Raw genomic sequence first — 57,671 nt, 5'->3', positions numbered from 1 at the left:
CGATTCCGGTTAAACCAATAGCTGCAAAAACTCCAAAGATTCCTGTAGGTATTGATAAAATTACCGCTAGAGGCAAAATGTAACTTTCGTATTGAGCTGCAAGCAGGAAGTAAATGAATATCAAACACAACAAGAAAATTGTTGTCGATTGCCCTCCCGAAGAAATCTCCTCACGGGTTTGCCCTGAGAATTCATAACTATAACCTGAAGGCAGTTGTTGGGCAGCTACTTCTTCAATTGCCTTAATGGCATCACCTGAACTAAATCCGGGTTTCGGAATGGCATTAATCGAAATTGAGTTAAACAAATTGTATCTTGAAACAGTTTCAGAACCATAAATTCGACTTAGTTTTACCAAAGTATTTATCGGAACCATTTCGCCATTTTTGTTTTTCACAAAAATCCTGTCAATTGATGATGGATCAGCTCTGTCTTCTACATCAGCTTGAACAACAACTCTGTAATATTTACCAAATCGGTTAAAATCAGATGCCTGTGCACTACCAAAATAAGCCTGCATTGTTTGCAAAATGTCTTTTACTTTTACACCTAACTGATCGGCTTTTTCGTCATTGATATCCAATTGTAATTGGGGATAATCGGCTTTGAAGCTGGTAAAAGCCACAGCAATTTCAGGGCGTTTCATCAACGCTCCAATAAACTCCTGAGAAATTCCGCTAAACTTATCCAGTTTTCCTCCAGTTTTATCCTGAAGAACTAAATCCAGAGCTTCAACATTACTAAAACCAGGTACTGTTGGGAAACTGAATACAAAGAAACTTCCGCCAGAAATTGAGCCTAGCTTTCCACGAACTTGATTCATGATTTCGTCAATATTTTTAACTTCTCCACGCTCTTCATTTGGTTTCAACAATACAAATACTACTGCCGAAGACGGACTTGTCGAATTAGTCAATAAATTAAAACCTGAAATTGCTGTTACAAATCGGGAAGCATCCAGAGCTTTCAAAGTATTTTCAGCCTCAGTCATCACTTGTTGTGTTCTGTCCAAAGATGTTCCGGAAGGAGTATTTACCGCAATTGCAATGAATCCCTGATCCTCTGTTGGGATAAATCCGGCAGGGGTTGTTTTAACCATTAAAATAGTAACTGCAGTAATTAGAGCCAAACCTCCTAAACTCAACCATTTTTTTCTGATTAAAAATTTCAATCCACCAACATAACGGTTGGTTAATGAATCAAAGCTGCTGTTGAAAGCTGTAAAGAATTTTTCTTTAAATCCTTTTTTCTCATAAGGTACGTCATGACCATGAGCTCCGTGATTGTCTTTCAAAAATAAAGCTGCAAGCGCCGGACTTAGTGTCAAAGCGTTTACTGCCGAAATTACAATTGCAATCGCCATCGTAAAGGCAAACTGGCGATAGAAAACTCCTGTAGAACCTTCCATAAAACCAACCGGCAAAAACACAGCAGCCATTACCAGAGTAATCGAGATAATAGCACCCGTTATTTCGTGCATCGCTTCGTGAGTAGCTATTTTTGGCGACAGCCGTTTGTGTTCCATCTTGGCATGAACGGCTTCGACCACCACAATGGCATCATCCACCACAATACCAATTGCCAGAATTAAAGCAAAAAGGGTTAGAAGGTTGATCGAAAATCCGAATAACTGCATGAAGAAGAACGTTCCTAAAATTGCTACAGGCACTGCAATGGCAGGAATTAAAGTAGATCTAAAATCTTGAAGGAAAATAAATACCACAATAAATACAAGGATAAAAGCTTCTAATAAAGTATGTTCAACCTGTTCGATAGACTGGTCCAAAGATACTTTTGTACTATAGAAAATATTGTGTTTTATACCTTTTGGAAAATCTTTAGAAGCCTTTTCCATCATTTTATTAATCGCAATCTGAATGTCATTTGAATTAGAACCGGCCAATTGAATAACCCCAATTACCACTCCTTTTTTACCATTCAAACGCGTTAAACTGTTGTATGAGTAAGCACCCAATTCCACTCTAGCCACATCCTTTAATCGAAGGACTGAGCCATCAGCATTTGAACGAATAGCTATATTTTGATAATCTTCCGGCTTGGTCAGTTTTCCTTTGTATTTGATAACATATTCAAAAACTTCCTTACTTCTTTCTCCAAATTTCCCCGGAGCTGCTTCCAAACTTTTATCCTGAATGGCAGCCATCACTTCGTTTGGCGTTACATTATGAGTGGACATTTGTGTTGGATTCAGCCAAACACGCATTGAATAATCTTTTACACCACCAAAAATACTGGCAGCACCCACCCCCGGAATACGTTTAATTTCAGGAATGATGTTAATTTGAGCATAATTGGCAACAAAAGTCTGGTCATATTTGGACTCATCATCGGTATACATACCAATGGCCATGATGAAAGAGTTTTGTTGTTTTGCTGTAACTACACCTTGCTGAACAACTTCAGCAGGTAATTGACTGGTAGCCTGGGCTACTCTGTTCTGAACGTTAACAGCTGCCTGATCAGCATCAGTGCCTAATTTAAAGAAAACTGTAATGGCTAAAGTACCGTCGTTACTGGCAGTTGAGCTCATGTAAGTCATGTTTTCTACACCATTGATAGATTCTTCCAACGATGGCGCTACCGAACGTAAAACCGTTTCGGCATTGGCTCCTGGATAAACCGCCGTTACCAAAACCGATGGCGGCGCAATATCAGGAAACTGTTGTAAAGGCAATTTTGTCAATCCCAGTACACCTAATATCACCAGTAAAATGGAGATAACGGTTGCCAGTACGGGTCTTTGTATAAAAATTTTGAACATTTTCGCGTAAATTATTTTTTATTAATTAGTTGAGCAATCTTTGTGTTTTTTGATTTCTCAGGCTTAATCAGTTGTCCTTCCTGAAGTTTATCGATACCGCTTAATACAATTTGGTCACCTGATTTTACCCCGTCTTTAATCAGATAGTTGGCACCACTTTTTCCGATAACAGTAATTGGTGTTTTAGTAACCTTATTTTCTTTGTTTACAGTGAAAACGAAAACTTTATCCTGCATTTCTACTGTAGCCGATTGTGGAACCAGAATAGCATCATTATGCTCAATTTCTAAACGGATACGCCCTGTATTACCGGAACGTAATGTGCCGTTTGCATTTGGGAAAGTGGCTCTCAAAGTAATAGCACCGGTTGTTTTGTCAAATTGACCATCCACCATATCAATTTTTCCGTTTTGTGGATAGGCGTTGTTATCTGCTAATATTAATGAAACTGGAGGCATGTTTTTGATTTTAGCTCCAATACTGTTTCCTGCATATTCTGACTTAAAGTTGATAAAATCGGTTTCGCTCAAAGAAAAATAAGCATAAACTTCATGAACATCTGAAAGCGTAGTTAAAGGTTCAACATCGGTCGCTGCAACCAAACTACCTTGTTTTTTAGGTAATCTCCCAATGTAACCACTAACCGGAGCAGTGACATTGGTATAACTTAAATTGATTTTCGCCGATGCTACCATTGCTTTTGCCTGCTCTATATTAGCTGCTGCAATTTTCTTAGTAGCCTTGGCTGTTTTTAACTGATATTCTGAAACTACTTTGTTTTGTACCAATGGAGTCAGTTTATCAACTTCTAACTGAGCGTTGATTAGTGCCGCTTCTGCCGCGTGAAGATTGGCAAGAGCGTTGTTTAGCTGCTCACGAAAAGGACGTTCGTTAATTTTAAATAAAGTTTGTCCTTTGTTTACATAGGCACCTTCGTCTACTAAAACGCGGTCTAAGTTGCCGCTTATTTGCGGACGGATTTCGACGTCAATAGCACCTTGTATTGAAGCCGGGTATTCAGCATCAGTTGTTGTGCTTTCAGTTGTTATTGCCGCAACAGGAAGTTTTGGAGCTTCCGGAGCAGGTGGTGTAGCATTTTTATCAGCACAGCTAATAAAAAATATAGCGATTAAGCTTAAAAGAGTAACTTTTTTCATAATTGGAATTGGATTTAATTGGATCTTGGATATTATACCTGTATTTGGAATAAACGTTTCAGAATTCATGCTGTTTTGTATTTAAAAGTTAATAATTTGCTATAGCTTTAATTCTGGAATAATCGTTTCAGAATCAATGCTGTAATTTAAAAATTAGGTATGCGTATTACTATTTTTTTCTGAAATAAACGTTCCAGAATTTGGTTAAAAAAAAGGTGTTATTTAAAGATGTTTTTTATCAGAAACTCTGACATTTTTTTTATTTTGATTGGATTACCATGAAGGATATAGGCTTGTTTCCAACCCGTAAAAGAAGTTGCAATATATTCAGCCATAATTGCTGCATCTTCTGAATTATCCATTTCGCCGTCATCCATCGCTTTTTGAACTATTGTAGCCATGTATTCAATGAAAACTTCATTTTGTTTGCTCATTAAATTTCTTACTGTGCAGTCATCTGGAGCAATTTCAAAAATTGTTTTGATGCCCAAACATCCTTTTTCACAGGAAACAATCCAAGCTGCTTTATCAGTAATAACTTTGATTAATGCTTGCTTAGCCGATGTTTCTTTAGCGACTTTTTCTTTCAATTCACACATAGCTTGATCAAAATAATTGCCAATGCACTTCATGAATAATTGGTGTTTGTCGCCAATGGTGTTGTATAAACTGCTTCTGTTGATCTGCATTGCATCCACAAGGTCTTGCATAGAAGTAGCATTATATCCTTTTTCCCAAAAGACATTCATTGCTTTTTCTATTTTTTCAACTTCGTTAAATTCTACACAGCGAGCCATCAGATTTAATTTTACGTTGCAAATGTATAACTTATTTCTGGAATAATCGTTTCAGAATTGAGTAGTTTTTTTATTTTTTTTAAAAATGCTGTTTTCATCAGTAAGTTAGGATTTAAAACTACTATTCATTTTATCATATTATGCGCCGATTTTATCAAAAATAGATAGACGGTCTAAATATTGTAAAAAAGACATCTCGAAGAGTCCACCTTAAAAAACACTGTAAAACAATGCCTTAACGCCGTTTTTAAAAATAATTTTCTGCATTTTTTTTGTAGAAAACAATTAAAAAAACAACCATGTATAACAGGATAGAACAGGATGCTAATAAAATGTTAAAATTTTAGTTTTGAGATAACCAACCATAACAAAATTATTTATGAAAATTAAAACTTTACTTTTTAAGCAAGTTCCCAAAGCCTTGATGCTCTGCGGACTCGTATTGAGTTCCGGGAATGCCAATTCCCAAACACTAGCCTTTCCAGAGGCACAAGGATTTGGTAAATATACTACCGGAGCCAGAGGAGTTTCTAATCCTAAAATTTATTTAGTAACCAATTTAAATGATAGCGGACCAGGTTCGTTTCGCGATGCTGTAAGTCAAGAAGGACGTTTTGTGATTTTTAAAGTAGGGGGAATAATTAATACTTTATCTCAAATTGTGGTTGCAAAAAATACCACCATCGCAGGACAAACGGCAACCGGAGAAGGAATAGTACTTTTAGGTGCCAAAGTAACGTTTACTGGCTCAAGCAATACAATTGCCCGATACCTTCGTATTCGCTACGGATCTACTACTCAGGGACAGGATGCATCAGGTTTATCTAATGGTGCGAACATGATTTTTGACCACATGGCTTTTACTTGGGGAACTGACGAAGTATTCTCAATTAACTGGGACAGCAAAGGTATAAGTCCTGACAATATCACGATTCAAAATTCAATTATTGGCCAGGGATTACACCGTCACAATCACTCTGCTGGAGGATTAATGCAGCCTTCAGGAGGGAAAATAAGTTTAATTGGAAACTTATATATCTGTAACAAAACTCGTAATAACAAAATAAAAGGGATTAATGAGTTTGTAAACAACGTTGTTTACAACTGGGGAAATTACGGCAACACCTATGGACATGCCGAATCAGGAGATGCCTATATTATGGGTGGTGATTCTGCTGGAAGTTCAGATGTAAATATTATCAACAATTATTTCATTGGAGGGCCAAATACTAGTACTACTATAACAACACCTTTTAACCGTGGAAATGATAACTTCTCGTTATACGGAGCAGGTAATTATTTTGATAATAACAGAAATGGAATATTGGATGGTACGTTAGTACCTCAGGATTTATCAGGATATCCTACGGGAGATGTATCTACAATTCATTCAACTCCTTATGACTATCCGATGAAAAACACAACTTTATCAGCTCAGGATGCTTACAACAAAATTGTGGAAAGTGTAGGTCCATCGTATCCAAGACGTGATCAAGTTGATAATTTAATGATTTCTGATTTAAAGTCTAAAGGTAAAGTGGCTACTTATGTGTATGTTCAAAGTGATTTAACAAGCAAGTTTGGTTTCATTAATGGTGGAGCAGGGCATGTTTATGGAGCTCCATCCCCTTTAGACACTGACAACGACGGTATGCCTGATGCATGGGAAGATAGTAATGGCCTAAACAAAAACAATGCTAATGATGCCGTTGCTTACAGCACCACTTCGCCTGAATATTTAAACATTGAAGTTTACATAAACGGATTAATCTATACTGTACCGCCTGATTTTGTAATTCCTCCAACAGCAATTACTTTCTCTGCCACTTCAGTTGAAACACCAACACCATCAAGCAAAGTAATTTTAACTTGGAAAGACAATTCAGATAACGAAACTAATTTTGTAATTGAACGTTCAATCGATGGGACAAACTATACACAAATTGCCCAAGTTGGTGCTAATATCACTACTTATACTGATAATAATTTAGTTCCAAACACTAAATACTATTATCGTGTTAAAGCGACAACTGTAACTGAATCTTCCAGTTATAGTGATGTAAATTCCCTTACCACACCAGCTATCCCTTCAGCTCCTACAAAAGCAGCTACTCCAACTCCTGCAACAGGGATGAATGCAGTAGAGTTGACAAATGGAACTCTGGCTCTAAAATGGACAGGAAGTTCAAATACAACAACTTATTCTGTTTATTTTGGTACTGATCCTGCCAATTTAGCAAAATTAGCTGATGTAGCTTATGTTGTGGCTCCAAGCTATACACTTACCGGTTTAAGCCCGGAAACAACTTATTATTGGAGAATTGATGCTACTAATGTTAAAGGAACTGTTAGTGGTGATTTATGGAATTTCCGCGCGCTGAATCCGGAACTTGTTGGTCATTGGCCTTTTAAAGAAACAGCAAGAGATGGAGAACAAATTGCAGATGTTTCTAAGTATGCCAATGACGGTCAATTAGATGCTTCTTTCGATAATGCTACTGTTAGGGTAGCCGGAAAAGCTAACAATGCACTCGATTTTGCAACATTTTTACCAAATAAGCAAATGGTGACTATCCCCCATCAGGATAATCTTTTATTCGATAAAAATTCATTTTCTGTTTCTTTTTGGATGAAGGCTGACGCCAGTCAATTACCTGCTACTTCAACCTTGAGCTCTTATATATTATGCAAAGGTTCGATGACAAAAAACGCTGCGACAGGCGCAACGGGCAGAAGATTTAATGTAGAAATTAAAAATAATCAATTCCGATTTGCGATAGATGATGATAAAACAAAAACAGAACTTAATTCAACATTAGCAGCAACTAAATATTTTACCGGAGATTGGGTACATGTAGTTATCATGAGAGATGTAACTGCAAAGAAATTAAGATTATATACTAATGGTGTTTTCACAAACGAGATAACAGATAATACAGGGACCTCAGTAGGTATTGGTGAGCCAACTGATTTAGTAATTGGTAATATTGGAGTACTGGAATTATATGCTAATACTACTCCCGCTCCTTACAAAGGAAAAATAGATGAGTTAAAAATGTTTAACTATGCACTGACAGCTGCTGAAGTTGCAACAATATACAATACAACTCTAATTAATTCGCCGTCCAATGTAATATTCGAGACGAATATTGTACCAATACCAACTCCTTCAAGCAAAGTAACTTTAAACTGGACTGACAATTCAAACAATGAAGCCAATTTTGCAATTGAACGTTCATCAGACGGATTATCTTTTGCGCAAATAGCAGAAGTGGCAGCCAATATAACTACTTACACAGATACTAATTTAGCTGCTAACACCAAATATTATTACAGATTAAAAGCAACTAATAAAACTGATTTTTCTGCATATTCAGACATATTTAATGTAACAACACCAATTGATAATGACAATGACGGTTATTCCAACACCGATGATTGCAATGATAACGACGTTACTGTACATGAACCAATTTTATATTATCTAGATACAGACAAGGACGGATTTGGATCAACTGAAACAGCAATGTTGTGTTCATCTGTTGCTTTGGAAGGATATTCAACCAATAATACCGATTGTAATGATAATGACGCAACTGTTCATGAGCCTATTCTGTATTATGTTGATGCGGATAAAGATGGATTGGGATCAACTCAAACAGCAATGCTGTGTTCATCAGTCGCTCCTGAAGGTTATGCGACAAATAATACTGATTGTGACGACACCAATGCAGTTCAACTGACCGCATCGATTCCTGATGCTTACGCCATTAATAATCAGCAAAAAAACACTATTTATGTAGGTTATGGAACCGGACTTTTAAATATAAAAGTAATTCCAGAAGGTGGTACAGCTCCTTATTCTTATGTATGGAGTACCAACCAAACTGACCAGACAATCGCAGTATCCCAAGCAGGAAGCTACACGGTAGTAATAACTGATTCTAAAGGATGTCAAACTTCAGCTTCTATTGATGTTAATACAATTAATATACAATGTGGTAATTCAGGTGATAAAGTTATGGTTTGTCATAATGGTCAGGAAACTTGTATCAGTCCAAGTGCAGTGCAGGCACATTTGAATCATGGAGACAAATTGGGAAGCTGCAATGATACTCCAGCCAATAGTATTACTGAAAATGTTGTAGTTTTCCCTAATCCGGTTACAACTGTTTTAACTGTTAAGGTTGATGCCGTTTATGAAGGAGCAGAACTAGTACTTTATGATGTTTTATCAAGAAAACTGAAATCAGAACCTTTAACAAGTACTATGCAGCTGATGTCGATGAGTGATTTATATAGAGGAATTTACTTTTTACATGTTAAAAACGGACAACATTATACTGTAAAATCCATAGTTAAAAAATAAGGATTTAATTCCAATGTAAAGTAGTTTTCTACTAATAAGTAAGCCATCTCTTTGAGATGGCTTTTTTTAAATCAAGTAAAAAATATTACTTATTGAATACTATCTTTTGTCTCTTCTAAATCTTCTGTTTGGCGACCAATTTTTATCTTAGGATTGTCTTTATTACCGGTTATTGTTAATGGTATTCCGAGTATTCCAAGTGGAGGTAAACCCAATCTCATTTTAAGATTTAATCTTCCGTCTAAGCTGGTAGTTCCTTCAATGCGGGGTCTGAAGCCGGCAAATTTAAACTTGAATCGTTCTACAGTAATAATGTTATTCTTAATAGAACTTTTAATATCAACCTGATTTAATTCAGGATTTTTAATGCTTTCTTTAGACGTTTTTCGGGCAACGCTATTGAACATTTTCATGCCATACATTTTAACGTTTTTAATAGAAATAACTCCTTTACCTGATAATGAGGGTAAAACGGGTTCCATATTAGCATTTAACCTTCCTTTTAAGTTGTAATCCAAAGAGATTATTCCTTGTGCTTTTTCGGCCGCACTAGCCATTTCTCTAAATAATTTGACTTCTTTGTATGCGCGTTTTATATCAAATTCGTTTGCTTTGATTTGATAATCAAAACGAGCATTTTTAAGGTTGACACTTTTGTAATTAGCATTCATTGCAACCGTACAGCCAATTAAATCAAAGCCTGTATTTTGCATATTCAGCGTTCCATTTTTCACTTTCAGACTTCCTTTTGCATTTTTAAGTGCTAATCCGTTAAAGTCTACTTTTTGAGCATTGGCTTTAAAATGTAGATCTAAATTTGATGGAATTACAATGACACCTGTTTCTGATGTTGGCTTAGTTGTAACAGTTGTATTTGTTGTGTTGGATGTTTCTTTTTGTGTTGACTGCGACATAAATTCGTCAGCATTGATATAATCGGAATCTAACGTAAAAGCACCTCTTAGAACACCATTTTTAGTTGCAATAAAATTGAAAACATTCTGTAAATAGCCATTCATTTTAATATCAGACTGACCGTAAGAAGCCAAAAAAGTATTGAACTTCATTTTGTCATTACTGAATTTAAAGACACCTTGTTTTACCAGGAATTTCTTTGGTAAATATTCTGAAGTAAATGCAATGTTTTTGATTTCAAGTGTACCATTGTTTTTTAATTTCGAATAATTCCCTTTTTCGGCATCTCTTTGATTTCCTTTTAAACTTAAATCGGCTTTAATGTAACCATCAACATCAAGTCCTTTTTGAGAGAAAACTTTATAGATTTTACCAATATCTAAAGTTCCTCGAGCATTGATATCGTAATTAAGATTGTCAAAGTGACTCAAATTTGCCTTAACATAAACAGGATTTTCTTCAAATGTAAATTGAGCTGGTTTTAAAACAACTTTTAAATCACTGAAAGTACCTTTTGGATTAGAAACTGTTGAAATAATTTCGATATTACTAATTGGATTTGGATAATATTTCGTTTTAAGAAAACCATTAGTCAGATTGATTACCGCATTTGTAACAGGAAAAGTACCTTTTTCTTTGTCGAATTTTCCTTTTGCAGTTCCGTCGGCAGTTAAATTACCCTTTAATTCTAAGTCAGGAATTCCAAGTGCACGATTTAGTTTTGCCAAATCAATTTTAGCATTTAAAGCCGCATTTATATCTAAAACCTTCGTTCCGGTACTGTATAATTTCGCTTTTAGAGTCTCTTTATCAATGTTAAGTGAAAGATTTTTCAGGTCAACAATCAATAAATCAGGATTTAATGAAGGTAATTGTGTGGAAAAATCAACATTCAAATTGCTAATTGTAGCCGGACTTTGGTTGTAATTAATACTTCCGTCTTTTACTTTGAAATCTAAACTAAGATTTGGAGCTATATTTTGTGAGGCAATGTAATTTCCTTTTAAGGATAAATTGAAGTTGGTATTTCCTGTTAATTTTGTTTTATCTAGCCAAGTGATGAATTTTGGAGGAAAAGCGGTGAAGAAATCATTTAGATTGCTGTTGGTCGTTTTAAGGATAAAATCCATGTTGTAGCCTTCTTTTAAAAAGTCAAATTTTCCTTTGAAATCAACAATCAGGTTGTTTATTTTCAAGTCGTTTTCCTTAAAAATAAAAGAAAGCGAGTTGATGTTGACCTTTGTAATGAGTTCAGCATTGACTTTTTTATTCATTAAATAAGGTTCGTTGTCATATAAAAGATTGAGTTTTTCAATCTTGGCATTAGATGACAAATCAAAAATGGCTTTACTTAAATCGCCTTTCCCTAAATAGTTGAGGCCAAAAATGTCAAAATGTAATTTGGTAGACAAATCATCATAGACGATTTTAGAGTTTTCAATTTCGATTTTTTCCAGTTTTAAGGAATTATCTCCGTCTTTTTGTTCAGTTTTTGCTTTTTCAGATTTATAGACATTGTAGTTCGCAAAACCTTCTTGGTTTACTTTTACATTAATATCCGCATCGGCAAGAAAGATTTTGTCAATATTAATCGAACTACCAAATATTAAACTGGAAACATTAATTCCAAAGGCAATTTCTTTAGCAGTAATCAATTTTTCATTCTCAAAAGGTGCCGAACCATTTAATTTGAAATTTTCTAAACTTACTGTCAGTGACGGAAAGTGATTAAAAAATGAAATATTTGATTCAGAATAATCTAGTTTTGCATTCAGTTTTTGATTGGCTACTTTTTTAATTTCAGCATTGATTTTATCTGCAAAAACATAAGGAGCAATAAACAAAAAGGCTAATATACTGGCTATTGTTATTCCTGTGTATTTTAAAATTTTAAGAAAAATAGCTTTCTTTTGAGGCATGATGATTTATTTATAGAATAAAATTAAAACGAATTTTAGGATTAAATTATTATCCGTGAACGGTTTCGTCTTTACCGTAGTTAACAATGATGGAAGTTTCATAATCTATCCATTCCTTCCAGCGTTTGTCTACATTAACATTGTCAGCATATTTTCGGGCAAAACCTAAAAAAGTAGTATAATGGCCTGCTTCACTAATCATTAAATCACGATAGAATTTAGCCAGTTCAGGATCTTTTATGTTTTCTGATAAAACTTTAAAACGTTCGCAACTTCTGGCTTCAATCATGGCCGAAAACAATAATCTTTCGCATAAAGCATCGTTACGACTTCCATCTTTTTTCATGAATTTAAAAAGTTCGTTTACGTAGCTGTCTTTGCGTTCGCGACCAAAAGTGAGTCCTCTTTCTTTAATCAGGTCGTGAACCATTTTGAAATGTTCCATTTCTTCCTGAGCAATCAGAATTAATTCATTAACTAATTCTTCTTTTTCAGAGTTTTGGGTAATCAGACTGATGGCGTTTGAAGCTGCTTTTTGTTCGCACCAGGCGTGGTCGGTTAAAATTTCTTCGATATTCGATTCTACGATATTGACCCATCTTGGGTCGGTGGCTAATTTTAATCCTAACATGATTTTATATTTAGGCTACAAAATTAAGTTTTTTACGCTGTATTCTATTATATTTTCGACCTTTGCTGTTATTTTACCGTTACTTTACAGCATTTTTACATTCAATGAATCAGAACAGACACTTATTAATTATCGGTTTTGTGTGGCCTGAGCCAAATTCTTCGGCAGCAGGTGGGAGAATGATGCAATTAATTTCATTATTTCAAGAACAGGGTTATGAAATTACTTTTGCGAGTCCGGCGCAGGATAGCGATTTTATGGTTGATTTAAGTCAATTTGATGTTACGAAGCAAACGATAAATCTAAATTGTTCCAGTTTTGATGAGTTTGTCAAAGAATTGAATCCATCAATTGTGTTGTTTGATCGATTCATGATTGAAGAGCAATTTGGTTGGCGTGTTGCTGAAAATTGCCCCAATGCTTTACGAATTTTAGATACCGAAGATTTGCATTGTTTACGCACAGCAAGACAAAAAGCATTTAAGGAAAAGCGCGTGTTTCAAACTCAGAATTTATTAGTTGAAGAAGTAGCCAAACGTGAAATTGCCAGTATTTTGCGTTGTGATTTGTCGTTGATGATTTCAGAATATGAAATAGAATTGCTAACGTATACTTTTAAAATAGATGGAAGTCTATTGTATTATTTACCGCTTTTGTTAGAGTCCAAAGATATTCCTGATTTGAAGGAATTGCCTTCTTTCGAAGAACGTAAAGATTTTGTTTTTATTGGTAATTTTTTGCATGAACCTAATTGGAATGCGGTTCAGTATTTGAAAGAAACTATTTGGCCGCTAATAATAAAGCAATTACCGGAAGCTGTTTTGAATGTTTACGGTGCTTATCCTTCGCAAAAAGTATTACAACTAAATAATGTAAAAGAAGGTTTTTTAATTCAGGGTCGAGCCGAAAATGCGAATAAAGTGGTTCAAAAAGCCCGAGTAGTTTTGGCTTCTTTGCGTTTTGGTGCGGGAATAAAAGGAAAATTATTGGAAGCCATGCAATGCGGAACGCCGAGTGTTACGACTTCTATTGGAGCTGAATCGATGTGTGGTAATTTGGATTGGAATGGTTTTGTAGAAGATGATCCTCTGTTTTTTGCTGATAAAGCTGTCCAATTATATCAGGATAAAAATCTTTGGTTTCAGGCTCAAAAAAATGGAGTTGAATTAATCAAAGAACGTTATTTGAGAACGTTATTTGAAGATGATTTTAAAAATAAGATTGAGGAATTAAATGCTAATTTAGCGGAACACCGATTGAATAATTTTATGGGTGAATTGTTGCAACATCATAGTTTAAAAAGCACAAAGTATATGTCGAAGTGGATTGAGGAGAAGAATAAGTAAATTTAAAAAGAGAATTTCTAATTTATTTATAAGTAACTTTGATAAAACAGTAGATGTAGTTCCCAAATTTAATTGATGTTTATATGGAAGAGAATGATAAATCAAGTAGTAGAAAAAAGAAGAATTGGCTTAAAATTATTGTAGAAAATATTATTGATTTTATATTGATTTGGCGTTAGAATTAGTTTTTTTAAATCAAAATTTACTAATGTTATTTGGTTACTTAATAGATATAAAAAACCCGTCTCGATAGCTATCGAGACGGGTTTTAGTTTTATACTTAATCAGTAATTATGCAAGCATAGTCACAGGATTTTCAATGTATTGTTTTAATGTTTGTAAGAACTGAGCTCCAGTTGCTCCATCGATAGTACGGTGGTCACAAGCTAGAGATAACATCATTGTGTTTCCTACAACGATTTGACCATTTTTAACCACTGGTTTCTCAACGATTGCTCCTACAGAAAGGATAGCTGAGTTAGGTTGGTTAATGATAGAATTGAATTCAGTGATACCAAACATTCCAAGGTTAGAAATGGTGAAAGTACTTCCTTCCATTTCTGAAGGTAATAATTTTTTGCTTTTAGCTCTTCCAGCCAAATCTCTTACACTAGCACCAATTTGAGATAAACTCATTCCATCAGTAAAAGGTAATACAGGAACAACTAATCCGTCTTCAACAGCAACAGCAACACCAATATTTACATGGTAATTGATAGTTATTGCATCAGCAGACCATTGAGAGTTGATTTTTGGGTGTTTTTTCAAGGCTAAAGCAGAAGCTTTAATTACCATATCGTTGAAAGATACTTTGGTATCAGGAACTGTATTGATTGTAGCTCTTGATTTCATAGCTTCATCCATAGACACTTCGATTACTAAGTTGTAATGAGGAGCTGTGAATAAAGATTCTGATAAACGTTTCGCAATGATTTTACGCATTTGCGAATTTTTGATTTCTTCAGTAGCAATTTGTCCAGCTGGTACATATGTTTTAGCAGCTGGTGCAGCAGCAGCGTCTGCTTTGGTAGCAGGAGCAGCTTGTGGAGCGGCAGCAGCAGGAGTGAAGTTTTCGATATCGCTTTTTACGATACGTCCGTTTTCACCTGAACCTTTTACCTGTGTTAATTGGATTCCTTTGTCAGAAGCAATTTTTTTAGCTAATGGAGAAGCAATGATTCTTGCTCCGTCAGCAGGAGCTTCCTGAGCAACCGGAGCGGCAGCTACAGCAGCAGGAGCAGCTTTTGTTTCTTCAGCAGCAGCAGGAGCAGCACCGGCAACGAAACCGTCTGCAATTCCGCTAATGTCAGTTCCTGCAGGTCCTATGATAGCTAACAAACTATCAACAGGAGCTGTATTTCCTTCCTGAATTCCGATATATAATAATGTTCCTTCGTTGAAAGATTCGAATTCCATTGTTGCTTTGTCAGTTTCGATTTCAGCAAGAATGTCACCTTCAGCAACAGCGTCACCTACTTTTTTCAACCAGGTAGCTACTGTTCCTTCAGTCATAGTGTCGCTCAAACGAGGCATAGTCACAACGATAACGCCAGCTGGTAATGCAGCGGCTGGTTTAGCAGCAGCAGGTGCAGCAACTTCTTCTTTTTTAGCTTCGGTTGCAGCAGGAGCGGCAGCAGCTGGTGCAGCACCTCCTGAAAGTAAAGCAGAAATGTCTTCTCCTTCGTTACCGATAATTGCTAATAAAGAATCTACCGGAGCAGTTTCTCCTTCCGCAATTCCGATATGTAAAAGTGTTCCTTCATTGAAAGATTCGAATTCCATCGTTGCTTTGTCAGTTTCAATTTCAGCAAGGATATCTCCTTCGCTAATTTTGTCTCCTACTTTTTTAAGCCAAGTAGCTACCGTTCCTTCCGTCATGGTATCACTCAAACGTGGCATTGTTACTTTTATCGCCATAATATTTTTATAGTTTATGAGGTGTAAATGGATAATCTTCTTGTGCGTATACTACATCGTATAATTGCTCTAATTCTGGATATGGAGAAGATTCAGCAAAATCAACACATTCCTGAACAAGATTTTTTACTCTTTCGTCGATAGCTTCGATTTCAGCTTCTGTAGCGTAGTTTTTCTCTTTGATAATATCCAAAACTTGAGTAATTGGATCTATTTTTTTGTATTCTTCCACTTCTTCTTTAGTACGATACAATTGCGCATCCGACATAGAGTGTCCTCTGTAACGGTACGTTTTCATTTCTAAGAAAGTTGGTCCGTCACCACGACGTGCTCTTTCGATAGCTTCGTGCATTGCTTCAGCAACTTTTACAGGGTTCATTCCGTCAACAGGTCCGCAAGGCATTTCGTATCCTAAACCTAATTTCCAGATATCTGTATGGTTAGCGGTTCTTTCTACAGAAGTTCCCATTGCATATCCATTGTTTTCAACAATAAATACTACTGGTAATTTCCATAACATAGCCATGTTAAAAGCTTCGTGTAAAGAACCCTGACGAGCAGCACCATCACCAAAATAAGTCATAGTAACTCCTCCTGTATTGTTGTATTTGTCTCCAAAAGCAATTCCGGCACCTACAGGAATTTGAGCTCCTACAATCCCGTGACCACCATAAAAACCGTGCTCTTTTGAGAAGATGTGCATAGATCCACCCATTCCTTTAGAAGTTCCAGTTGCTTTTCCAAGTAACTCAGCCATAACGCGTCTTGGGTCTGTACCCATACCAATTGGCTGAACGTGGTTTCTGTAAGCAGTAATCATTTTGTCTTTGGATAAATCCATTGCGTGCAATGCTCCTGCAAGTACAGCTTCCTGACCATTATATAAATGAAGAAAACCTCTAATTTTTTGTTGGATGTATAACGCAGCTAGTTTATCCTCAAACTTTCTCCAAAGTAGCATGTCTTCATACCACTTTAAATATACTTCTTTTGTAACTTCTTTCATCTCAAGTGTTCTTTTACTAAAGTTTTTATTGTGTTGTAAATTAGTATTTTTTGCAAATTCTTCATTTTAGGTCGAATTTGCGAAATGCAAAAATAGAACATTCCAACTAAGTACTAAAATTATAAAGCTAATTTTTAGTTTTATTAGAGCAGTTTTTTGTTAAATAATAAAGGGAGCAGGTTTTTTAAAGATTCGGATTTGTATATCTTTTCCTTTTCTCCCATGAAATAAATCGCTATCGGACTGTCTTGTTTTGTTTCGTATTCGGCTATAGATTGTCTGCAGGAACCGCATGGTGTAATTGGTACAGAGATTCCTGTTTCTTCTGGTGAAGCGGTAATGACAATTGAAAGAATTTTTGCATTTGGGAAATTAGAAGTAGCCTGATATAGTGCGACTCTTTCAGCGCATAATCCGGAAGGATAGGCGGCATTTTCTTGATTTGTTCCCAGAATAATTTTGCCGTTATCTAATTCAATTGCTGCGCCAACTCTAAATTTTGAATAGGGCGCGTAGGCGTTTTTTTGTACTGCAGAAGCTTGGTTGAATAAGTTTTGAATGTTTGTGGGTAATTCTTCGATTTTATTAAAGGAGAAGAATTTGTTGGTGATAATGATTTCTTCCATTTTTATTTTGGGTAAAAAAAATCCAAATTTCTGAAAGATGAAATTTGGATTTTATTGTTTGTTTCTAATTTGAAATTAATATTGTTCGTATTTGTCGCCAAAATTAAATGTTAGTGAAAAACGAAGTGTATTTTCTAAAGGATTTGGGATTTTGGAGGCAGAAAATAAGTAAGATACGTCGACTTTTACCGAGGTATATTTGAATCCTGCTCCCAAAGAGAAATATCGCAATCCACTTTTGCTAATATTTTCATGATGATAGCCTAAGCGCATTGCGAAAGCATCCTGATAAGAATATTCAGCCCCAAGAGAGTACATGACTTCTTTAAGTTCTTCTTTGAAACCATCAGGTGCGTCCCCCAGGGATTTGAAAATTCCGGAAACCCATCCTGTTTTTCGGTAGTCTTCATAGGCAAGATTGTAATCTGTTTCGTCGATTGATCCGTCGCCATTCATGTCTTTGCCTGAATAAGTGCCATCAGTATTTTTGCCTACTTTGAATGTTGGAACTAGAAGTTTATTTATTTCAAGGTTAAGGCCTAGTTTGTTATAGTCGTCTAAAATAAAGTCGAATCCTGTTCCAAGTTTTAAGTTTGAAGGAAGAAAATTGGCGCTTATTTCGTCGTTGTCATAACTTAGTTTAGGTCCTAGATTTTGAAAGTTAAAACCGGCTCTCCATCTTCCGTTGAAGCTGTTGTATGCAATTTCTTCAGATTGGTAGAAACCAGCAACATCTATAGCGAAGGAACTTGCGGCTGTTGCATCATTATTGTTTACAGCTACTTTTAAGTTGGAATGGATAAATCGGGCACCTACTGCCATGGAAAATTTTTCGCTTAATTTAAGAGAGTAGGAGCCGTCCAAGGCGAATTCATTTGGTGCAACAATTGGAGGGTTGGGGTCAGATGCGTCTTGTCTTAATTCGATGTCTCCAAAACCAAAATAACGAATGCTTCCAGCAAAGGCACTTCTGTCGGAAATTTTATTGTAATAAGTAACCTGGCCTAACGAAATGTCGTTTGCTAAACCGGTTAGGTAAGGGGTGTAGCTGGCGCTAAGACCTTGTTTGTCTATTGCAAAAGCATATTTTGCAGGGTTCCATTGCTGTGAAAAAGCATCAGCAGAAGTGGCTACTCCGTTATCGGCCATAGCTGCTGCTCTGGCATCTGCACTAACAGTTAGGAAAGGAACGGCTGTAGTTATAGGTCTTTGTTGTTGTGCCTGGATTAGAGATGCAGAAAGCAAAGAAAAAGTTAAAAGTATTGTTTTTTTCATTGGTTAGTGAAAATTGATTCAACAAATATAGTGTTTTATTAAAAAGTTACAAGTTTTTCTCTTGATTGAGTTTTCTATGGTAAGTGTTTGGTTTTTAGTGTGGATTTTGTAATAATTGAGTTATTGTGTTTAAATATTAAATATAACTTAATTTTAGGTTAAATATTGTGGTTGAAGGTAGTTTTTGTTGGGTTGTTTTTATTGTGAAGTTGTTAATATTTAGGTTTTAAATCGTAGCACAGTAATGAGTTAGTTAGTAAAATATTCAAATGTTTAAAAAAAAAACGTTATATGTGCTATTAAATAATAAAAAGTATAAATTTGCGTTAAAATTGAGTATAGTAATAATTCGTTATTGTTGATAACAATCTTGTCGTTATTATTGTTAATGTTTATATTGCGCCCATAATATTACTTTATGAAGAGTATGAGAGTAAATAAAATTATTTTTTTACGATTAGTTTTATCGCTAATTGTTGCTTTAGGATTTGCAAGTTGTAGTAAAAAATCCAGTTCTAAAAGTTCTTCAAGAGCAACAGGATGGAATGTTGATAAAAATGCAGCCGCAAAAAAGCAGGAAGCAGGTCCTGGTTTGGTATTTGTAGAAGGGGGAACTTTTACAATGGGTAAAGTTGAAGATGATGTTATGCATGATTGGAATAATACGCCAACTCAACAACACGTTCAATCTTTTTATATGGATGAAACTGAGGTGACCAATTTTATGTATTTAGAGTATTTGGATTGGGTTAAATCGGTTTTTTCACCGGATGAATATAAAGAAGTTTATGATGGAGCATTGCCGGATACTCTTGTTTGGAGAAATAGATTAGGGTATAATGAGACAATGACTAATAACTATTTAAGACATCCCGCCTATGCTGAATATCCAGTTGTAGGTGTTAATTGGATTCAGGCAGTTGATTTTGCAAAATGGAGAACGGATCGTGTTAATGAGGCAGTTTTAGAAAATAGTGGTTATTTGAAAAAGAATGCAAAAACAGATGATGTTAATGCAGAGAATGCTTTTAGTACCGAATCTTATTTAATGTCGCCTTCAACAGCCCGTGGTGGTAGTCAAGAAATTGTTTTGCAAAGGCCAAAAGGCAGAGGTGTTAAAGGTAAAGATGGAAGTGCTCCAACTCAAAAAAATGTATATGCACAACGTTCTTCAGGAATTATTATGCCGGAATATAGACTTCCAACAGAGGCGGAATGGGAGTATGCTGCAGCTGCTGATGTAGGACAAAGAGAATATAATATTTATAAAGGTCAAAAGAAATATCCTTGGTCTGGTGGTTACACGCGTTCAGGTAAAAGACAAACTAAAGGTGATCAGATGGCTAACTTCAAGCAAGGTAATGGTGATTATGGTGGTATTGCTGGTTGGTCTGATGATGGAGCGGATATTACAAATGCTGTTAAGTCGTATGCCGCAAATGATTTTGGTTTGTATGATATGGCGGGTAACGTTGCAGAGTGGGTTGCAGATGTTTATAGACCTATCGTTGATAATGAAATGAATGATTTCAACTATTTCAGAGGTAACGTTTATTATAAAAACAGCATTGGGAAAGATGGTAAGGTAGAATTAGTTACTAAAGAGAATATGAAATATGATACTTTAAGTAACGGTAAAATTGTTGCCAGAAGTTTTCCAGGTCAAATTGCTCAGGTCCCTGTTGATGAAAAAGAAACTTACTTAAGACAAAATTTTGACAAGAGTAATAATATCGGTTATCGTGACGGTGATAAGCAATCTTCTAAGTATTATAATTTTGGTTCTTCGGAGTCTGATAATTCTAAAGAAAAGGAAATTGAGAAAATGTACAATTCTCCTAAGCACAATGTAACAACGGATAGCTTAGGGAATATGGTTAGAAAATACGACAGATCTAGTAAAAGAACTACTTTAATTAATGATAAAATTAGAGTTTATAAAGGTGGATCATGGAGAGATAGAGCGTATTGGTTAGATCCTGCACAAAGAAGATATTTCCCTCAGGATATGGCAACAGATTATATTGGATTTAGATGTGCAATGTCAAGAGTAGGTTCTAAATCAGATAAAAGAAAATCACCAAGAAATTAATTTCGAAAACATACTAGATAAAAGCCCTTTGATTAGGGCTTTTGTTTTTTAAATCATTTTTATATGGATATCAGTCACATTCATAATTTGTTTTTAAAATCAACGGGAGTATCAATTGATACCCGTAAAATCGAGAAAAATTCAATGTTTGTTGCAATCAAAGGAGATCGTTTTGATGCTAATACTTTTGCACAAGAAGCCCTTGAAAAAGGAGCTTCTTCAGTTATCATTGATAATAAAGATTATTATATTGATGATCGAACTGTTTTAGTAGGTGATAGTTTAGTGACCTTACAGGAATTGGCTAAGTTTCATCGAAACTATTTAAAATTACCTATAATTGCTTTGACCGGTAGTAACGGTAAAACAACTACAAAAGAATTGATAAATGTGGTTTTGGCTAAAAAGTTTAAAACTAAAGCTACTGTTGGAAACTTAAATAATCATATTGGTGTTCCGTTGACCTTATTGTCTTTTAATAAGGAAACTGAAATTGGAATTGTAGAAATGGGTGCCAATCATCAGAAGGAGATCGAATTTCTTTGTGAAATTGCTCAGCCTGATTATGGTTATATAACTAATTTTGGTAAAGCACATTTAGAAGGTTTTGGTGGGGTTGAAGGTGTAATTAAAGGGAAGAGCGAGATGTATCAATATCTTGCTAAAAATGATAAATTAGCTTTTATTAATCTTGAAGATTCTATTCAGCTCGAGAAATCTAAAATTTTAAAACATTATTCTTTTGGTGTAAATAGAGAAAATGCTGATGTTGTTATTGCAGATATCAAAGCAAATCCTTTTGTGGAAATTCAGTTTGATTCATTACAAATTAAAACACATTTAATTGGTTTGTACAATGCAAATAATGTAAATGCAGCTTTAACGATTGGAAAGTTTTTTGTGGTGGATAATGAGGCTATAAAAGCAGCTTTAGAAAGTTATGTTCCTGAAAATAACAGATCGCAATTATTGACTAAAGGAAGTAACGAAATTATTTTGGATGCTTATAATGCAAATCCAAGTAGTATGGCGGTTGCTATTGCTAATTTTTTACAGCTTGAAAAATTAAATAAAATAATGATTTTAGGTGATATGTTCGAGTTAGGTTCAGAAAGCCAACAGGAACATAAAGCTTTAGTGGATTCATTAAAAGAGGAAACAAAAGTTCAATGTTATTTCGTTGGAAAAGCATTTTATGAATGTCAATTTTCAAAAGAAAATTTCCATTTCTACGAAAGCTTTGATTCTTTTTCTGTAGGTTTAAAAGATGTGAATTTCGACAACAATATAATGTTGATAAAAGGTTCCCGAGGTATGGCTTTAGAGCGTACTTTGGAATTTATAAAGTGATTTATTTTTTGAAGATTCATAGCTAATAATAGGTTAATTCCGGTTTAATAAGTTAACTTTAAACTTGTAGTTGTAGCATACAGCGGCAAGTTTAAAGTTTTTTTATGGATAGACAAGAGCAATTAAAACTATTAAGTAGAAATCCCGAGTTTGATATTGTTATCATCGGAGGAGGAGCAACGGGTCTAGGTTGTGCAGTAGATGCAGCAAGTCGTGGTTATAGAACCTTGCTTTTGGAAAAGTATGATTTTGCTAAAGGGACTTCCAGTCGTTCAACAAAATTAGTTCATGGTGGCGTTCGCTATCTTGCTCAGGGTAATATTCATTTAGTTCGGGAGGCGTTACTGGAACGCGGACGAATGTTGCGTAATGCTCCTCATGTTTGTCATAAGTTAGGTTTTGTGGTTCCTGTTTACAGTTGGTGGGATAAATGGTATTATGGTTTTGGTTTGTGGATTTATGAGTTTTTATCGGCTAAATTTAGTTTGGGAAAAACTAAAATTCTTTCCAAAAAAGAAACGGTGCACTATTTACCGGATTTAGATACGAATTATTTAAAAGGTGGAGTCTTGTATTATGATGGTCAATTTGATGACTGTCGTTTGGCTATTAATTTAGCTCAAACAGCTACAGAACACGGAGCCTTAGTACTGAATTATTGTGGTGTTGCCGATTTTATAAAAAAAGACGATAAGATTATTGGTTTAATAGCTAAAGGTGTCTTTTCTAAACAAGAGTTTGTTGTTAAATCAAAAGTGGTTATTAATGCTACTGGTGTTTTTTCGGATGCTATTTTGCAAAAGTCAGAAAGTCAATCAGAGCATAGTATAGCGCCTTCACAGGGAATTCATTTGGTAATTAATAGTTCTTTTTTTAAAGGTTTTTCGGCAATCCTTATTCCAAAAACGGATGATGGAAGGGTTTTGTTTGTAATTCCATGGCACGATAAATTGTTGTTAGGAACTACTGATACAGCGGTTGAAACTGTCGAATTAGAACCTAAACCGTTAAAAGAGGAAATTGATTTTGTAATGAATCATTTCAATAAATATGCAAATCAGCAAATTGACTATTCAGATATAAGTAGTGTTTTTGTGGGTCTTCGTCCTTTAGTTAAAGTGGCTAAAGAGAAAAAAACGGCTGTGTTGTCTAGGGAACATAGTATTAGAGTGCTTCCTTCGGGCTTAATAGATGTTTCTGGTGGTAAATGGACAACTTATAGAAAAATGGCCGAACAAACCTTAAATATAGCAGCAAAAGTTTCTGATTTGAAATCAGTTCGATCTAAGACAAGGCACTTGAAAATTCATGGCTATTCTAAAGAAAAAATCAATTCACATTTGGCTATTTATGGTTCTGATGCTGTTTTAATAGAGCAAATGATAGCTGAAGATAATTCTTTATCTGAAAAAATTCATCCTATGTATCCATACACTAAAGCTGAAGTAGTTTGGGCTGTGCAAAATGAAATGGCTTTAAATGTTGAGGATGTTTTGGCAAGAAGAATCAGATTGCTTTTTCTTGATGCGAAGGCGGCGATGGAAGCTGCACCAGTAGTGGTGGTAATAATGGCTTCTTTGCTTGGTAAAAGTGTAGATTGGGAACGGGAACAACTTTTTCTCTTTGAAAATTTAGCTAAGGGGTATTTGGTAAATAATGTGTAAAATGTTTTTAATCAGGTTTTTGTGTTTTGTTTTATGGGGCAGATTTTTTGAAATAATATTTTTTTGATTTTACTTTGTTCAAAGTGTTTTTTTATCAAGAAAAACATTCTATATTTGCACTCGCAATCAGGAAATGATAGCGACTTACTGGAGAAATGGCAGAGTGGTCGAATGCGGCAGTCTTGAAAACTGTTGACTGTAACAGGTCCGGGGGTTCGAATCCCTCTTTCTCCGCTAGGTTTCTAAAAAACCTAATCAAAACCCTTTAAATCGTATGATTTAGAGGGTTTTTTCATTTTACACCTATTCAAAATATTCATAGTTTCTCATTTTAAAGGTGTACAATTCGGGGTACTAGAATACTTGTTTAAAATAGCTACCCCTATCTCTTGTAACCCTTTAAAAACAAGGGGTTCAAATAACAGACATCTTGTTTTGTGTTGGTAATAAATTTAAATTAATTACTAATTAAAAAGGTCACCACCATGAACACAACAATCACTATTCTTTTTTACTTAAAAAGAGCCAAAGCCAATAGCCAAGGCTTAGCACCAATTTTCCAAAGAATAACTATTGAAGGGAAAAGATTAGAAAGCAGCACAGGTAAATACATAAATCCTGAAAGATGGTCTACAGAAATGTCGAAAATGAAAGGCAGTTCAGAAGAGACTAGAACGGTAAATAGTCATCTTGAAATGTTCCGAGCCAAAGTTTATGAAATCGAGAAGAAATTGTTCATGAAACAAATACCAATAACATATGAGAACTTCAAGAACGAGATACAAGACAAAAAAGAACGCGAGCGTATGCTTATTCCAATCTTCGAAGAACACAACCGTAAAATTAAAGAACTAGTTGGACAAGAATATGCTCCAGGAACATTAGAACGGTATCAAACTTCTTTAAAGCATACAAAAGACTTTCTCTTCTGGAAGTATAACATTTCGGATATTAATATTGAAAAGATAGATTATTCATTTATTATGGAATATGAATTCTATTTACGTAGTGTCAGAAAGTGTGCTAATAACACAGCTGTAAAATATATTAAAAACTTTCACAAAATCATTAACCAATGCTTGGCCAACGGATGGTTAAATAAAGATCCTTTTGCAAACTACAAATCAAAAGTAAAAGAAGTCACTCGAGAATTCCTAACCGAAAAAGAAATTGAAACCATATTGAACAAAAAGTTTGTTTCAGAACGATTAGAATTAGTTCGCGATATATTCATTTTCAGCTGCTTTACCGGACTTGCTTATATCGATGTGAAACAATTAACTTTTGATAATATTTCTTTGGGTATAGATGGTGATAAATGGATATTTAAAAACCGACAAAAAACAGAGACAACCTCTAAAATTCCATTATTACCAGTAGCACAAGAAATCATTAATAAATATGCTGAGCATCCTGTTTGCAAAAATGAAAATCGTCTACTTCCCATCTTATCAAATCAAAAAATGAATGCCTATCTAAAGGAAATTGTAGATGTATGTGAAATCAACAAAGACTTAACATTCCATATTGCACGTCATACCTTTGCAACTACAGTAACGCTTTCCAATGGCGTTCCATTGGAGACTGTAAGTAAAATGCTCGGACATACAAATCTTAAAACAACACAACATTATGCTAAAATTTTAGACAAAAAAATCAGCGAAGACATGATGATTCTAAAATCAAAATTTGCTTCTAATATACAAATTGATAAAAAGCTAGGTACTGTCTGATTTGGTTCGATGTTAATAACTTTTTACAATAAAACAGAATAGAAAATTAATACAAAATGGTTTATTTTGACACTCTCAACTTAACCATTTTGTCGTTTTATGAAGCCCTATGATTTCAACTATTTTTACGAATTTGAATGCGAATATGAGGCATTAAAAAATTCTAAATATGATGTTTTAGAGCTTTGTCACAAGATGATTGAATTCATCCAAGAAAAACTTAAAGAGCTTGGTAAATGGCTTAAAAGCCACATTTTTAGCACTATTCAAGAGGAAATTCAGTTCTTTAAAGAACTAAAACCAAAAATGGTTTCTAAAATAATATACCATCAGCAGCTATTAAAAATTGAAGGCTCATTACCTCCTACAAAAAAGAAGAAAAAAAAGCACTATGAAAAGGAATTAGTCAAGCTCTATGAGTATGGTATGAATAATAAAGAATTCTATGAATATTATCGTTCAAAAGGATCTTATAAAGACGAAGAATATTTTGTCCGTAAGCAATACAAAAACTTATGGGATAACTGTTCGCATTTAATTTCAGATTCAAAATTATGTACATCACATGATTTTATTTTAGCAACATTTATTGCCAATGAAATTCTTGAAGGTTATTTAGAAAAGAAATTAGAAGAATTAAATGGGAATCATTTAATTAACAACTCTTTATTAAACAGTAACCTCAATTGGACCGCTTCCAAAGTAGATTTAGTAGAATTAATCTATGCACTACATCTGTCTGGGGCAATTAATGCTGGAAATTGTGATGTAAAAGAGATAGCAACATATTTCGGTAAAATGTTTAATGTGGATATTGAAGACAATATTTACAGGGCATTTATTGATATCAAGTCACGAAAAACCATCCAAACCAAATTCTTGAACACCATTACGGAGAACCTCAACCGTAAAATGAAAGAAGATGAACTATAAAATCCAAGGTTAAAACCTTGGATTTTTTTTCCCAACTTGTGTAGAACTTGTGAAAAGTTATACAGGTATACTTTTTTCAGAGTATCCAACGTGTTTTTCTCAAATTTTAAACGATGTAAATTTTCATTTCTCATAAAGTTAAATATTCAAACCCAACAACAGAAAGGTTTTATAAAATATTTAATTAAAAATCATTCCCAACTTGGGTACACCTTGTGAATTAAAAACAACCAATTGAAAGTAATTTGTACTATATCAAATCAAATACTTTCATCATGAATTTACATCCTAAAAAACTCTTCCCAGAAATCGACAACATCGAATTATTAAACCATCAAGTGGTAACAAAACGTGATTTACTAAACTTTGGTAACTTACTACTAAACGAAATAAAATCATCTTCTCAAAAAGAAGAAATACCACAATGGCTAAAGTCTTCTGAAGTTCGTAAACTACTTAAAATCTCTCCGGGAACACTTCAAAATCTACGTATAAACGGAACACTTAAATTCAAACGTATCGGCGGTATAATTTACTACAAATACGAGGACATTAACAAAATGCTTGAAAGATAATGGAATCAACTCAAACCATTTGCAATGGCTCTTGTGAAGTTTGCGATTGCTCAAAAGTCATAATACTTAATACCTAACCTTAATACTTCTCTCTTATGAACTATATAAAACACCTAACTGGCTTTTTCGACAAACTAGTCCATGATTACGACCTCAACCCTACCCATGTAAGTCTTTACATTTCACTATTTCAGTTTTGGAACCTCAACCGTTTTGAAAACCCAATAAGTATAACGCGCGATGAGGTAATGAGAATAAGTAAAATTTGCTCAAAAGCTACTTACCACAAATGCATGAGAGAGTTACATGAAAAAGGGTATGTTATTTACGAACCATCCTATAATCCATTTCGAGGAAGTATGGTTAGAATGGTAAACCTTTCAAATGAGTTAAAACCACTTCGAAAAAAAGAAGTAACCCAACTTAAAACTAAACAAGCTAATGAACAAGTTGTGAACAAGAACAAAACAAGTAGCGAGCCAAGTACTGAACAAGCGCTGGTATCTTCTATAAACATTATAAACAATACAAACAGTATAAACAATGTAAAAATAGAAGAACAAGCTAAAAATAAAAAAAATAACATGTTTAAAAATAATGATCCACATTGTCATCACGAGCTTGGCAAGGCAACTCAAATCAAAAAAAAGTTGTGCAAAAAAAAAGGCACAAACACAACTGTCATCCCGAGCGGAGTCGAGGGACAAATTCCTCCAGAAATGTCAAATGTGATTGTTTTTTTCAAAGAAAAAAACACAACCCAAATCGATGCTGAAAAATTTTACAACCACTTCCAAAGCAACGGCTGGCTTGTTGGCGGAAAATCTAAAATGAAAGACTGGAAAGCTGCAGCTCGAAACTGGATTTTAAATTCAGAAAAGTTTAAAATACAAAATTCTGAAAAAATAAAACCAAATCACTTACACGTACCTAACGAAAAAAACTATTCAGAACCTTTATAACAAAAACTTGAAACAATGAACATTACAAACATAACCGATTGTTTCATCATCAAGAACAATCAAAAAATATACGACTTCAACAACTGTTTACTATTCATAAACCATAAAGGTAAAATCCGTTATGGCCAATCTTTTAAAATTTGCAAGGAAGATATTCCAACAATCTACAAGTTGATTATTTACATGATCAAAGACCAAATAATAGCAGATAAATTACAAATAAATCTTTCCAAAGGCATTTTGTTATCGGGTCCAATTGGTTGCGGAAAAACATCTATCATGCAATTACTAAAGCCATTCTCAAATCATTACACTGACTACAAAATCAAAACCTGCAGAGAGATTTCATTTGAATTTGCAAAACGAGGTTACGAAGCGTTAAATCCTTACACGCACAAATCCAATAACCAGGTGCGACTTTCAGGTTTTTGCTTTGATGACTTAGGTACTGAACAACAAATAAAACACTTTGGTAACGATTGTAATGTAATGGCGGAAATTTTAATTACTCGCTATGAGCATTTTATCGATAACAAATCCATAACCCACATCACAACAAATTTATCAGCTTCAGAAATTGAAAAACTTTATGGAAACCGTTTACGATCAAGAATGAGAGAAATGTTTAATTTAATTTCTTTTAATACAAATTCAAAAGACAAAAGATAATTTTCCAGAATGCTGAAAACCGTAAAATACATTCAAAATAAAATATGTTTTTCTGTGGAATACTATCTCATATTTTGTGATATACAATATAAAATCCTACTTTTAGCCTTAAATTTTTTCAAATGAACAGAATTAAAGAAGAATTAGAGAAAAAAGGACTGACACAGACTTGGTTAGCTAAAAATTTAGGTAAAAGTTATAATATGGTTAATGCTTATGCACAAAACAGGAGACAACCTAGCATTGAACAATTATATGAAATTGCATCTCTTTTAAAAATTGAAGCCAAAGAATTATTAGCAGAAAATAATAACGTGTTAAACTAATGATAGAAGAAAAAATAAAATACAGTACTGCCTTTACAGCTGGTGCCTTACTTTTAAGGGAAACAGAAGCGTATATTTCAGCTATCAGTAGTATGAAAGATTTCTACGATGGTAATGAAAGTATTGACCACAATGTAATTCCTGTTAATGCGGAAAGCTCTAAAAAAAGATTAAAACATGAAATTGAGAAAAGAGTCATAGCAATTAATAATGAAAGATTACTCGATTCATTTCTAACTTTAGACAAAAATGGTAAGAATTTGATATTGTTCTATGGTATTTGCAAACATTACCCAATAATCAAACATTTTATGTTGGAAGTTGTTTTAAAAAAATGGCAAAATTTAGATTATGAATTAGAAGTAACTGATTTCACAAACTTCTTATACCGTAAAATGGATTTTCATCCTGAACTCCAAAAGATTACTGAAAAATCAATATACAAATGCGGACAAGTAGCCTTAAAAATGCTTGTCGATTTAGGAATGCTAAAAAAAAATAAAATTCAAAAAACTGTAATCTCTAATATGGTTTTAAGAGAATGTTGTAATGCTGGTGACCTTTGGTTTTTAGATGTATTGTTATTAAGTGAAATTGAAAAACAAGAAATATAACGATGTTAAATAGTAATAAGCTTTTTGAGTTAATGGCTGATAAAGGGTTTCAAGAACCCAGAACAGGAAATTTGTTTTTCCCTGTTTACATCTATACATACGAACCTGCGGAAGAATATGAAATGCGTAAGGAAATCAATCTTCTTATTGAAAAACTGAAACGACCAAATAACTACTTAGACAGTTTGGTCATAAATATGTACGATGAAATGATCGAGTATCTAAAAGCCGAACAATTCGCAAACAGATCATTATTTGACTTAATCAGCGAGAAAGAAAAAGAAGACGATGAAGAAGCACTTACTTGGGTTCGAGACGAAATCAATGAAGGTAATTTTTACAATAACTTCACAAATAAAGTAAAGAAGCACTTTGGAGAAAACAACGAAAAGAAAGTTTATTTGGTACTTTATGGATTTGGCACAGCTTATCCTTACCTAAGAGTTTCCGATTTCTTAAAAAATACAGAACAATTAATAAAAGAATTCAAGGTAATAGTCTTTTATCCTGGAAACTATGACAATAATAATTATAACATGTTTGGACTGCTAAACGATGATAATCTATACAGAGCCAACCATCTAAACAAATACTTAGCAATAGAATAGCACTATGATAGCAATACAAGAACTCTACGACAAAGACATTGAAAGACGAATTAATCCAGCCGTAGTGGTAAGTGAAATGGATGAATATTCCGTTAATCAAGAAATCAACGAATATGTTTTTACTACTGGAATTACCAAAAATATATACAAATTTTTAGACGCTATTGCAAATAAAAAAGAAGGTAAAACAGGTGTTTGGATTAGTGGTTATTACGGTAGCGGTAAATCGCATTTTATCAAATACTTATTCTATTGTTTAAATAAACAATTCAGAGACCAATCCTTTGTCAATTTTAAGGAAGCAGTTAAAAACGTTGGAGCCCTCGAGGAACCAAATCCAAGTCAACTAAGTTTATTACAAAAAAAATTAGACATTTTAGATATTGAAGAAATCATGTTCAATATCGATGCAGTATCGGATAATGACGACCAAAAAGACCGAATTACCAGAGTATTATTAAACCAACTAAACCTTTTTAGAGGATTTAATAATACAAATATTGCTTTGGCTTTATACTTAGAGAAACCTTTACATGAAATCGGAAAGTTAGAAGAGTTCAAACAAAAAATTGAACAAGAATTCAACGAAAAATGGTCGGGTAACCAATTGCGTTTTATCCGCATGTCATTAGGAAAAGTGTTGGATATTGCTAAAGAATGTAATCCTGTAATTGATACCCAATCACTTAAAAACAGTATACAAGACAAGAAACAAGACTATACCATCGAATTCCTTATCGAGGAATTCAAAGATTTTTTAAAAACTAAACCAGACAATTACCGTTTGGTATTTCTGTTGGATGAGGTTTCGCAATACATTGGTTCCAATACGGCACTATTATTAAACTTACAAACCATTGTAGAAGAAATTGGTGCAAAAATTGGCAATAAAATATGGATGGTTTGTACTGCCCAACAAGATTTATCCAATTTAATCAATAATACTGACGACAAAACAGAAGACTTCGGTAAAATCTTAGGCCGTTTCGAAACCATCATTTCATTAGAAAGCCAAGATGCTACTTTCATTACTAAAAAAAGAATTTTAGAAAAAAAATCGGAAGGAATTGGTGTGCTTTCCGACTTTTATAAAAACAACAAAGGTGCCATTGAAAACCAATTCGTTTTCAACCACGACCTATACGAAAACTTCAAAAATCAAGAAGATTTTACATTAACCTATCCATTTGTTCCCTATCAATTTAGATTAATTTCCGACGTATTCGAAAGTTTTAGCAACGTGGGGTATGTTGGTCAAGGGGTAAAAAATACAGAAAGAGCCATTTTAGGAATCACACATTATACAGCCGGACTATGTAAAGAAGACAAAGTGGGATATTTTGTGCCTTTCGATTTATTTTTCAACGATCAATTCGATAAAAATTTAACCTTTGTAGCACGTAGTATTTTAGACAGAGCCTACAACATCAAGGAAGTTAAAGAAGATGTTTTTGCAAAAAGAGTAGTCAATACATTATTTATGATTTCTAACCTTGGGGAAAGCCACAGAGTAAATTTTCCAGCAACAGTTGAAAATTTAGCGCTGTTACTGATGAATGCAGTAGATGCTCCTAAGCTGGAAATTCAAAAACAAGTAACAGAAGTATTACAACTACTAGTAGACAAAAACATCATACAAGTTAGCGAAGGTAAATACCGTTTCTTGAAAGACGATGAAATCGATGTGGCACAATTAATCAAAAGTACTTCTATTAATACGGAAGACAGATTAGAATATTTCTACAAGGACATCATTGACAAAGTGGTTAAACCAAAACCCGACATTAACTTTTTTGGCAACAGAAACTTCAAAGCAGCAATCAGTATCGATGATAAAGAAATCATTCGTAACGGAGATTTTAAAATAAAATTCTCGGTTTTTGATGTGTCAGATATGCAACAACTGGCAATCAACAGTCCGGCGAATGACTTAGTAATAGCAATTGGAGAATGGTTCAATACAGACAATGAATTAAAAAACAGAGTGTTAGAATATGTAAGAACGCAAAAATTCATTGCCAATAATTCAGCAAATGCAACAGGTACTCGTGTAGAAACACTAAACAACTTCAGAAACAACAACATTATTTTGTTGAACGAAATAAAATTGCGTTTTGAACAAAAGTTCATGAATACCAGTATTATTTCTAACCAACAGATAATTACTGCAGACCAACTAACTGGTGCCAATATTACAAGTCGCTTAGAAGACATGATCAAAAAGCATTTAGAAGAAACTTTTAGAAAACATGCCTTAAGTAATGCGTATGCTTCCTCTAATGCAGAGTTAATTACAAATGCCAAGTCAAAACAAACCAAAACCAATACCGAATTAGATCCTGCCGAAGAAGAACTAGTCAACAAGCTTAACCTTATGGGCGAAAACCCTAATGTGGGTGAAGTAGTTAAAACATTTGAAAAAGTACCTTACGGTTGGAAAGACATAGCCACTTTAGACATGTTGCTTAAAATTGCTCAAAAAGGACTCAAACGTTTTGAATGGAAAAACGATACTATTGATTTAGTTCAATTTGCTGACAAAGCTATAAATACTAGAGAACGTGATTCTATTTTAATTTTAAGCCAAAAAGCACATTCGCAAGAAGAAATAAATGAGTTTATCAAAACCATTAACCATGAAATTTTTGCAGAATCATTAATCGCTACCGATTGCAATGATTTAAAAGAAGCAACAGACCAGCTGAAAATTAAATTGTCAAACAAGTTACTTCAAATCAATAAAATAAAAGAGGAATACGAAGCCTATCCTTTTGGTATTCATATCAAAAAATTCCACAAGGGCTTAGCCGAGTTACAAACCGCACGTGATCAAGAACAAGTTTTACTTTTGGTAAACCAAAACAAAGCCGAACTAAAAAAAGATCGCGATAACTACATGTATGTCGAAGAGTTTGTAGAACACAACCTCAAAGCCTACGAACAAATTAAAGATTTCATAAACGACAATAAAAATAATTTTTCGGCCCTAGATGAAACCGAACAAATTACAGCTCAAAAATTAGTCGATTACATTCAATCCGATAAAGAGCCTTGGGACAATTTGCCGCAAATGAAAAAAGGCTATAAAGAAATTCACGATTCACTAGACAAAAAAGTAAAAGAACTAAGAATTGAAGTCGTAAAAGCCTATGAAGTGGTGTTTACCGAAATCAACAACCGTAAAAACGAATTAGGTATAACCGAACCCAATTTAACCACTGATGATAGCTATATTGGGCGTATTGCCAAAGAAAAAAGCTTCAACCAATTGGAAATTTACCAACTAAAACTGAACGACTTCAGAGCCGAAAACTTCAAGATTTTAGAAGACTTTAAAGCCAAAGCCGAAGCAAAAAAATCAGGTAAAGACTATACGCAAAGTGTAACGATTAGTGTGGCCAACGAAATGCCGCCAACTACTATTGAAAATGCAGAACAGTTAGAAGATTACATCAAAAAACTACGCGAAAAACTAATGGTAAAACTAGCTAAAAACCAAAAAATATTCCTTAACTAATTACTTGTTACTAATCACTAATTACTGAAAATTGAATACAAACAACATAAAATCATTTGCGAAACAAGCACGATTACTACTAATGGAAGGCGTTAAACAACGCCTTTTATACTGGGGTTTCGATGAAAACGGTAATACAACTACAACAGTAAACCCTACCGTTGGGGGTTACGAATTTCGTGGAAATATCTTTACTGATGAAAGTGTTCCTCCTAAATGGAACAAACTAAAAGCCAAACTAACGAACAAGCAAGCGGTTCAAGACACTATTGAAGAAGCAGCATACACTTGGTTCAACCGAATTATGGCGATTAAAATTCTAGAAAAAAGAGGCTATATTTCACCTACTTTAGAATATGTAAAAGATTTAAAAACACCACAAATAGTACAAGAAGCCAAACGAGGGCAACACCAACTCAAACAACAAAAATACGTAAACCTCTTACAAGAATATTTACTAGCAGACCAAGAAGAACAAGCATTGGGCTTGTTACTAACCCGTTTGTGTAACAACAACACACTCATTCACGATGTGTTTGGTCGTATCGACGATTATACTGAAATACTTTTGCCAACAAACCTATTGGCTCGTAATGGAATTATCGACTTAATCAACAGCGATGCCATAGAAGACGAACAATTCCAAGAAGTAGAACTTATTGGTTGGTTGTACCAGTTCTATATTTCCGATAAAAAAGACGAAGTATTTAAAGGCTTCAAAGCCAACAAAAAAGCAAGACCCGAAGACATTCCTGCCGCTACCCAAATCTTTACTCCCAAATGGATTGTAAAATACATGGTAGAAAACACCGTAGGTAAAATCTATCTCGACTACGACAAAACCTCTGATTTAAAATCAGAAATGAAATACCTAGTCGAAAACGAAGAAGATACATTGTCACCTCGAGCGGAGTCGAGAGGCTTAATTCATAACTTAGAAGACCTAACCCTAATCGATCCAGCATCAGGAAGCGGACACATTTTAGTTACCGGTTTTGAGTTATTATTCAAAATGTACCGCGAACAAGGCTACACCGCCAAAAATGCCGTAATCAGTATTTTACAAAACAACCTGTTTGGTTTAGACATTGATGACCGTGCCATGCAATTAGCGCGTTTTGCCGTATTGTTAAAAGCAGCCGAGTTTTATCCTGAAATACTAAACGCTTCCGATAGCAATCCACTAGTTTTACCTCACATTTACAGTTTCCCAGAAAATACGATTGATTACATATTTACTCCAGAGGCCATTAGCGTTTCGCGTTTAAAAGAATATTTGGACTATCAATTAGCAGAAGACGTAGTAGATAAATACAAAATAGATTACGAAGATGAGGACACTGGTGAAGTAGTTTCAATTGATCGTAAAGATGTAATTGTTGAAAAATCTAAAACAATTACAGATGAAGTTATTAAAAACCTTAACAGTAAGAATATAACTTCTGTCATTGTAAGAACGTACAAACCTATCAGCGAATTTATTCAAACATCAGATTATAAAACAATTAAAGAAATAGCAACCGCTTTATCCTTATTACAACAAGGAAAAAACATTGGTGCTGCATTAAAATTAAACCTGAAACCTGAAACTTTTAACTTAATAGAAAATCAATTTCAAGACTGGAATAATAAACAACTTCAAGGAAAACTAGATTTTCTACAAACAGATCTCTGGAACAACCTAAAACCTTTTTTAGAAGTCCTGTTGGTAATGACCAAAAAGTATACAGCGGTGGTAGCAAATCCACCATACATGGGACAAAAAAGTATGAATGCAGAGTTGAAAGAGTATTTACAATATGAATATCCAAATTCATGGAATGATTTAATGACTACCTTTATGGAAGTCAATTTGAATCTTTTAATTGATAATGGTTCTACTGCTATTATAAATATTCCATCTTGGATGTTTTTAAGTACTTACGAAGAATTAAGGATTAATCTACTTAAAAACATTTATTTTTCTTCAGTGCTACATTTTGGTAGAGGTGTTTTTGGTTCTGATTTCGGTTCAGTATCTTTTACTTTAGTAAAAAATAAAAGCTTAACAGAATTAAAAGGTGTCTATAGAGGTCTTTACGATAAAATTGGTAATGTCGAAAATATTGAAATAAAAGAAAATTATTTTTTGGATAATGAATTTAAATATTTTAGACACAAACAATCTGAATATTTAAAAATCCCACAAAAAACAATCTCATATTGGTTATCTTCAAATGCACTAGATAAATATAAAAATAAAACTATAAAAGATATCTGTCCACCGGTGGTTGGTATGATGACCTCAGATAATAACAGATTTGTAAGATATTGGCAAGAAGTAAGTAAATCTAAAATTGGTTTCTTTCTTAAGGATAGGCTTGAAGCAGAATCAAGTTCATATAAGTGGTTCCCTTATAATAAAGGTGGTGAATTTAGAAGATGGTTTGGAAATAATGAATATATTGTAAATTGGGAATCAGGAGGTAGAGACATTTACAATAATGGGATGACCAGTTTTAGAGGTAAAAACTATTATTTTAAAAAAGGTATAACTTGGTCTTTTTTTGGTTTCAACAACTTTGGTGTTAGATTTAAAGACGACGGATATATTTTTGATATTTCCGGTATGTCATCTTTTCCCTCATCAGATGAATTATATTTTTTTATTGCATTATTAAACTCTAATGTCGGTTTTTTATTTTTACAAGCTGTAGCTCCAACTGTAAATTTTCAAGCAAATGATATTAGTTCAGTTCCCGTTCAATTCCCAGATAAATTAACAGATATAAACAAATTAACCATTAATTCTATTGATCTAAGTAGAAAAGACTGGAACTCCAGAGAAACCTCATGGGATTTTGAACAATCACCATTACTAAACAATAGTACTTCATTAAAAGAAGCCTACCAAAAATGGCAACATAGTGTAACCCAAGATTTCTTTCAATTGCACGAAAACGAGGAAGAACTCAACCGCATTTTTATAGATATTTATGGCTTACAAGAAGAGCTAACCCCAGAAGTAGCTTTAAAAGACATTACCATTTTACAAGAAGAGTTAGACCGTAATGCGTTAGAGCAATTAGAACCGGTTTTTAGAACAAATGGCAAAGAAGCAGTTGAGCTACCTATATACAAAGATGAGGTAATCAGTCAGTTTTTAAGTTACAGCATCGGCCTATTCATGGGGCGTTACCGCTTAGACAAACCCGGTTTACACATCGCCCATCCTAACCCTACTGAGGAAGAATTGGCACCTTACGAAGCACCACCAGTGTCACCTCGAGCGGAGTCGAGAGGCAGCTTCCAATTTATAATCGACGACGATGCCATCATCCCACTCATGGGCAGCGAATGTGCCTTCCCTGATGATGCTTTAGTACGCATCAAAAACCTCATCCACGACCTTTGGGGAGAAGATACGTTAACCGAAAACCTAAACTTTGTCAACGAATGTTTAGGCACTGATCTTGACAAATGGTTAACAGAGAAATTCTGGGGCTATCATACCAGCATGTACAAAAAGAAACCTATTTATTGGTTGTTCAGTTCCAATCCTAAAAAGCCACAAGCAGCAGCGTTCAAAGTAGTAGCATACATGCACCGTATGGACAAATACACCGTAAGCAAAATACAACGCAACTACCTGCACCCACACCAGGAATGGATCAAACTAGAAATCGAAAAACTCGTTACCAACGAAGCCAATCTATCTAAAAACGAACTCAAACGCTTAGAAAAACTACGCACTTGGGAAATAGAATGCCGCGACTACAACGAAGTACTAAAAGAACTAGCTAATCAAGAAATAACCTTCGATTTAGACGATGGCGTAACCGTGAATTATGCAAAATTTGAAGGAGCCGTAGCGAAGATATAAGCAGAAATCTAATAAACAGTATAAAAATGCTATTTTTTATGTCAGATTGAGCGGAGTCGAAATCAAAATAAAAAAACGTCAGTTCGAGTGTTTTGTATGCAGAGAATCGGAATAAAAAATGACTCAAGGCAAAGCCGGACAGAGCGAAGCTAATCGAGAACTATAAATACACAATATACAATCCATTAAATGGAAGCAAAAACAACAATTGGAGAAATCCTAAACGGAAGAAATAAAGTAGTAGTTCCAAGTTACCAAAGAGCCTATGCATGGGAAATTCCAAAAGAAAATAGAACCAGAGCTACACAAATTGATGTTTTTATTCAAGATTTAGAAGAATATTTAAAAAGTAATCCAACTTCTCCCTATTACTTTGGACATTTCCTTTTTGAAAAAAAAGGCGATTATTTGTTCAACATTATTGATGGGCAACAAAGACTAACCACAATTGTAATTTTCCTATCGGCAATTTTTAAAAAAATAACCGAATTTAGAGATTGGACAGAAAATGAAGAGTTTCTATATGAAACTATGATTAAAAGAAAAAGTACCATTCATTTTGAAACGGTGGATTATGACAATTTGCTTTTTAAAGATTATGTAATTACGCAAGAAAGAAAAGACAAGAACGGAATTGAAACAGAATCAGGAAAACGTATAGTAGCTGCCTTTGACTATTTTAATAATGCATTAAAAGAAAAAAATGAAGACTATTGTACCAGAATACTTAAAGCAATTACAACTGCAGTTTGTACCACTCATGAAGTAACAGACGAGTCAGAAGCAATTCAGATGTTTATTTTCCAAAACAACAGAGGAAAAAAGCCTACCAACTTGGAAATCATCAAAGCGCAATTCATGTACCAAGTACATTTATATGGTGGTGACGAAAAAGAAGCTGTAATTAATGAAATTAAAGAGCGTTTTGAAAAAATATATAAATCTATTTCTTCTATTGAATATAAAATCAGTGAAGACGATGTATTAACCTACACACTTAGAGTTCATTTCAATTCGCTTTGGGAAAACAATGCTGTTAATAGAGTAAACGAAGAACTAACAAAAAATAATGGAATTGAGTTTGTCAAAGAGTTTACTAAAAGTTTAGCCATTAGTTTTGAACACCTAACACGCTTTTTCGGAAAAGATGAAAGAGAAAATTTTGCCATTCATTCATTTATTACATTAGGAGGAATTGGTATAGCAGTGCCTTTTATTTTAAAATCTTATCGCTTTGGATTATCAATCACTGTAATTTCAGAATTATGTCTAAATTTTGAGACTATAGTTCTCCGCAATAGATTGATAGGTACTAGAGCTGATATAACCTCTCGACTTAATGATGTTTACCAAGGGTTTACAAAAAACAACACCGACATTCATCCAATAACAAGCCGAATACATTTCATTAGAAATACACAGAACGGTTGGTGGGATTACTGGAATAATATTGAACTTGAAAAAGCAATTCAAGGCAGTTTAAATCATTCAGTGGCAAAGTTTATTTTATGGAAATACGAAAACAAATTAGAAGCTGAAGGAAAATCGGGTTACGCACAATCAAGATTTGATAAGATAGAAAATCCAGAGTTAGAGCATTTAGCACCAACCACTGAACCATCAGTAAAACCTCATGGTTATGGAGTATATGATGAGGAATTCAGACAGCAATATTTAAACTGTCTTGGAAATTATTTATTGCTTTCAAAATCACATAATTGCAGTGTAAGTAACAATCATTTAAAAGATAAAATAAACTCATACAATCATTTAGCACAACAACGAGAAATCAAAGATTTCATAACTGAAAGTGGACTTTGGGATAAGGAAGCAATCACTAACCGTAAAACTAAGATTGTGAAATTTGTGATGGATAATTTTTAAAATCAAATTATGACTATACCTGAACTTATGCATAGTGCCAATCCTTACATTGAAAACAATATTGTTTTTGAAGTACCACAACAATTGTTTTTGCAACCAAATGGTAGAAATGCATACAACCAATTAATACGACAACAAGTACCTATAAATACTTATGGCGTTTATCTATGGGAAAACACGATAACAGGAGAGATTGTTTATATAGGAATGGCAGGTAAAGTAAAAACAAACGGCCAGTTAGGTTCACATTCCATTGAAAATCGTTTGATTGCATCAAGAGGTAAAGTAAATGGAAAAGATATTCTCACAAATGATTATATTAGTAATTTTATGCAAAATAGTAATGTAAATTCTTTAACATTTCATATCCTTAAAACAAATATACAAACACCACCTTCTTATTTGGAAGCGGTGTTGTTGTATAATTTTTATACTCAAAATGGCGTATTACCTATTTTAAATAATTCCTTTTAAACTTTTTAATATGATGCATTTAGGACTTGTAAAATGGTTTGATAACGATAAAGGATTTGGTCGTGTAGGAACTGTAAATGGCGATGATGTTTTTTTACATATTGATCAGTTTATTGTTAAACCAGAAAAGGTTCTCAAACTCAAAGCTTTGTTTTTTGACATTGAAACCAACAATAAAGGCAACAAAGCAACAAATGTTTCAAATCCAGATACCTACGAGCATTTTCTTTATATAATGTCATTAGTAGAAAGCAATCCTAAAGTAAATATAGAATTTACGATTAAAGGTAAAAGCCGATGGGGTAATGAATATATTAGAAAAGAATATAGGGATTGTAGTATTTTCGATAGTGCTTTATATCAACTTTTACGTCATAAAGATGCTGAAACTATTTATAATTACTTTACTAATTACTTCGATGAAAATCATTGGAATTCTATAGAAAAAATCAAGAAATTATTTAGTGCAACAAGAGAAGCTATTAAAGACTTAAAAGTCAACAATACTTTTGTTGATGCTGCAGATAATAATTTACCATCAATTATTTCTAACAGTGAATTATTAAGAAAAACATTTAAACATTTCTTATCTAAAATCAATGAAGAATTTTTGTTTGAATTATGGAGTAATGAAGACCATTATTTAGTTAAATCGAGATCTTTTATTGATTTCAATATGAATAATAATTATTTTGAATTTCCAGATGCTATTTTTTTAAAAAATTATGAAGTAATAGATAGCTATAGTTTAAAAAAAATTATTGCATTAGAAAATAAAGAAAATATTTGTTACAAGATTATTTCTAATCAAATTAATGATTATTCAGCATTTAATAATACAGAAACCTTAAAAATTGTAGAATCAATCAATTGTTTAATTGAAAGTGAAATATTTTCAGAATTGTATGAAAATCTTATTAGTAAAAACATAGAATTAATTATTACTAATAATTCAGAAAACAAAGATGAATTATCAAGGTTTAAAGAATTTTTAACTGTTATTGGAAATTATAAATGGAAATATTCAAAATTAAAGGTAATTGATATAGTAAATTCAAAACTTCCAAATGATACTATATTCAATTTCTGGAAAGAAACGAGATATTTTGTTCCGGGTAATGAATTTATTTTAGAAAATATAAATAAGTTAACACGAAATGATTTTTTAAATACATCTTTAGAATTCCGAAATGAATTTTTATTATCTGAATTTCAAAAAATCAAGTATGATAATTCTTTAAGTTCATTCTGCAATGTAATATTTTTAGTTTTTGAAATTTCTAAATGTGAAATTCAAATTATCGAAAATGAATTTCTTGAAAGTTACAAAGTAGCAATATGGCTTTATAACTCTTATTTTAATAAAAATAAAAGTAATTATTATCAAATTGAAAATAATCCATTTGAAATAAGTTTTACAAATGAACATTTTATACAATACCTTGTAAAAGTCGAAAATTTAAGTGAAATAATCACTTTAGTAAAAATAATATGTGAAATTGATAAAATATACAGAAGTCGTTCAACTCCAGAAAACACAACTGGTTTGTTTAAATTTACAAGTATAGACAGAACAAAAATAATTGATGAAGTATGTTCTAAACAAGAATTCAGCTTTGAAATAACAAAATTAATTATTTTAAAGAAGTTTTTAGCCGAAAATGCAATTAAGGAAAATATTGATATTGCTAAATGTTTTTTTCCAAAATTTATTAATCCTGAGGAAGATTTAGTTTTTAACGAACTTTTAAAATTTAGTGATTTTTTTGAAAATAATATCGAGTATAAAAATAATTTTTATACATACATAAGTGAACTTGTTTCTTTTCCCAAACTAGTTACTTTATGGTACTATGATTATATAAATACTATTGATTTATATCAAGCTCTTGAATTTTTGCAAACGTTTGATGATAAAAACCAATTTATATTTTTACAAAAAATCTTTTCACTTATACATCTGAAAAAATCGCTGATTTCTGCAGAATTATTTAACAAATTCGAAAATTTGGCAAGTAATCCATCTATAAATTTAAATGTTAGGATTGCTCTTTATGTGCTGAATTCATTAAAACTAAACAATCAATTTATTCAAGACAAAACAATATTTGAATTAGTTAGTCAGCGTCTCAATGAGAATTTAAACGAACTTATTGATATTGATGAATTATTGGATAAATGTGGAGGAAGAACATGGAAAGCATTCAGTTATGATTCGAATAACAGAGAAGAATGGTATGTTAATATTGGTGGTCATGAATTTCCGGTTAGCGATAGTCAAATTAATATTAACGGCAAAAGCTATTGGTTGAACAAGGAAAATAAATCAGTTTGTATTAATGGGATTTATTATAATTTCAAGTGGTCAAAGAAGCGTAATATATTCCACACTGAGAACTATGGAATACCCGATGGATTAACTTTTTGTGATGCCGTTAAATCTCAATTTGATGAAAACTTAAAATCAAATTTTTATTGGTGTTGCAATAGTAAGTGCTACAGTCCATGTCAAAAAAATTACAATCCATTTCAGTGGGAAAAATATACTTTAAGAGATTTTATTATAATTTTAGGAATTCCGTTCGATAATGATTTGTATTATAGATTTGTGTCTGTCGTAAACAGAGTTAACCGTCTGTTAGAAAAATTAAAATGCAATTCATGCAATAAATTAATGCGAGATGCAGCAACTTCAGAATTCGCATTTTACAGAGTAAATACTTTTCATTGTACAGATTCAAATTGTAGTGAATTTCATAAAACAGTTTATTTAACACATTGTTTAAATTGGAGATGTCTAAATATTATTGATACTAGAGTTTCAAAAGCTTGTTCTAATGGATGGTATATATGTGATAAATGTGATAATTGCTGTTCTCAAGAGAAAATTGACATGAGATATCAAAACTTATTAACTAATGCAGCTTTCAATCCAAATAATCCAAGACACCAAAAACTAAAATTTCAAGTGGATAATAAATTAGGACATTTAGAAAGAAACGAGGTTTATAATTATAAAACTGGAGAAAAAAAATAAAATACCATTACTGTTATTTAATTCAATTTAATTAATTAAATTTGTATGACATATCAGTCATTAAAACCAAAAAACACGATTTATGAATGATAAACAATACATAGACTGGGTTTCAATGAGCGATGCAGCGCTGGCACAAACTATTGGAACATTCGTAAAACACCATCGTTTAGCACAAAACAAAACACAAGAAGAAGTAGCTAATGCGGCAAACATTAGTCGTTCTACATTAAGTTTGTTAGAAAAAGGAGAAAACATTACGGTACCAACACTCCTACAAGTACTTCGGGTGTTAGATGTGCTATATGTAATGAATACATTCAAAATTCAAGAAGAAATTAGTCCTTTAGAACTCGCAAAGCAAGAACAGCAAAAAAGACAACGAGCTAGAAATACAGATAACGACAACACCAAAAAATCAGATTGGTAATGATTACAACCGCTTTCGTTAAAATATGGGGAGAAACAGTCGGTGCTGTAGCGTGGAATACCGAGACAGGTCTAGCTAGTTTTGAGTATGACCCAAAGTTCATAACTACTAAAACTGATTTAGCACCACTTAAAATGCCAATTGCAAACAGCAACAAGCGTATTTTTTCATTTCCAGAGCTCAGAGATGTAAAAACATTTAAAGGCTTACCAGGTCTATTAGCAGATGTATTACCAGATGATTACGGAAATCAATTAATCAACAGTTGGTTAGCACAACAAGGGCGTCCAGAAAATAGTATGAATCCGGTAGAACTTTTATGTTTTATAGGAACACGAGGTATGGGAGCATTAGAGTTTGAACCTTCTCAGTTAAAACCAAATAAAAGAGCTTTTGACATTGAAATAGATAGTTTGGTAAGCATTTCCCAAAAAATGCTGGCTAAAAGAGAAAGTTTTGAAACCAATTTAAGCGATAATGAACAAAAAGCCATGCTAGACATCCTTAAAATAGGAACCTCAGCAGGCGGGGCACGCCCAAAAGCGATTATTGCCTACAATGAAAAAACAGGGCAAGTAAAATCGGGGCAAACAATTGCTCCAAAAGGTTTTGAACACTGGCTAATTAAATTAGATACCGTAAGCGATGTGCAATTTGGCGAAAGCACAGGTTATGGCAGAATAGAAATGGCATATTACCTAATGGCTAAAGCATGTGAAATAGAAATGATGGAGTGTCGATTGATGGAGGAAAATGGCAGAGCACATTTCATGACCAAACGATTTGATCGCGAAGGTGGTGAACAAAAACACCACATACAAACCTTATGTGCCATGCAACACTATGATTTTAGTCAAATCACAAGTTTTAGTTATGAACAACTGTTTCAAACCATGCGTTTATTAAGACTCCCCTATCCACAAGCAGAACAAATGTTTAAAAGAATGGTCTTTAATGTAATCGCTAGAAATTGTGATGATCACACAAAAAACTTTGCCTTTAGATTAAAAAAAGAAGGAGAATGGGAATTAGCTCCTGCCTACGATATTTGTTTTGCCTATCGTCCGGATAGTGATTGGGTAAGCCAACACAATTTGAGTATTAATGGAAAAAGAAAAGGCATTACAAAAGACGACCTTTTAGTTGTAGCCAAATCAATGAATATTAAAAAGGCCAACAGCATTATTGATCAGATTAGTAAAACGGTTACAAATTGGTACACATTTGCCGAAGAGGCAAAAGTAGACACTCAATTTAAAGAAAACATAGGCAACTCACATTTAATTATATAAAGATGTTTGCAGAAAAGGTAATACAAACACTAGCAAATAGTGATAAAAAAATAATCTTCTATTTTGATACCGATGGTTCAAAGAAAGAAGAACTAGCTGCTATTGAAGAAGCGGGTATTAAAGTAGTTGAAGTAAATAAAAATTATTTTGAACTAAAATTCAAATTGGATAAAGAATGGAAGGATAGTAAAATAGTATTGTATCATGCTTTTGCAAAACCAGAAGGTAAAAAAATAAGAAAGTATCCTCTATTAGATTTGTTATCGGCAAACATCGAATTGAGACTCGATGAGGTATCTGAGTTTATGACCGAGTACAAGTTACACGAACAATATACCGCAACAGTAAACAAATACTTTAAATTACTAAAAACAAAAAACAATCAAAAAAAGTTAGCAAATATACTAGACCCAGACTATTTTAACGAGGATAGTTTAAAACGAGGTTTAATTTCAATTCTTTTAGAATTCAATAGTGTAGAAGATAAATTCAACTGTATGAACAAATGGTTGAATCTTACATTGGATGAAAATAAATTCAATAAAGTGAATAAAGCATTAAAAGAATATGAATTAGATGTAATACTAGTAAAATGGTTCAATGTATTATTAGATACTAAAGAAGAAAATCTTTCAATTGATTCAGCTTCAAATTGGATTATAAAGTTAAAATACAATATCCTCACAGCAAATGTTCCAAAAACAGTAAAAGAAGACACCTATAGTACGCTTAAAATTAAACGAGCAGCTGACACCTTTAAGCTGTTAAAGTTTTATGATATTTGGCAAAAACAACAAAACAATCAGGCAATTATAGAAAAAATCTTAAATAGTATTGGGAATAAAATAAACACCCTATCCATATTAAAATGGTATGGTACAGAAGTAGAATACGAATATTATTCTGAAGAAATGATTGAAAGCATTCTTAAAATGCTTTACAATGAAGTCGAAGACAATACATTTAAAACAAAAGAGGAATGTATTAGATGGAGAAAAGAGGAAAATAGTAGCGAATACATTAAAGATCAAATAGATTTTCTATACCATGCTTCAAGTATGTATGCCGTATTAGAAAGCTATAAGTCATTTCGTTTCAATTCAGCAGAACAGTATATAAAGGAATACACAACTGAGCTACACAAAGTAGACTATAATTATCGAAAAGCAGTAATTGCTTTTGATAAAGTAAGAGATCATCTTGAAGAATTTGAAACAATAGCATTACCTGTTTTTTCAAAATTAAATAACAAGTACGATAGATTTTTAATTGAGTACAATAGTGAATGGCAAAAGCTTTTAGAAGAAAAGGACTTTAATTTTCACAACATAGACTGCAACAAGCAATTTAATTTTTACCAAGATAATTTAGGTGAAGTAGATTATAAAATGGCGGTAATCATTTCAGATGCATTTCGTTATGAATTAGGACATGAACTATACAACGACTTGTTGGCAGATAGCAAAAATAACTTAACAATTCAACCTTGTCTAGCCTCTGTACCTTCTTACACAAACTTAGGAATGTCAAATTTACTTCCAAATAAAGGAATAACGGTCGAAAAAGGAGAACAAGATTTAGTTTTTAAAATTAATGGTAAGCCAACAAATAGTCAAAATCGTCAAGCCATATTACAAGATAATGTTCCAGAAAGTGTAACGATTGATTATGCAGAGATAATAAAATTTGACAGAGATACCGGTAGACAGTTTTTTATCAAGAATAAATTAGTCTATATCTATCACGATTGGATGGATGCTATTGGAGATAAAAAGAGAACGGAACACGAAACTTTTGAAGAAACGAGTAAAGTAGTAGACCAAATTAAAAGACTTATCAAAAAAATTCACGGTTGGAATATTTTGCATGTTTTAGTTACTGCTGATCATGGATTTCTTTTCAATTACAACGAATTAAAAGAAAATGACAAAGAAACAACACCTAAAACAAAAGGATATAGTAAAGATAATTCTCGTTTCGTAATTGGAGAAAAATTTGAAGGAAAACAAGATGGGTATGTATTCGATATGAAAAACACAACCAATTGTGAAACCGATTTAAAAATTACTATTCCTAGAGCAATAAATAGATACAGAAGACAAGGTAATATTGGATTACAATTTGTTCATGGTGGGGCAAGCATCCAAGAAGTAATTACACCAGTAATTAAATATTACAAACAAAAAAAGGAAACAACTGAAACGGTAACATTCAGAAGAATTGACAATACCAATAAAATTACCACTGGAAATATAAAAGTGGCGTTACTGCAAAACGAACCAGTATCTAATGAATTAAAAAGTTTAGATATTGTAATAGGCTTATTTAATGACAATGGTGAATTAGTTTCCAACGAAGTAGAACTATCATGTAATGCAACATCTGCTAACCCTAAAGAAAGAGTTTTTGAAATAATTCTAACATTAAATTCTTTAGGTTCAAAAGCTTCATTCTGTCATTTAAAAGCATATAATCCAAAAGATAAATTAAACCCAATTCTTAATGACTTAATTACAATTAGTACATTAATGGAAATGGATTTTTAAACGTATAATTATGGTGTTAAAAGAAAAAATAGTAAAGTATTTTGAAGGCAAAGTAGTTCGTAAAGACCTTACTTCTAAGATTAAAGGTAATGCAGTAGTTCCAACGTATGTTTTAGAATATTTATTAGGGCAATATTGCGCAGTGGACGATCAAGCCATTATTGAAGAAGGAATTGAAAAAGTAAAAGACATCATTAAAAACAATTATGTCCATAGAAGCGAATCTGAAGTTGTTAAAGCAAATATTAGAGACAAACAAAGCTATAAAATAATTGATAAGGTAAATGTTTCCTTAAATGATAGAGCAAACATCTACGAAGCTGAATTAGCAAATTTAGGGGTAAGAAACATTCAAATCTCTGACAATATAGTGATGCAAAACCAAAAATTATTAAGTGGTAGTGGTGTTTGGTGCATTGTAAATATGGGGTACTCCCACGAAGAAGACATAAAAGTTAGATGGCTGATAGAAGATGTAAAACCAATTCAAGTATCAAATATAAGTGTTCCAGAATATTTAGAAGCAAGAAAGAATTTCACGACTGATGAATGGATAGATCTATTAATGCATAGTATCGGATTAAATCCCGAATTTTTCAATAAAAGAGGTAAACTTATCCAATTATCACGCTTAATCACTCATGTAGAGAACAATTACAACTTTATTGAATTAGGACCAAAAGGAACAGGGAAATCACATATTTTTTCGGAGTTGTCTCCTCATGGTGTTTTAGTTTCTGGAGGTGATGTTTCAAAAGCGAGGTTATTCGTAAACAATACAGGGAATAAAATAGGTTTAGTGGGCTATTGGGATGTGATTGCTTTGGACGAATTCGAACAGGATAAAGGATCCAAAAAAGTAGACGGTGATTTGGTAAAAATACTCCAAAACTACATGGCCAATCAATCGTTTAATCGAGGGAAAGAAACCTATCAGGCAACAGCCTCATTGGCATACGTTGGAAATACCAAGCATACAGTTCCTTATATGCTAAAAAACAGTCACCTCTTCGAATCAATTCCTGAAGGATACATTAAAGGAGCATTCCTCGATCGGATGCACATTTACATTCCAGGATGGGAAGTACGCATTTTAAAAAATTCAGTATTCTCAACAGAGTTTGGGTTCATCGTAGACTACATGGCAGAAATTTTAAAAGAATTACGTAAATCAGATTACAGTGGTATCTTAGACCAATACGTAGAGTTAGACGGTTCACTTTCTCAAAGAGATAAAACCGCTATTCGTAAAACGTTTTCTGGTTTAATGAAATTAATCTATCCTCATAAAGAAATAACAGAAACCGAATTATTAGAATTATTGGACTTTGCTATGGAAGGAAGAAAAAGAGTAAAAGACCAATTATACATTATTGATGAAACATTCCGAACAGAACCGGTAAATTTCGAATACACCATAAAATCTTCCGGAATAAAAGTAAGTCCGGAAACTCTCGAAAAATTAAATTATCAAACAGAAATCAAAGCCAAACAACTAGAGATTACTGAAAATATTGTTATTGAAAACACTAATGAGGTTCAAAATAAAAATGTTACAGAGACAACAAAAATACAGTTAACACCCCATCAAACCATTATAAAAGACAACCAAACCGGAATTTCTTATAAAAATCTATTTGCTACTTACCTCAAAGGAGCAAACAAAATCACCATTCAGGATCCATACATTCGATTACCTTACCAATTCAAAAACTTATTAGAATTCTGCGTTATGTTAAGCAGTAATAAAGAACTGGAAGAAGAAATTGATTTGGAAATTGTTACTTGGAATACAGAAGAATACCTTCAGGATAGCACAACTTATTTGGAAGAAATACAGGAAAGCGTTCAGGAAATAGGTATACATTTATCCTACCGTTTTGAAAACCTTCACGATAGAAGTATTATTGCCGACAATCGTTGGAAAATAACTTTAGGAAGAGGACTTGATATTTTCGAAAAATCAGAAAACCGATTCAGTGTAGCGGACATAGAACAGACAAGAAGAAAATGTAAATCTTGTGAAATAACGTATTTAAGATTTTAATTTTATAAATTTGGGAAACATAATAGCAACAAAATGTAAATCTTGTGGTTTTTCTAATGAATTCAGATACGGTGGTGGAAGATTTAGTTATCAAACACATTGCCCTGTTCCTGCAATTAATAAAGAAACTTTAAAATTTGAAAACATTAACTATTTAGAACATAAGGATTCTGACAAATATCTATTTTATAGTGATAATATATTAAAAGGAAATAATTTTGATAATAACACAATCAATAACTTTGATTTAAAATTAAATATGGTCAATAATTATTGTCCTAGCTGTAAAGAAAAATCTTTAGATTTTAGAATAACTATGTTTACAGATTGATTAAAAAATGCACCTATAATTATCACATACTGAAATTTAGTGTATCAACTTATACGAGGTTGCTCTTCCACTACCTTCCTGTTCAAGTATACCTTTACCCATCAAATCCTGTATATCCCTAAGTGAGGTATCCGTAGATACTTTGGTTATTTTGGCGTACTTAGAAACAGTCAATTTACCAAAAAAATCATCAAGCAACAAGTGAAGTATTTTTTGTTGACGTGGGTTAAAGTCTGTAGTTCGGTGTGTTTCCCAAAAACGAGCACGTTTCAAAGTGGCTGCTATCGTTTCATCGGTCTGTGCCATCGAGTGCAACAAGCATTCAAGAAACCATGTTAGCCACGGTGTGATATCCAAATCTCCTTTTTGGGTGCTTTCCAATATTTCATAATAGGTTTTTCTGTCAGCCTGTATTTGTGCCGACATCGAATAAAACCGTTGTTTGCTTTGGTCGGCTCGTGCCAATTGCATATCGGTTATCGCACGTGTAATACGTCCGTTGCCATCGTCAAAAGGATGTATCGTCACAAACCACAAATGTGCAAAAGCAGCTTTAAGTACTGGGTCAATATCTTGGTTAGCATTAAACCAATCTAAAAAGGCTTTCATTTCTGCAGGTACTTTCTCTGCACTCGGTGCTTCAAAATGTACAGTTTCCTTTCCCATCGGTCCCGAAGTAACCTGCATCGCATCATCACGCCAAGCAGCCGTCTTTATTTTATACATACCGCTTCGTCCGGTCGGAAACAGCGCTGCATGCCATCCAAACAAACGGTCATCACTTAAAGGTTCATCATAGCGTTGTGTTGCATCCAATAACATTTCTACTACACCTTCAACATTGCGTTCTGCAGCTACAGCTCCGGCTATTTCAATACCCAAACGTCTTGCAATAGAAGAACGTACTTGCTCAGGGTTCAGTTGCTCACCTTCAATTTCACTCGACTTCACAACATCCAAAGTCAAGGTTTTAAGCACAGTTTCCTCTTGCAGTCGAAATCCAAGTCCTTGCATTACACCCAGTATCTTACCTTGTTTATGTCTAACTTCTCCAAGTAATGGAGTAATTACTTCCGCATCCCAGGTAAATTTTGTCCAGTCTTTTCGTTGATGAATATACATAACACCGCATTTTTGCGGTAAATATAAAGCTTATTTACCGCAAATAACAAATCATGCGGCGATTATTTTATATTATCACCGCATTTTTGCGGTAAATATAGGTCGGAATCACCGCATATTACAAAAAAAGAGTAAGTCCAGTTATCTAAAGAGAGCGTTTGTCTTCCAATTGCCACTCCTTCCCAACGCTCCTAAAAAAATTACTGTCATGGTTTTTGTACCAACGCACATCAAGCACTTTGCCTGTTGGCTAGAAATCTTTATTTAATAATCAAAAACCAATAAGCCATCAGTCAAAGAGCTTGTCCAGCGCTCAAAACAAAAACGCGTACGCTACGCAACTCATGCCAGTAATTTTTTCTCAAAAGCTTAGTTACATAATGTGGCATTATAGTGCATGAAGAAATATCCTGCATCTAATGAAACCAACGGATGCACTATAATAACATTATGTAAAAAAGCCGCTCATCCAACGCGCTTGCCAGTGGCTTCAGGACAACATTTTTTGCAGCTCCAATCGCACCACCCAGCTACAAAAAAATACCGTCCTTCGCCACTGTCTTTAACAATGTCTTGTATTTCATCTGAAACTTTAAGGTTATCATTGCTTTTAAGAACTTTTGCATTCACTGTTTTTATCATCTAGGCGGTAACATAGGAAGTATTTTCATTGCTTTTGTAAGTAATAAAATGGCTTTAGAATTTTAGTTTATTTGCCTATAGTAAAAGCCATTTCATTACCCACAAAACCAAAATCCCAAGCAAGAGTATTATTTTTTATTTGCCAGAAAAACAGCAGTAATTGCTTTAACGGAAAAGCCGATGCCATACCGTTCATAATAATAGTAATGACACACTATAAAGATTGTATTTCTTTCAAGTATATGGCAGCAGCTTTTCCGTTAAACCAATCAGAACATCCCAATAAACAAATAATACCCTTGCCTGCGCTACTGCCCCATCGCACTAGGTAAGTTTTAGCATTGTTTTTTGAAGATGCTTCCCATTTCCATATCAACTTTCCGACTGAACACTAACCACTGATTACGGAACACTACTCAAGCATCCTCAAAAATCAAATGAGTAGAAATGACCATTACGTTTGACCAATAAAAAAAATAAATAAACACAAACGAAAGAGTATCCAAATTTTCAGCCAGATGAAAAACGTTTTTATTATTTGGATTTGGATTTCCATCCGTCCAAAAAATTGGATACCCTTTCAAGAACACTCCTGCAAAAAAACAACACTCATTCTCTCAAAATTTCATCCAAAAAATGCAATGAAATTTGAGTAGATATTTCAAAATAAAAAATAAAAAATAAAAAAAAGAGAGCAAAACTAAGTTCCAGGTATTCAAAAAAGCAAGTTCAAGCCCTTCGGGTTTCATAAAAAATCTCCACCCTTATTTTTCCGACTGACTATTTTACTGAACACTTCTATTTAGGGTAGTATTTTTTCTGAAAAACTTGCTTTTTTGAAACCTTCCACTTGAAAAACGGCTTTCTTTTTTTTCTTTTTCTTTTGAAATGATTTATTGGTGCAGAGCGCAGCGAGGCACTAAGGCATTTATCAGAAACAGCGAAGAAATGAGAAGAAAAGCTAACCTTTAAATCTGAAGCTATGCCTAATTTCATCATTAAGACACACCAAAAAGACACACGCTACAGCAAACCTCATTTGTTCATTCTGAACAAAGGGATGAACAGCGGTAAACCCCAAAAAGAGCCATTTACGAACAGTTTTGTTGTTATTTTTCAAAATGAAGAAGATTGCGAGAATAGCTATTTTATTGCTTACAGCTTATGGAAAACTAAATTTTGGCATCCATTTTTAGTAGGTTCGGTAATTCCGTTTTTACGACTTCAAAATTTTTCAAAAGAGTTTAATTTAAAAGCAAATTTGATGATGCAGGAATATGAAGAACATCAAAAACAAATTTCGACGTTAAAACTTCTGGAACAAAAAGAAAAGCAATTCCACCAGAACATCAATCTTATTAACGATATGCGTAGGGTTATTTTATACCGCTATTGCAAGAAAAACTGATTAATTAACCTTTAAAATTACTCCTATGAGCATTTTTTTATTATTTCAAACAGACAATTGGAAATCAAGAGCATCAAGAGTTTTTTTTGGTGCTTTTGACAGCAGAAACAAAGCAATTGACTTTGCTAAATACAACGATTTGTATTGCCATAATTCCGAAGTAGTGGTCGTTGAGGTACAACTTAATCAATTTGGTGAAATCTAAAAGCAATAAAGCCTGATCTTACGACCAGGTCTTTTTTTTGTTTTTAGAACTTCCTTTTTTTCTTATGAATAGAATTAAAACTTTCCTGTTATTTTGACGTATATTGCATTGCCTAAAGTTACAACTATCCTGTCGAATAGAAAAAATAGATTGAATTGTTACTTGTATAAACAGTTATGCATAAACACAATACTGTTCAGCGATAAGTTGATATTTTACAAATAATTCCAATAATGTATTGAAGTAATGAGTAAAAATCTTCAAATTAGAACATCTGAATTTATAGAAAAATCAATTAAAATTCATGGTAATAAATTTGATTATTCGAAAGTAGAATATTCTGGTACCCACACAAAAGTTTGCATAATATGTCCAGAGCATGGAGAATTTTATCAAGCCCCCAGTAATCATTTATCAGGCAAAGATTGTTTGAAATGTTCTCATAAAAAGATACGTCAGAAAATGGCACAGGGAAAAGAACAATTTATAGAAAAATCAACAACAGTACATGGGGATAAATATGATTATTCTAAAGTGGAATATGTAAATTCAAAGACAAAGGTTTGTATTGTATGTAACAAATTAGATGAAATAACAGGGGAAAAGCATAATGAATTTTGGCAAATTCCTACCAGTCATTTAAAAGGGTCAACTTGCCCTAAATGCACTGGACATTACATGAATCAAGAAATTTTTATAAAAAGGGCAAAAGTTATTCATAATAACAAATATGATTATTCAAAAGTTGAATATAAAGCAGTAAAAGTTAAAGTATGTATAATATGTCCCGAACATGGGGAGTTTTTGCAAACACCTGATAGCCATCTAAATGGTCAAAGATGTTCAAAATGTAGTGGTGTTCACAGATATAACACTAATGAATGGATAGAGAAAGCAAGTAATATTCATGGTCAAATTTATGATTATTCTAAAGTGGTTTATGTTAACAATAGCACTAAAATCTGCATTATTTGTAAAGAACATGGTGAGTTTTGGCAGACACCCGCTAACCATATAAAAGGTAAAAATTGTCCTAAATGTACTGGACATTTTATGGATAAAAACTTTTTTATAAACAAAGCGAAAGAAGTTTATAAAGATAAAAACGGTAATCCTTTATATGATTATTCATTAACTCATTATAAAGATTCTTCTACTCATGTTACTATAATATGTCACAAAATAGATTTCGAAACTGGTAAAGAACATGGTAAATTTTCTAAAACTCCAAATAAGCATTTGGGAGGACAAGGATGCCCGTTATGTGGCAATGAATCAGGTGGCATAAAAAACCGTCTAAGTAATGAAGAATTTCTCAAGAAAGCATTTACGGACGAATATGAATATTTAACTGAATATGTAACAGCTAAAGCTAAAATCCATATTCAATGTAAAAAATGCGGGCATAAATTTTGGCAAGGGGCATTTAGTCATTTGAGTGGATGTGGTTGTCCAGTTTGTAATGAAAGTAAGTTAGAAAAAGAAGTTACTAAATATTTGAATGAAAACAATTTTAGATATGAAAAACAAAAAAGGTTTAAATGGTTAGGGAGGCAAAGCTTAGATTTTTATCTTCAAGATTATGATATAGCTATCGAATGCCAAGGTATTCAGCATTTTGAACCAAAGGATTTCTTTGGTGGAGATAGTGGATTAGCAGAAATAGTAAAAAGAGATCATAGAAAACTCAAAAAATGTTTATCTAATAATATAGAAATGATTTATATTATAGACAATGAAAAATATCTTGAAAACAAGTACCACTTCGATGTAGTAGAACCCTTTTCAGGTAATGTAAGTTATAAGATTATGCATTTAGATTATTTCGAGGATTACATAAACCATTTAGTTGAGCAATCTCATTTTAGAGAATAGAGAAAATGAAGAATAAAAGAATTTCATAATGTTTTAAAGTAATGAGAAACTCTTGCTACCGCAAAATATGAAATTCAGTGAAGTGAATCCATTTGTGTGAAATTCTTAAAGTAAATTACTGAAATACAAAAGCCTGATCTTTACGATCAGGCTTTCAATTTGTTTAACCCAAAGGTCACCACAACTAGGGCTAAACTTATTTTTTGTGCTTCTTATTTAGGCTTTTAAGCAGTAACGAAATCATAAAACTGACAACCGCTCCAACAGTGGCTAAGACCGCTGTTTTTACAATATCTTCAGATTGAATATTAGGTACTATACTTAAAAATGTGCCTCCGGCAGTTCCCATCAAGGTTTGGTTATGGGCTGTCATCAGTTGTAGTAAGCTGGCTTACAGCTGACAAAACACCACCAGCTACAGCAACGTAACCTCCAATAGTTGTTACTATTACAGGAAGCGCAATTGGAGCAGCTAACATAGTTCCGCCAATAGCAGCTAATGTCAAACCAATATTTCGAAGCACTTTAAAAAACTTTGGTGTGGGAGCTGAAGCTCTTTTTATAATTTTTTTCATAATCTTAAGATTGAATTAGTATTTCAACACTTTCTTTATGGTCTAAAGCTTTATATACAAAGTCTTTTAACTTCGTAAAAGCTTTTCTAGACATCAAACCTAAACCTGGTCCAGAAAGTTTAGTCACCGGAGCAATACAGCCTTGCAATTCCTTTTGAGCATTATTAGCAGGATGAAATAGAATAAACTTTCTATTGGGCACATCTACCAATTCCAAATGCCATTTGTATTTAGTACTGTATCGCTTTCTAATAAAATATTTCCCTTCCGGAATGCAGGAAACCTTAGTCTTGTTCATCTTCCACGGTAATTCAATGGTATTACAAATCAATTTACCTTCGCATTCGAGTTTACCATTAGTTCCTTCGGGGAAATAAGTTCTGGTTAAAAACAAAACCATAATTCTGATTTCTAAATTCTAACTTCAGATTACACACCTCCATTAACTACGATAAGCGCTAAAGGGTTGTAAGCTCCATTTTTCAAAGAGTACATACTTCCGTTCACCTCTTGGTAGAACTCCAATCCTAAAACCAGGAATAGCGGTTTAGTACTGTTAGGAGTAACAGTGTTTACATGGCTAATAACTGCCGTTGGTGTTGCATCCCATGATAAAATAGCGGTTTCTGTATGTTGCTCCACAAAACTTTCATTTTCAAAATCAATTTCAACACCAGCCGAAATGATTTTGAAATGAGTAGTTCCCCCTGGAGCTGCAATCATATTGGACGGAATAAAAGATGGAATATCTACGCTAATTTCCCCAGTAACCCTGTTGATAGCTCCAGTATAAGGAGCAAACAAACTAGTCCCTAGTTTTCCTCGAATATTAAATTCAAATCCAGCCAACAATTCTGCCTCACCATCAATTACGTTTCGCAATCCACGTTCATTAGTAGAATCAGCCTGAATCACCTTAACCATAGATTGAGTCAAACGACTCACCATTCGACTATCCGCAGAATTCAGTAACAATACACGTAAAGCTGTTCTCAGCACTTTACCAGCCTTCCCTGCTCTACCAAATTCAGAACCGTTTTCACGTGTTCTTTGAAACGCAGGATCAGTCGCGATTCTGTTAGCGTCAATTCCGCCTTTTTCTCTCGCTAAATGACCATCCAGCGTTTTGTAAAAAGTAATATCCCCAATAGTACCCTTTAATTTAATTATGCCTTTTTGCCTTGCCATAACTTCATAATTTTGTTAAACATTCAATTAAAAACTCCTTCATTCTCTCTATCAGTTGCAACCACATTTTTGAATGATTTCATTGCAAAATTTAAAAGTTAATTGTAAAAAGTAAATGAGCTTAGTTCCATATGTCACAATTTGACATAAATGGCAATGATCTTCTCATTTGACAAACAAATTGTAGTATCGAATATGAAAATTCACAGCTTAAAACTAAATGATATATTCTTTAATTTTATAGTTTCAAGATATTTGTAATAAAGTATCTTAATGCTACTCAAAGCCTACTCAAAGCTATAGATAAAGTATGAAAACAGAAAAAAAGAGATTATGTATCTATCCAAAGGACATACAGCGTATTACTGGAAAGAGTTATCGCCAAAGTATTCGATTGTTACAAAAGATTAGAAAGGACCTTAATAAGCTTGAAAATGAATTTGTGAGTATTGAAGAGTTCTGCTTTTATACTAGTTTAAAACACGAACAAGTTATTACCTTAATCGTTGATTAATTATGCACATAACTAGTTCAAAATTTGGTTAGTATAATAGAAATTTATGGACTAATTTTTGTAAATTTGTTATCTCAACACATATGAAAAACTACGATTTTTTCATAGGGGTACAATTAGGAGTACTTAGAAAAGTTTTATATAAAAACACTTGAAAACACTAGCATTAGAAAGAATCCATAAATCCCTCTTTCTCCGCCAGAAAGAGTTTCAAAAGAAACTTTAAATATAATAAAGCCTTTAAATACTTGTATTTAAAGGCTTTATTGATTTTAGGCTGTTTCAAAAAACACCTAAAATAGCAAAGGACGGTGACCCTATTTGGGATCAATCTCGGATCAATCTCAAAACCTGGGGGCAAATATTTAAAAAAAAAGAAGAACTTTGTCTTTATAAGAATTATTGATGACTTCTATAGAACTTTTAAAATTTATGCTGCCTGATTTTTTAGTAGAA

Annotated in this window: 41 protein-coding genes and 1 tRNA gene (1 of these 42 running past the window's edge); 27 read left to right on the top strand and 15 right to left on the bottom strand. The window is 33.2% G+C overall.

Annotated elements, in window-relative coordinates:
* From AAEO59_RS11680 to AAEO59_RS11670, 3 genes are all read right to left on the bottom strand, one after another.
* Nucleotides 1-2,782, bottom strand: partial view of an efflux RND transporter permease subunit gene (locus AAEO59_RS11680; RefSeq protein WP_341700923.1) — the 5' portion only. 449 nt of this gene lie to the left of the window's left edge; the window shows 2,782 of its 3,231 coding nt (coding positions 1-2,782); it begins with the start codon at nucleotides 2,780-2,782; its stop codon lies beyond the left edge, outside the window.
* A gap of 11 nt (nucleotides 2,783-2,793) precedes the next feature.
* Nucleotides 2,794-3,939 carry an efflux RND transporter periplasmic adaptor subunit gene (locus AAEO59_RS11675; protein WP_341700922.1) on the bottom strand — a complete coding sequence of 382 codons (1,146 nt, stop codon included), beginning with the start codon at nucleotides 3,937-3,939 and terminating at the stop codon, nucleotides 2,794-2,796.
* 218 nt (nucleotides 3,940-4,157) lie between these two features.
* Nucleotides 4,158-4,736: a TetR/AcrR family transcriptional regulator gene (locus AAEO59_RS11670; RefSeq protein ID WP_341700921.1), complete on the bottom strand. Its 579-nt coding sequence runs from the start codon at nucleotides 4,734-4,736 to the stop codon at nucleotides 4,158-4,160.
* 379 nt (nucleotides 4,737-5,115) lie between these two features.
* Between AAEO59_RS11670 and AAEO59_RS11665 the strand changes: the two genes are divergently transcribed.
* Nucleotides 5,116-9,105, top strand: a complete 3,990-nt coding sequence (locus AAEO59_RS11665; protein WP_341700920.1) for a LamG-like jellyroll fold domain-containing protein — start codon at nucleotides 5,116-5,118, stop codon at nucleotides 9,103-9,105.
* A gap of 89 nt (nucleotides 9,106-9,194) precedes the next feature.
* Here the strand turns inward: AAEO59_RS11665 and AAEO59_RS11660 are convergent, their stop codons facing one another.
* Both AAEO59_RS11660 and miaE read right to left on the bottom strand, forming a co-directional pair.
* A complete protein-coding gene (locus tag AAEO59_RS11660; RefSeq protein ID WP_341700919.1) occupies nucleotides 9,195-11,939 on the bottom strand; it encodes an AsmA-like C-terminal region-containing protein in 2,745 nt (914 codons plus the stop codon).
* A 49-nt stretch (nucleotides 11,940-11,988) separates the two neighbouring features.
* A complete protein-coding gene (miaE, locus tag AAEO59_RS11655; protein ID WP_341700918.1) occupies nucleotides 11,989-12,570 on the bottom strand; it encodes a tRNA-(ms[2]io[6]A)-hydroxylase in 582 nt (193 codons plus the stop codon).
* 104 nt (nucleotides 12,571-12,674) lie between these two features.
* On the opposite strand from miaE, the gene AAEO59_RS11650 reads away from it, so the two are divergent.
* Nucleotides 12,675-13,916, top strand: coding sequence for a glycosyltransferase (locus tag AAEO59_RS11650; RefSeq protein ID WP_341700917.1), 1,242 nt, complete (start codon nucleotides 12,675-12,677; stop codon nucleotides 13,914-13,916).
* 291 nt (nucleotides 13,917-14,207) lie between these two features.
* Here the strand turns inward: AAEO59_RS11650 and AAEO59_RS11645 are convergent, their stop codons facing one another.
* The 4 genes from AAEO59_RS11645 to porV all read right to left on the bottom strand — a co-directional run bounded on the left by AAEO59_RS11645 (nucleotide 14,208) and on the right by porV (nucleotide 18,740).
* Nucleotides 14,208-15,833, bottom strand: a complete 1,626-nt coding sequence (locus tag AAEO59_RS11645; protein ID WP_341700916.1) for a 2-oxo acid dehydrogenase subunit E2 — start codon at nucleotides 15,831-15,833, stop codon at nucleotides 14,208-14,210.
* A gap of 7 nt (nucleotides 15,834-15,840) precedes the next feature.
* A complete protein-coding gene (gene pdhA / locus AAEO59_RS11640) occupies nucleotides 15,841-16,839 on the bottom strand; it encodes a pyruvate dehydrogenase (acetyl-transferring) E1 component subunit alpha (RefSeq protein WP_341700915.1) in 999 nt (332 codons plus the stop codon).
* 143 nt (nucleotides 16,840-16,982) lie between these two features.
* Nucleotides 16,983-17,465, bottom strand: a complete 483-nt coding sequence (gene cdd, locus AAEO59_RS11635; protein WP_341700914.1) for a cytidine deaminase — start codon at nucleotides 17,463-17,465, stop codon at nucleotides 16,983-16,985.
* Between the two features lie 75 nt (nucleotides 17,466-17,540).
* Nucleotides 17,541-18,740, bottom strand: a complete 1,200-nt coding sequence (gene porV / locus AAEO59_RS11630; protein WP_341700913.1) for a type IX secretion system outer membrane channel protein PorV — start codon at nucleotides 18,738-18,740, stop codon at nucleotides 17,541-17,543.
* Between the two features lie 427 nt (nucleotides 18,741-19,167).
* On the opposite strand from porV, the gene gldJ reads away from it, so the two are divergent.
* The 22 genes from gldJ to AAEO59_RS11520 all read left to right on the top strand — a co-directional run bounded on the left by gldJ (nucleotide 19,168) and on the right by AAEO59_RS11520 (nucleotide 49,686).
* Nucleotides 19,168-20,832: a gliding motility lipoprotein GldJ gene (gldJ, locus tag AAEO59_RS11625; protein ID WP_341700925.1), complete on the top strand. Its 1,665-nt coding sequence runs from the start codon at nucleotides 19,168-19,170 to the stop codon at nucleotides 20,830-20,832.
* Nucleotides 20,833-20,895: 63 nt separating this feature from the next.
* Entirely contained in the window at nucleotides 20,896-22,182 is a 1,287-nt protein-coding gene (locus tag AAEO59_RS11620; RefSeq protein WP_341700912.1) for a UDP-N-acetylmuramoyl-tripeptide--D-alanyl-D-alanine ligase, read from the top strand.
* Nucleotides 22,183-22,286: 104 nt separating this feature from the next.
* Nucleotides 22,287-23,846 (top strand): glycerol-3-phosphate dehydrogenase/oxidase, encoded by a 1,560-nt coding sequence (locus tag AAEO59_RS11615; RefSeq protein WP_341700911.1) that lies wholly within the window; start codon nucleotides 22,287-22,289, stop codon nucleotides 23,844-23,846.
* A 149-nt stretch (nucleotides 23,847-23,995) separates the two neighbouring features.
* A tRNA-Ser gene (locus tag AAEO59_RS11610) sits at nucleotides 23,996-24,080 on the top strand.
* 251 nt (nucleotides 24,081-24,331) lie between these two features.
* Nucleotides 24,332-25,579: a site-specific integrase gene (locus tag AAEO59_RS11605; protein WP_341700910.1), complete on the top strand. Its 1,248-nt coding sequence runs from the start codon at nucleotides 24,332-24,334 to the stop codon at nucleotides 25,577-25,579.
* A gap of 99 nt (nucleotides 25,580-25,678) precedes the next feature.
* Nucleotides 25,679-26,512: an RteC domain-containing protein gene (locus AAEO59_RS11600; protein WP_341700909.1), complete on the top strand. Its 834-nt coding sequence runs from the start codon at nucleotides 25,679-25,681 to the stop codon at nucleotides 26,510-26,512.
* A gap of 275 nt (nucleotides 26,513-26,787) precedes the next feature.
* On the top strand, nucleotides 26,788-27,087 hold the full coding sequence (locus AAEO59_RS11595) for a helix-turn-helix domain-containing protein (protein WP_341700908.1): 300 nt from the start codon (nucleotides 26,788-26,790) through the stop codon (nucleotides 27,085-27,087).
* Between the two features lie 95 nt (nucleotides 27,088-27,182).
* On the top strand, nucleotides 27,183-28,049 hold the full coding sequence (locus tag AAEO59_RS11590) for a transcriptional regulator (RefSeq protein ID WP_341700907.1): 867 nt from the start codon (nucleotides 27,183-27,185) through the stop codon (nucleotides 28,047-28,049).
* Between the two features lie 15 nt (nucleotides 28,050-28,064).
* Complete coding sequence (locus AAEO59_RS11585) at nucleotides 28,065-28,718, top strand: P-loop NTPase family protein (protein ID WP_341700906.1); 654 nt, start codon at nucleotides 28,065-28,067, stop codon at nucleotides 28,716-28,718.
* A 122-nt stretch (nucleotides 28,719-28,840) separates the two neighbouring features.
* Nucleotides 28,841-29,044, top strand: a complete 204-nt coding sequence (locus AAEO59_RS11580; RefSeq protein WP_341700905.1) for a helix-turn-helix transcriptional regulator — start codon at nucleotides 28,841-28,843, stop codon at nucleotides 29,042-29,044.
* Complete coding sequence (locus tag AAEO59_RS11575; protein ID WP_341700904.1) at nucleotides 29,044-29,658, top strand: BrxA family protein; 615 nt, start codon at nucleotides 29,044-29,046, stop codon at nucleotides 29,656-29,658. Before AAEO59_RS11580 ends, AAEO59_RS11575 begins: the two co-directional genes overlap by 1 nt.
* A gap of 32 nt (nucleotides 29,659-29,690) precedes the next feature.
* On the top strand, nucleotides 29,691-30,266 hold the full coding sequence (locus AAEO59_RS11570) for a BREX protein BrxB domain-containing protein (protein ID WP_341700903.1): 576 nt from the start codon (nucleotides 29,691-29,693) through the stop codon (nucleotides 30,264-30,266).
* A 4-nt stretch (nucleotides 30,267-30,270) separates the two neighbouring features.
* Entirely contained in the window at nucleotides 30,271-33,783 is a 3,513-nt protein-coding gene (gene brxC / locus AAEO59_RS11565; RefSeq protein ID WP_341700902.1) for a BREX system P-loop protein BrxC, read from the top strand.
* 31 nt (nucleotides 33,784-33,814) lie between these two features.
* Nucleotides 33,815-37,645, top strand: a complete 3,831-nt coding sequence (gene pglX, locus AAEO59_RS11560; RefSeq protein WP_341700901.1) for a BREX-1 system adenine-specific DNA-methyltransferase PglX — start codon at nucleotides 33,815-33,817, stop codon at nucleotides 37,643-37,645.
* A gap of 189 nt (nucleotides 37,646-37,834) precedes the next feature.
* On the top strand, nucleotides 37,835-39,529 hold the full coding sequence (locus tag AAEO59_RS11555; RefSeq protein ID WP_341700900.1) for a DUF262 domain-containing protein: 1,695 nt from the start codon (nucleotides 37,835-37,837) through the stop codon (nucleotides 39,527-39,529).
* A gap of 9 nt (nucleotides 39,530-39,538) precedes the next feature.
* Nucleotides 39,539-40,003: a hypothetical protein gene (locus tag AAEO59_RS11550; protein WP_341700899.1), complete on the top strand. Its 465-nt coding sequence runs from the start codon at nucleotides 39,539-39,541 to the stop codon at nucleotides 40,001-40,003.
* 10 nt (nucleotides 40,004-40,013) lie between these two features.
* Nucleotides 40,014-43,040, top strand: a complete 3,027-nt coding sequence (locus AAEO59_RS11545) for a cold-shock protein (RefSeq protein ID WP_341700898.1) — start codon at nucleotides 40,014-40,016, stop codon at nucleotides 43,038-43,040.
* 82 nt (nucleotides 43,041-43,122) lie between these two features.
* On the top strand, nucleotides 43,123-43,470 hold the full coding sequence (locus AAEO59_RS11540) for a helix-turn-helix domain-containing protein (protein WP_341700897.1): 348 nt from the start codon (nucleotides 43,123-43,125) through the stop codon (nucleotides 43,468-43,470).
* On the top strand, nucleotides 43,470-44,762 hold the full coding sequence (locus AAEO59_RS11535) for a type II toxin-antitoxin system HipA family toxin (RefSeq protein ID WP_341700896.1): 1,293 nt from the start codon (nucleotides 43,470-43,472) through the stop codon (nucleotides 44,760-44,762). Before AAEO59_RS11540 ends, AAEO59_RS11535 begins: the two co-directional genes overlap by 1 nt.
* A gap of 2 nt (nucleotides 44,763-44,764) precedes the next feature.
* On the top strand, nucleotides 44,765-47,308 hold the full coding sequence (gene pglZ / locus AAEO59_RS11530; RefSeq protein WP_341700895.1) for a BREX-1 system phosphatase PglZ type A: 2,544 nt from the start codon (nucleotides 44,765-44,767) through the stop codon (nucleotides 47,306-47,308).
* A 10-nt stretch (nucleotides 47,309-47,318) separates the two neighbouring features.
* Entirely contained in the window at nucleotides 47,319-49,355 is a 2,037-nt protein-coding gene (gene brxL / locus AAEO59_RS11525; RefSeq protein WP_341700894.1) for a BREX system Lon protease-like protein BrxL, read from the top strand.
* Between the two features lie 10 nt (nucleotides 49,356-49,365).
* Nucleotides 49,366-49,686 carry a hypothetical protein gene (locus AAEO59_RS11520; protein WP_341700893.1) on the top strand — a complete coding sequence of 107 codons (321 nt, stop codon included), beginning with the start codon at nucleotides 49,366-49,368 and terminating at the stop codon, nucleotides 49,684-49,686.
* Nucleotides 49,687-49,722: 36 nt separating this feature from the next.
* Here the strand turns inward: AAEO59_RS11520 and AAEO59_RS11515 are convergent, their stop codons facing one another.
* The gene (locus AAEO59_RS11515; RefSeq protein ID WP_341700892.1) at nucleotides 49,723-50,808 is read right to left on the bottom strand and encodes a Fic family protein; all 1,086 of its coding nucleotides are present in this window, start codon (nucleotides 50,806-50,808) and stop codon (nucleotides 49,723-49,725) included.
* Between the two features lie 709 nt (nucleotides 50,809-51,517).
* Nucleotides 51,518-51,646, bottom strand: a complete 129-nt coding sequence (locus AAEO59_RS11510) for a hypothetical protein (RefSeq protein ID WP_341700891.1) — start codon at nucleotides 51,644-51,646, stop codon at nucleotides 51,518-51,520.
* A 786-nt stretch (nucleotides 51,647-52,432) separates the two neighbouring features.
* Here AAEO59_RS11510 and AAEO59_RS11505 point away from each other — a divergent pair.
* The 3 genes from AAEO59_RS11505 (at nucleotide 52,433) to AAEO59_RS11495 (ending at nucleotide 54,938) form a co-directional block, all read left to right on the top strand.
* A complete protein-coding gene (locus tag AAEO59_RS11505; protein WP_341700890.1) occupies nucleotides 52,433-52,858 on the top strand; it encodes a DUF6943 family protein in 426 nt (141 codons plus the stop codon).
* A 25-nt stretch (nucleotides 52,859-52,883) separates the two neighbouring features.
* Nucleotides 52,884-53,063 (top strand): hypothetical protein, encoded by a 180-nt coding sequence (locus AAEO59_RS11500; RefSeq protein ID WP_128195562.1) that lies wholly within the window; start codon nucleotides 52,884-52,886, stop codon nucleotides 53,061-53,063.
* A gap of 246 nt (nucleotides 53,064-53,309) precedes the next feature.
* A complete protein-coding gene (locus tag AAEO59_RS11495; protein ID WP_341700889.1) occupies nucleotides 53,310-54,938 on the top strand; it encodes a PDDEXK family nuclease in 1,629 nt (542 codons plus the stop codon).
* Between the two features lie 196 nt (nucleotides 54,939-55,134).
* Here the strand turns inward: AAEO59_RS11495 and AAEO59_RS11490 are convergent, their stop codons facing one another.
* Genes AAEO59_RS11490 through AAEO59_RS11475 form a run of 4 tightly spaced genes read right to left on the bottom strand, consistent with a single transcriptional unit; the run spans nucleotide 55,135 to nucleotide 56,701 of the window.
* Complete coding sequence (locus AAEO59_RS11490; RefSeq protein ID WP_341700888.1) at nucleotides 55,135-55,311, bottom strand: hypothetical protein; 177 nt, start codon at nucleotides 55,309-55,311, stop codon at nucleotides 55,135-55,137.
* Complete coding sequence (locus tag AAEO59_RS11485) at nucleotides 55,298-55,513, bottom strand: hypothetical protein (RefSeq protein WP_341700887.1); 216 nt, start codon at nucleotides 55,511-55,513, stop codon at nucleotides 55,298-55,300. The genes AAEO59_RS11490 and AAEO59_RS11485 overlap by 14 nt, the downstream gene beginning before the upstream one ends.
* A gap of 4 nt (nucleotides 55,514-55,517) precedes the next feature.
* Entirely contained in the window at nucleotides 55,518-55,913 is a 396-nt protein-coding gene (locus tag AAEO59_RS11480; protein ID WP_341700886.1) for a DUF5675 family protein, read from the bottom strand.
* A 29-nt stretch (nucleotides 55,914-55,942) separates the two neighbouring features.
* Nucleotides 55,943-56,701: a hypothetical protein gene (locus AAEO59_RS11475; protein ID WP_341700885.1), complete on the bottom strand. Its 759-nt coding sequence runs from the start codon at nucleotides 56,699-56,701 to the stop codon at nucleotides 55,943-55,945.
* Nucleotides 56,702-57,671 lie beyond the last annotated feature (970 nt).

Source organism: Flavobacterium flavipallidum (genome assembly GCF_038289905.1).
Taxonomy (GTDB): domain Bacteria; phylum Bacteroidota; class Bacteroidia; order Flavobacteriales; family Flavobacteriaceae; genus Flavobacterium; species Flavobacterium flavipallidum.
Note: the sequence above shows the minus strand (reverse complement) of the source record. Positions and strands in the feature narration are given on the sequence as shown.

Coding starts and splice junctions, on each gene's coding strand:
- AAEO59_RS11475 (WP_341700885.1), bottom strand. CDS start 56,701: ATGGCAAGGCAAAAAGGCATAATTAAATTAAAGGGTACTATTGGGGAT.
- AAEO59_RS11535 (WP_341700896.1), top strand. CDS start 43,470: ATGATTACAACCGCTTTCGTTAAAATATGGGGAGAAACAGTCGGTGCT.
- pglZ (WP_341700895.1), top strand. CDS start 44,765: ATGTTTGCAGAAAAGGTAATACAAACACTAGCAAATAGTGATAAAAAA.
- gldJ (WP_341700925.1), top strand. CDS start 19,168: ATGAGAGTAAATAAAATTATTTTTTTACGATTAGTTTTATCGCTAATT.
- AAEO59_RS11620 (WP_341700912.1), top strand. CDS start 20,896: ATGGATATCAGTCACATTCATAATTTGTTTTTAAAATCAACGGGAGTA.
- brxC (WP_341700902.1), top strand. CDS start 30,271: ATGATAGCAATACAAGAACTCTACGACAAAGACATTGAAAGACGAATT.
- AAEO59_RS11545 (WP_341700898.1), top strand. CDS start 40,014: ATGATGCATTTAGGACTTGTAAAATGGTTTGATAACGATAAAGGATTT.
- AAEO59_RS11665 (WP_341700920.1), top strand. CDS start 5,116: ATGAAAATTAAAACTTTACTTTTTAAGCAAGTTCCCAAAGCCTTGATG.
- AAEO59_RS11660 (WP_341700919.1), bottom strand. CDS start 11,939: ATGCCTCAAAAGAAAGCTATTTTTCTTAAAATTTTAAAATACACAGGA.
- AAEO59_RS11615 (WP_341700911.1), top strand. CDS start 22,287: ATGGATAGACAAGAGCAATTAAAACTATTAAGTAGAAATCCCGAGTTT.
- AAEO59_RS11495 (WP_341700889.1), top strand. CDS start 53,310: ATGAGTAAAAATCTTCAAATTAGAACATCTGAATTTATAGAAAAATCA.
- AAEO59_RS11590 (WP_341700907.1), top strand. CDS start 27,183: ATGAACTATATAAAACACCTAACTGGCTTTTTCGACAAACTAGTCCAT.
- AAEO59_RS11510 (WP_341700891.1), bottom strand. CDS start 51,646: ATGAACGGTATGGCATCGGCTTTTCCGTTAAAGCAATTACTGCTGTTT.
- porV (WP_341700913.1), bottom strand. CDS start 18,740: ATGAAAAAAACAATACTTTTAACTTTTTCTTTGCTTTCTGCATCTCTA.
- AAEO59_RS11500 (WP_128195562.1), top strand. CDS start 52,884: ATGAGCATTTTTTTATTATTTCAAACAGACAATTGGAAATCAAGAGCA.
- AAEO59_RS11485 (WP_341700887.1), bottom strand. CDS start 55,513: ATGAAAAAAATTATAAAAAGAGCTTCAGCTCCCACACCAAAGTTTTTT.
- AAEO59_RS11575 (WP_341700904.1), top strand. CDS start 29,044: ATGATAGAAGAAAAAATAAAATACAGTACTGCCTTTACAGCTGGTGCC.
- AAEO59_RS11580 (WP_341700905.1), top strand. CDS start 28,841: ATGAACAGAATTAAAGAAGAATTAGAGAAAAAAGGACTGACACAGACT.
- pdhA (WP_341700915.1), bottom strand. CDS start 16,839: ATGAAAGAAGTTACAAAAGAAGTATATTTAAAGTGGTATGAAGACATG.
- AAEO59_RS11650 (WP_341700917.1), top strand. CDS start 12,675: ATGAATCAGAACAGACACTTATTAATTATCGGTTTTGTGTGGCCTGAG.
- miaE (WP_341700918.1), bottom strand. CDS start 12,570: ATGTTAGGATTAAAATTAGCCACCGACCCAAGATGGGTCAATATCGTA.
- AAEO59_RS11490 (WP_341700888.1), bottom strand. CDS start 55,311: ATGACAGCCCATAACCAAACCTTGATGGGAACTGCCGGAGGCACATTT.
- AAEO59_RS11605 (WP_341700910.1), top strand. CDS start 24,332: ATGAACACAACAATCACTATTCTTTTTTACTTAAAAAGAGCCAAAGCC.
- AAEO59_RS11570 (WP_341700903.1), top strand. CDS start 29,691: ATGGCTGATAAAGGGTTTCAAGAACCCAGAACAGGAAATTTGTTTTTC.
- AAEO59_RS11480 (WP_341700886.1), bottom strand. CDS start 55,913: ATGGTTTTGTTTTTAACCAGAACTTATTTCCCCGAAGGAACTAATGGT.
- AAEO59_RS11540 (WP_341700897.1), top strand. CDS start 43,123: ATGAATGATAAACAATACATAGACTGGGTTTCAATGAGCGATGCAGCG.
- AAEO59_RS11645 (WP_341700916.1), bottom strand. CDS start 15,833: ATGGCGATAAAAGTAACAATGCCACGTTTGAGTGATACCATGACGGAA.
- AAEO59_RS11515 (WP_341700892.1), bottom strand. CDS start 50,808: ATGTATATTCATCAACGAAAAGACTGGACAAAATTTACCTGGGATGCG.
- AAEO59_RS11670 (WP_341700921.1), bottom strand. CDS start 4,736: ATGGCTCGCTGTGTAGAATTTAACGAAGTTGAAAAAATAGAAAAAGCA.
- AAEO59_RS11585 (WP_341700906.1), top strand. CDS start 28,065: ATGAACATTACAAACATAACCGATTGTTTCATCATCAAGAACAATCAA.
- AAEO59_RS11505 (WP_341700890.1), top strand. CDS start 52,433: ATGCCTAATTTCATCATTAAGACACACCAAAAAGACACACGCTACAGC.
- AAEO59_RS11675 (WP_341700922.1), bottom strand. CDS start 3,939: ATGAAAAAAGTTACTCTTTTAAGCTTAATCGCTATATTTTTTATTAGC.
- brxL (WP_341700894.1), top strand. CDS start 47,319: ATGGTGTTAAAAGAAAAAATAGTAAAGTATTTTGAAGGCAAAGTAGTT.
- AAEO59_RS11600 (WP_341700909.1), top strand. CDS start 25,679: ATGAAGCCCTATGATTTCAACTATTTTTACGAATTTGAATGCGAATAT.
- AAEO59_RS11555 (WP_341700900.1), top strand. CDS start 37,835: ATGGAAGCAAAAACAACAATTGGAGAAATCCTAAACGGAAGAAATAAA.
- AAEO59_RS11595 (WP_341700908.1), top strand. CDS start 26,788: ATGAATTTACATCCTAAAAAACTCTTCCCAGAAATCGACAACATCGAA.
- cdd (WP_341700914.1), bottom strand. CDS start 17,465: ATGGAAGAAATCATTATCACCAACAAATTCTTCTCCTTTAATAAAATC.
- AAEO59_RS11550 (WP_341700899.1), top strand. CDS start 39,539: ATGACTATACCTGAACTTATGCATAGTGCCAATCCTTACATTGAAAAC.